Source organism: Streptomyces sp. NPDC107562, from assembly GCF_055657325.1.
In genome coordinates this window covers 55,980-113,479 of the sequence record NZ_JBVKBE010000021.1, presented here as the reverse complement: position 1 = coordinate 113,479, position 57,500 = coordinate 55,980, and the positions used below count along the sequence as shown (strand labels likewise).

Below are 57,500 nucleotides of genomic sequence, written 5' to 3'. Positions count from 1 at the left end.
AGACCCGGACGACGTGGGGATGGTCGATACGGGCGGTGGCCCGCGCCTCGCGCAGCGTGCGTTCGCGGCGGGTTCGGGCGTCCTCGGCGTCCAGGCCGTCGATGCGCATTTCCTTGACCGCGACCGGCCGGTCGAGCATTTCGTCGGCGGCTCGCCACACCCGCCCCATTCCCCCCTGCCCGATGCTTTCGGCCAACCGATAGCGCCCTGCCACCAGTAACCCCGGAACACCGGAACTTCGCGTATTTCCCGGCAATTTGCCGCACCCCCCTCAACCATGCACCAACAGTCACACGTCGGGCCGTACCAGCATAGTGCGGAGAAATCTTGTGGTACCTCTTCAAGTACTGCGAATTCAGGCGCAGGCAAGGGGGACGAACATGCGTTCACGTCTGAGGGTGACCATCACCGGATCACTGGCAGCGGCATCCTTTTCGGCCGTGCTGATCCTTTCCGGCACGGCCGGGGCGGACGACCAGGGGCCGGGAAGCGACAAGGGGGGAAAGGCCGTGGACAAGGCGCCCGCGGGGGTGGAACTGACCACGCTGCTGCCCGAGAAGATCTCGGTCCGCAACGATGCGGAGGACACGGCGATCACCGCCACGGTGAAGAACGGGGGGACGCGGGACAGCGGTCCGATCAGGCTTCTGGTCGTCGGTTTCGACGGGCTGACGGTCACGAACGTCGAGGGCTGCTCGGCGATTTCGCGCGGCGACCTGCCGGAGGGTTCCAACAGCGGTTTCGCCTGCGCGCTGGACGATCTGGCGGCGGGTGCGTCGAAGTCGTACGACGTCGACGCGACCTACGACCTGAACAGCACCGGGAAGATCTGTCTGCCCGTCCAGAGCGGCGACGGCGGCCAGACGTTCTGGCAGCAGGGGCCGGTCCCGTTCGGGACGACGAATCCGTCGCCGAACGCCCCGGCCACCCCCCTGCTGCTCGGCACCGACAACAAGCCGGCGGCACCGGCCGGCGACGAACTGCCCAGGACCGGCCCGGCCCGTGACCTCCTCCCACTCGCCGCGGCCGGCGCCGCACTGATCGCAGCAGGCGTCGCGGGCCTGCGACGCTCCCACCACCGCCCCACCTGACACCCACAAAAAAACCCGGGCCCGGGAACCCCGGGCCCGGGAACACCCGCGCCTGGTAATGCCCGGCGAAGACACACGGCCCCGAAAACGCGCGCGACCGGACCCAGCAGACGCGCGACGCCGAGAACGCGCGGGCTCGCACACACACGGCGCCGGAAACGCGCGCCCGTGAACACCCAAGGCCGGGAACGCGCAGGGCCTCGGATGCGCGACGCTCGGAACACGCGGGCCGCACGCACGCGGCCCCGTAAGCGCGCACGACCGGAAAGCGCGGCTTCGCGAGCCCGGAAACGAAGGGTCCGCGAGCCGGTGACGCCGCGGCGGAAACGTGCGGGGCCGGGAAGGCGATGTCGCCCTCCCGGCCCCGCCCCGCAGGGAGTCAGTGCCTGTCGATGAGCTTCCAGGTGGTCGGCAGCAGGCCCATCGCGAGGGCCGCCTTCAGGGCGTCGCCGATCAGGAACGGCGTGAGACCGGCCGCGATCGCGGCGGAGGCGGACATGCCGGTGGCGAAGGCCAGGTACGGGACGCCGACGGCGTAGATGATCGCCTCGCCCAGCAGCATCGCGCCCGCCGTACGCCACGGCGAGCGGTCGGCACCGCGGCGGGCGAGCGCGCCCACGACGGTGGCGGCCAGCAGCAGGCCGATGACGTAACCGAAGGACGGGGCGGCCGCGCCGGAGCCGCCCTCCGCGAACCACGGCATCCCGGCCACACCGGCGAGCGCGTACAGCGCGAGCGAGAGGAAGCCGCGGCCGGCGCCGAGCGCGGTGCCGACGAGCAGCGCGGCGAAGGTCTGGCCGGTGACCGGCACCGGGCTGCCCGGGATCGGCACGGCGATCTGGGCGGCGAGCCCGGTGAGCACGGCGCCACCGACGACGAGCGCGACGTCGCGGACGCGGGTGGAGACACCGCCCTGCCCGGCCGAGGCCGACAGCTTGTAAAGGGGGATCAGGTCGGCGAGGACCTGGCCCGGGCGGGCGGGGGCGGCAGCGCTGCTCATGGGGACTCCGCGAGTGAGGGCGGTTCGGGACACCGTGACGCTAACCCAGGGCACCGGGTGCCACCACCGTCACCGCCCGACAAAGGGACGCGCGTGCCGGTGGTGGGCTCCTTACAAAGAGTGGTGATTACACGTGCGGCGGCGTGATACCGGTCACTGAGGTGGAGCCCTGTGGCTCACCGATCGGGGCTGGGGACGGCTCTGTAGGGTCTCGCCAAATGGGCAGCCCCAGGGGAATCACTGACCCGGCCTTTACACTCCGTGTGATTGTCCCTCTTATCCCCTCACGTACTGGACGAGCCGCGCCCATGTCCCGCACCACCCCCGTTCAGGCTCCGCCCGAGGCGGACGCGTCCCTGTCCCACGGACTCAAGCAGCGACACCTGTCGATGATCGCCCTGGGCGGCGTGATCGGCGCCGGCCTGTTCGTCGGCTCCGGCGCGGGTATCGCCGCCGCCGGTCCCTCGATCGTCGTCGCCTATGTCATCTCCGGCCTCCTGGTGATGCTGGTGATGCGGATGCTGGGCGAGATGTCGGCGGCCCATCCGTCGTCGGGCTCCTTCTCCGCCCACGCCGAGCGGGCGATCGGACCGTGGGCCGGTTTCACCGTGGGCTGGGCGTTCTGGGTCCTGCTGTGCACGGCCGTCGGACTGGAGGGCATCGGTGCCGCGAAGATCGTCAGCGGCTGGCTGCCGGGCACGCCGGAGTGGGCGTGGGTGGCCCTGTTCATGCTGGTGTTCTGCGGCGCGAACCTCGCGGCCGTGAAGAACTTCGGCGAGTTCGAGTTCTGGTTCGCGGCGCTGAAGGTCGGCGCGATCACGCTGTTCCTGGTGCTCGGGGTACTGGCGATCGCGGGCGTCCTGCCCGGCACCGACTCTCCCGGCACCAGCAACCTGACCGACTTCATGCCCGGCGGCGGTGAGGGGCTGGTGATCGGCCTGCTCGCCTCGGTGTTCGCGTACGGCGGCCTGGAGACGGTCACCATCGCGGCGGCCGAGTCGGAGGACCCGGTCAAGGGCGTGGCGAGCGCGGTCCGCACGGCGATGTGGCGTATCGCGCTGTTCTACGTCGGCTCGATGGCGGTCGTCGTCACCCTCGTGCCGTGGGACTCCCAGGAGGTCGTGGAGAGCGGCCCGTACGTCGCCACCCTGGACCGGCTCGGCATCCCGGGCGCCGGTCAACTGATGAACGTGGTCGTGCTGGTGGCGCTGCTGAGCGCGATGAACGCCAACATCTACGGCGCCTCGCGCATCGGCTACTCGCTGGTGCGACGAGGCCAGGGACCGAAGGCGCTCGGCCGGGTGTCCGGCGGTGTGCCGCGGAACGCGGTGCTGGCGTCCTGCGTCTTCGGCTTCGTGTGCGTGGTGCTCAGCTACTGGCGGCCCGACGACGTCTTCCCCTGGCTGCTGAACATGATCGGCGCGGTGATCCTGGTCGTCTGGATCTTCATCGCCGTCTCGCAGCTGCGGTTGCGCCGCCGGCTGGAGCGGGAGGCGCCGGGGAAGCTCGTCGTGCGGATGTGGGCGTTCCCGGTGCTGACCTGGGTGGCGCTGGCGGGCATGGTGGCGATCTTCGTCCTGATGGCCCGGGAGCCGGACACCCGGGTGCAGCTCTACTCGACGGGCGCCATGACGCTCGTGCTGGCGGCGATCGGCTACGGCTGGCAGCGGGCGCGCGCCCGGAGCTGACGCCACGGCACCCCGAAAGGCCCCCACGTGCACGCGTGGGGGCCTTCTTCTTGCTAGGTTGTAGTTGCAAGCTAGTTGCAATAAGAGGTCGGAGGGGACCCCTGATGCCCGTCTACACGCTGCCTGAACTGCCGTACGACTACTCCGCACTCGCCCCCGTGATCAGCCCGGAGATCATCGAGCTGCACCACGACAAGCACCACGCGGCGTACGTGAAGGGCGCGAACGACACCCTGGAGCAGCTCGCCGAGGCGCGCGACAAGGAGTCGTGGGGCTCGATCAACGGCCTGGAGAAGAGCCTCGCCTTCCACCTCTCCGGACACATCCTGCACTCGATCTACTGGCACAACATGACCGGAGACGGCGGCGGCGAGCCCCTGGAGACGGACGGCGTCGGCGAACTGGCGGCCGCGATCGCCGAGTCCTTCGGCTCCTTCGCGCACTTCAAGGCACAGCTGTCCAAGGCGGCGGCCACGACCCAGGGTTCCGGCTGGGGCGTCCTCGCACACGAGCCGCTGAGCGGCCGGCTGATCGTCGAGCAGGTCTACGACCACCAGGGCAACGTCGGCCAGGGCGCCACGCCGATCCTCGTCTTCGACGCCTGGGAGCACGCCTTCTACCTGCAGTACAAGAACCAGAAGGTCGACTTCGTCGAGGCCATGTGGAAGGTCGTCAACTGGCAGGACGTGGCCAGGCGCTACGAGGCGGCCCGCTCCCGCGCGGACGTCCTGCTGCTGGCCCCCTGAGGCCCCGCTGATCGTCCTGCCTCGTGATCGTCTTCTCACCTTTCACGTCGGCAGGCGGATGGACGGAAGCCCCCGCGAGGACGTGACTCGCGGGGGCTTTCGGTACCCGGCGTTCCGGGTCATCGTGGCGGGATGCCGATGGAGAGGACCCTGCCCTGCTGGACCTGCGGCGCCGACCAGCCGCACCGGCAGGTCAAGGACGACCGTGAACGCGACGTGATCCGAGAACTCGAAGGCCTCCCGCCCCGCGCGTACGTGGACCACTACTGGGTCTGCGTCAGCACCGAGCGGGACTGCCGCAACATCCGCACCGGCCACTCGTGGCGACCACTGCGTCCGCCCCGGAAGATGCCGCCCGAGCCCACCGACCCCGGGAAAGCTAGAGGTTGCTGAAGTCCGGGCCCTTGGTGCGGGTGCGCTTGAGCTCGTAGAAGCCCGGCACCGAGGCCACGGCGAGGGTGCCGTCCCAGAGGCGGGCGGCCTCCTCGCCCTGGGGGGCGGGGGTGACGACCGGACCGAAGAAGGCGACCTGCTCGCCACCGGGGCCGGGGACCGCGATCACGGGCGTGCCGACCTCCTGGCCGACCTTGTCGATGCCCTCCTGGTGCGAGGCGCGCAACTCGGGCTCGTAGGGGGTGGCGTCCCAGTGCTCCATCAGGGAGTCGGGCAGGCCCACCTCCTTGAGGGCGGCGGCGACCGCCTCCTTCTCCGGGCCCTGTCCCTGGTTGTGGATGCGGGTGCCGAGCGCGGTGTAGAGGTCGCCGAGCACCTCGGGGCCGTGCTCCTGCCGCGCCGCGATGACCACGCGCACCGGGCCCCACGCCTTGGTGGTGAGCATCTCGCGGTACTCCTCGGGCACGTCCTTGTCCTCGTTCAGCACGGCGAGGCTCATCAGGTGCCAGCGGACCTCGATGTCGCGGACCTTCTCCACCTCCAGCACCCACCGGGAGGTCATCCAGGCCCAGGGGCACAGGGGATCGAACCAGAAGTCGACGGGCGTTTTGTCGGACATGTCTCTCCTCATGAGGAAGTGAATCTCCCGGGGAACTCCCGCACGAACACCGCCGCGCCCCGGACCATTCCCGGCTGCCCCCGGTCAGCACCGCATGGGAGGATCGGTGCTGTTCAGCGACGTCCGACGAACCCGCGTCCGACGAATCCGAGGGAGAGCCGCCCGTGCCCGGTGAGAATCTGACCCGCGACGAGGCCCGGGAGCGGGCCGCCCTGCTGTCGGTCGACGGGTACGACGTGTCGCTCGACGTGCGCTCCGCGCTCGGCGAGGCGTCCGGCGAGACGTCCGGCGACGGGCCGCGGACCTTCCGCTCCGTCACCACGATCAGGTTCCGCTGCGCCGAGCCGGGCGCGGCGAGCTTCGCGGACCTGATCGCGCCGCACGTCACCGCGGTCTCGCTGAACGGCCGGGACCTCGACCCGAGCGAGGTCTTCGACGGCTCCCGGATCCAGTTGGAGGACCTCGCCGCCGACAACGAGCTGATCGTCGACGCGCTGTGCGCCTACTCCCGTACCGGCGAGGGCCTGCACCGCTTCGTCGACCCGGAGGACGGCGAGGTGTACCTGTACACCCAGTACGAGCCCGCCGACGCCCGTCGGGTCTTCGCCGGCTTCGAGCAGCCCGACCTCAAGGCACCCTTCCGCTTCGAGGTGCGGGCGCCGGAGGGCTGGACGGTGTGGAGCAACGGGGCCGGGCAACTCGCCGACGGCGTCTGGCGGTTCGCCGAGACCAAGCCGATCGCCACGTACATCACGTGCATCACGGCGGGGCCGTACCACTACGTCACGGACTCCTACACCCGCGAGTTCGAGGACGGCACGGCGCTGGAGATCCCGCTCGGCGCGCTGTGCCGCAAGGGCCTGGCGCCCTACTTCGACACCGACGAGATCTTCCGGATCACCAAGCAGGGCCTGGACTTCTTCCACGACCACTTCGACTACCCGTACCCGTTCGGGAAGTACGACCAGGCCTTCGTGCCCGAGTACAACCTCGGCGGAATGGAGAACCCGGGTCTCGTGACCTTCCAGGAGGAGTACCTCTTCCGCGGGAAGGTCACGCAGACCTCGTACGAGCACCGCGCCACGGTGATCCTGCACGAGATGGCGCACATGTGGTTCGGCGACCTGGTCACCATGGAGTGGTGGGACGACCTGTGGCTGAAGGAGTCGTTCGCCGACTTCATGGGCTCCTTCTCGCTGGTCCGCGCCACCCGCTTCACCGACGGCTGGATCGCCTTCGCCAACCGCCGCAAGTCGTGGGCCTACCGCGCCGACCAGCTCCCCTCCACGCACCCCGTGACCGCCGACATCCGCGACCTTCAGGACGCGAAGCTGAACTTCGACGGCATCACGTACGCCAAGGGCGCGAGCGTCCTCAAGCAGCTCATGGCGTACGTCGGCGAGGAGGCGTTCCTGGAGGGCGCGCGGCGCTACTTCAAGCGGCACGCCTACGGCAACACGCGCCTCGGCGATCTGCTGTCCATCCTGGAGGAGACCAGCGGGCGGGACATGGCCGCCTGGTCGCGGGCCTGGCTCCAGACCGCCGGCGTCAACTCCCTCACCCCGCAGGTGCTGCTGGACGCGCGGGGCCGCGTCGCGGAGCTGGCGGTGGTGCAGGAGGCACCCGAGTCGCACCCCCAACTGCGCCCGCACCGGGTACGGATCGGGCTGTACCGGCGTACGGCGGGCGGGACGCTGGAGCGGTACGCCGGCCACGAGGTGGACGTCGACGGACCGCGCACGGTCGTGCCGGGGCCGGTGGGCGCCGAGGCGCCGGAGCTGGTCCTGGTCAACGACGACGACCTCACGTACTGCAAGATCCGCTTCGACGAGACCTCGCTCGCCACGCTCAAGGAGGCGCTGGGCGAGCTGACCGACCCGCTGGCCCGGGCCCTGTGCTGGTCGGCGCTGTGGAACATGACCCGCGACGCGCTGCTGCCCACGCGGGACTTCGCCGACCTGGTGCTGCGGTTCGCCGGACGCGAGTCGGACATCGGCGTGCTGCAGATGCTGCACGCCTGGGCGGAGTCGGCGCTGATCCACTACGCGGCGCCGAAGTGGCGGGCCACCGGCGAGGAGCTGCTCGCGCAGGGCGCGCTGCGGGAGCTGCGGGCGGCCGCACCCGGCAGTGAGCAGCAGCTGGCCTGGGCGCGCTTCTACGCGTCGGTGGCGTCCGGCGGGGAGCACCTCGGCCTGCTCCAGGGGCTGCTGGACGGCACGGAGCTGATCGACGGGCTGGTGGTCGACCAGGAGCTGCGCTGGGCGTTCCTGGAGCCGCTGGCCGCGCACGGGGCCGCCGACGAGGAGGTGCTGGCCGCGGAGCTGGCCCGGGACGACACCGCGTCCGGCAGGCGCCGGCAGGTCCGCTGCCTCGCCGCCCGCCCCTCCGCTGCGGTCAAGGCCCAGGCCTGGGCGCAGGTGGTGGAGTCGGACGCGCTGTCCAACGCGCTCGTCGAGGCGACGATCGCGGGCTTCGCCCAGCCGTCCCGGCGCGACCTGCTGGAGCCCTACGCCGACAAGTACTTCGCGGTGATCGAGCGGGTGTGGCGGGAGCGGTCGATCCAGATCGCGATGCACGTGGTGCGGGGGATGTTCCCCGGGCTGCGTGCGAGCGAGGAGACGTTGGCGGCCGCGGACGCCTGGCTGGCCGCCCACGAGGACGCCGCGCCGGCGCTGCGCCGCCTGGTCCTGGAGGCCCGGGACGACCTGGCACGGGCCCTGCGGGCACAGGCGTGCGACACGGCGGCGGGCGGCTGACCATAGCTTTGGCCTGAGCTTGGGCCGTTGGTCACCGTTACGAAATTCAGGCAAGAACAGCCGTAACCCCTGGTCCGCACCCGAACGGACCAGGGGTTTTCGTCGCCTTCTCGGCATCCGAACATGCGTCCTTTAGTGCGAGCTTGTCGGGATTTGTCGACGGCCGTGTAACAGCGGTTAACGGGCGGATCAGGCACGGGAATCTCCGGGTCATGAACCACAACACCCCGCTCTCCCCCCGCCCCCTGCACCACCTGTCCGACGGCCGCCGCCGTGTCATGACGACCGCTCAGCTGCGGGCGCACGGCGTCTCCACCGCCGAGACCAACGAGCAGTGCAAGTCCGGCGGCCCCTGGCAGGAACTCCTCCCCGGCGTCTACCTGCTGCACCCCGGCCCGCCGACCAGCGAGGAGCGGCTGCACGCGGTGCTGATGTACGCGGCCCGCGAGCGCTCCCCCGGGGTGCCGGTCCAGCCCGGCGCCGACGACGAGCAACGCCCGCCCTACCCGGAGGCGATGATCACCGGTCTCGCCGCGCTCAACCTGCACGGCTTCGCCGCCGTCCCCCCACTGCCCTCCCTTGACCACATCGACGTGCTGGTCCCCCGGCTGCGCCGACTGCGTTCGACGGGCTGCGCCCGCCTGTCGCGCACCTCCGCGCTGCCCACACCGCAGTACCGCACGGGCCTGCCGGTCGCGCCGGTGCCCCGGGCCCTGGCCGACGCGGTGGCCGACCTCACGGACGCGGGCGCGGTACGGCGGCTGCTCACCGAGGCGGTGCGCGGTGGGCACTGCGAACCGGCGGCGGTCGTGCGGGAGCTGAACCAGGCGAGGCTGCTGAGCCGCCCGCATGTCGTGGACGCCGTCGACTCGCTGCTCGCGGAGGGGCGGGCGATGGCGGAGGACCGGCTGTACCGCATGGTGCGGGAGTTCGGCCTGCCCGACCCGGTGTGGAACGTCGACCTGCGCCTGCCCGGTGGGCCGCACCTGGGCGGCCTGGACGCCTACTGGCCGGAGCACGCCGTGGCGGTGGAGCTGGACACCCGGGCACCCCGCCAGGGGGACCGGCAGGAGGACGACGCCCTGTGGTCGGAGTACGCCCGCAAGCGTGAACACCTGGAGCGGCTGGGCATCACGGTCGTGTACATCACGCCCAGGAAGCTGCGGGACGCGAGGGAGCAGCAGGCGACGGTCGTGCGCACGGCGCTGATGGCGTCGGCGGACCGGGACCCGGCGGCGTATGTGGTGGTGCTGCCCCGGTAGTGACGGACCGGGGCAGGCATCAGGAGGGGAGGGGAGGGGCCGTACGGCGGCGACGCCGTACGGCCCCTCCTCATGTCCGGGCGCGGCGGAGCGGGTCAGCGCGTCCCGAGGCGCGTCGCGCCGCGGGCGTCGCCGCAGAACTCCGCCTCGACGACCGCGTCGGTGTCGCCCGCCCAGTCGCCGTTGAAGTTGAGGGCGAGGGAGTGCCGGGCGTCGGGGGTGGTGACCGCCTCGGACGACGAGCCGTGTATGCCGCCGCCGTGGCCCCAGACGTGGACACCGCAGGACAGCTTCCGCTCCATCAGGCCGAGTCCGTAGCCGTCGTTCGGGGCGCCGTCGATCTCCACCGTCGTCTTCATGGCCTTCAGCTGCCCCGGCGGCAGCAGCTCGCCGCCGAGCAGCGCCCGGTAGAAGCGGTTCAGGTCCGAGGAGTCGGAGATCATCTCACCGGCCGCGTACGCCAGGGAGGGGTTCAGCCTCGTGACGTCGTACGTCGGCCCGGTCGTCGTCGGCGCCAGCTTGCCGTAGGCACGGCTGCTGGGCTGCGGAAGCGCGGCCCGCATGCCCGGCACCGACGTGGCGTGCAGGTGCAGCGGCTCGATGATCCGGTCGCGGATCTCCGCGCCGTAGGGACGTCCGGTCGCCTTCTCGATCACCATGCCGGCGAGGACGTAGTTGGTGTTGGAGTAGCCCCAGGACGTGCCCGGCGCGAACTCGGGCCGGTGCCCCATCGCGATCGCCACCAGCTCGGCCGGCCTCTTCGTGTCGTAGCGGTGCGCGAAGAAGCCGGCCTTCAGGAAGTACGTACGGCCGAACTCCTCGTCCGAGGTGTAGTCGTTGATGCCGCTGGTGTGGTTCAGCAGCCGGCGCAGGGTGATCTTCCGCCCGTCGTGGCCGTTGCCTCGCACCGTGCCCGGCAGCCACCGCTCCACCGTGTCGTCCAGCGACAGCCGGCCCTCCGCCTCCAGCTGGAGCAGCACCGTCGCCACGAACGTCTTGGTGATGCTGCCCACCCGGTACCGGTCGGACGCCGAACGCGGCTCGCCGGTGCGCAGGTTGCCCACGCCCTCGGTCGCCCGCCATGTGCGGTGCCCGTCCTTCACCGTCGCCGTGGCACCGGGCACGCCCTCCCGCACGGCGGCCCGCAGCGCCTCGCGGGTGGCGTCGTGGCCGCCGCCGGGGGCCGCCAGGGCCGCGCCGGCCAGGGCCGCCGACAGCGCCACGGCCGTCGCCGCCACCAGGGTCACTCGTACGCTCATGTCTTCCCCCATCCGATCCCCTCGGATCCTTCGTGGATCACAGCACAGTCGGGGGAAGAAACCATGAGCACCCCGTGAAGGTTGCCGAAGTGCGTCCAGGTTGAGTGGGTTTCGGCCTTTCCTCTCCCGAGGGCCACGCCGGCCCTCCAGGACCTGCTCCTATCCCAGGTCGACGCGCCCCGCGGCCGGACGTTCCCGCCACAGCCGCAGACCCAGATCGACCAGGCCGATACGCCGCAGGGCGGGAACGGCGTCGAGCGCGTGCCAGGCGGCCATGTCGGTGGAGCCGCCGATCTCGTGGCGCAGTTCGCCGCCGGCCACCGTCCCCTCGTACACGAGGCGCACGCCGTGGTGGTCGGTCGCCCGGCGGAAGCGGGGGCCCGGGAAGGTGCGGTGCAGGGAGTGGACGCCGAGGATGCCGGTGACCTCGATGCGGTAGCCGGTCTCCTCGCGCACCTCCCGGCGGACGGTGTCGTAGGGGTCCTCGCCGTGCTCCATGCCGCCGCCGGGCAGCACCCACTCCGGTGTCCCGTCGGGTGCCGGGGAGCGGGCGAGCAGCACCTGGCCGTCGCGGACGCATATGGCGTAGGCCGCCACCCTCAACTTCTTGCGCACGAGGGGACGCTATCCCGCCTCACCGGGAATGCCGCCCGCCACCCGAAATGTTCCGCTCGCCCCCTGTACCCCTCGATGCGCATCGCGGGTTTTCCCCATTCATCCATTTCGATGCGGTCAACCCTCGCCAAAGCACCCACCGTTGCGTAAGGCTGAGCGGTCGTCCGGGACGGTGTTCCGGACTGTCTCGTTCCTTAACCAACAAGGGATGCCGATGTCACTCAGCCCCCAGAGCGAACCGATACCGGGCGCGAGACGCGTGGCCCGGATCGCCGTGGCCGCCGGCCTTGTCGCCGCGCTGGCCGCGGCCGGGCCGATACCCGTGGCGCTCGCCGCGGACCAGGCGCCCGCGGCCGCCGACCCCGGAGCGAAGTCCGCGCACGAAAAGCTCGGTTCCGGCGACGCGGAACTGCTCGCCGAGGCCAAGGCCGACGGCGCCAAGACCGTCACCATGATGGTCGCCACCGCGCCCGGCGGCACCGAGCAGGTCGCCGAGCAGCTCGACTCCGTCGACGGCGGCCTCGTGGGCCGTACGTACGACAGGCTGGGCTACGTCCGGGCCACCGTCCCCACCGGCAAAGCGGACGCGGCCATCGCCGCCGCCGCCAAGCTGTCCTCCGTGCACGGCATCGACCTGCGCGAGGAGATACCCCTGGACGACCCGCGGCCGAACGCGGGCACCACGCAGGGCGGCAAGGCCGCCGGCAGCTACCCCGCGCCGGGGAGGAACACCCCGGCCGAGAACCCGTACAACCCGTCCTTCGAGACCGGCGCCGTCGACTTCGTCGCGGACCACCCGAAGGCGGACGGCCGCGGTGTCACCATCGGCATCCTCGACTCGGGCGTGGACCTCGGCCACCCGGCGCTGCAGAAGACCACGACCGGTGAGCGCAAGATCGTCGACTGGGTGACCGCCACGGACCCGGTCGTCGACGGCGACGGCACCTGGCGCCGGATGACCACCTCGGTCAGCGGCCCCACGTTCGCCATCACCACGCCCACGCTCGGCACCGAGACGTTCAAGGCGCCCGAGGGCTCGTACAAGTTCAACTACTTCTCCGAGTCGGCCACCACCGGCGGCGACATGGCCGGTGACCTGAACCGCGACGGCGACACCACGGACGTCTGGGGCGTCCTGTACGACGCCGCCTCCGGCACCGCGCGCGTCGACCTGGACGACGACCTCGACTTCACCGACGACGCCGCGATGAAGCCGTACAAGGACGGCTTCCAGATCGGGTACTTCGGCACGGACGACCCGGCGACCGCGATCGCCGAGCGGATCCCGTTCGTGGTCGAGATCCGCAAGGACGTCGTCTACAACGCGGCCGGCGCCAAGGCCGACTACGTCAGCATCGGCGTCATCGAGGGCTCGCACGGCTCGCACGTGGCCGGCATCACCGCCGCCAACGGCCTGTTCGGCGGCCGGATGAACGGTGCTGCCCCCGGCGCCAAGCTGGTCTCCTCCCGGGCCTGCACCTGGTCGGGCGGCTGCACCAACGTGGCCCTCACCGAAGGCATGATCGACCTGGTCGTCAACCGGGGCGTCGACATCGTCAACATGTCGATCGGCGGCCTCCCGGCGCTCAACGACGGCAACAACGCGCGCGCCGAGCTGTACACGCGCCTGATCGACGAGTACGGCGTCCAGCTGGTGATCTCCGCGGGCAACTCCGGCCCCGGCGCCAACACCATCGGCGACCCGTCGCTGGCCGACAAGGTGATCTCGGTCGGTGCGACCGTCTCCAAGGAGACCTGGGCCGCCAACTACGGCTCGGCCGTGGAGAAGCGGTACGCCATGATGCCGTTCTCCTCGCGCGGCCCGCGTGAGGACGGCGGCTTCACGCCGACGCTCTCCGCGCCCGGCGCCGCGATCAACACCACGCAGACCTGGTCGCCCGGCGGCCCGGTCGCCGAGGCCGGCTACAGCCTGCCGCCCGGCTACTCCATGCTCCAGGGCACCTCGATGGCCTCTCCGCAGGCGACCGGAGCCGCGGCGCTGCTGCTGTCCGCCGCGCAGCAGAAGGGCATCGACCTCACCCCGGCGACCCTGCGCACGGCACTGACCTCGACCGCCGACCACATCAAGGGTGTGCAGGCGTACGAGGAGGGCGCCGGCCTGATCAACATCCCGGACGCCTGGGACTCGATCCGTGACGACGCCACCGCGCACACCTACGAGGTCAAGGCGCCGGTCGACACCGCGATCGACCAGTTCCTCAAGACCCCGGGCTTCGGCACCGGCCTCTACGACCGTGAGGGCGGCCTGAAGGCCGGCCAGAAGAAGACGTACGACGTCACCATCACCCGTACGTCCGGTCCCGCCACGGCGGTCCGGCACGAGCTGCACTTCGAGAACAACACGGGCGGCACCTTCCGCATCGTCGGCGACGACGTGGTGAGGCTCCCGCTGAACCAGCCGGTCACCGTCAAGGTGCAGGCCGCTCCGAAGTCCGCAGGGCTGAAGAGCGCGATCCTGGAGCTCGACGACCCGCGCACCGAGGGCATCGACAAGCTGGTCCTCCACACCGTCGTCGTCGCGCAGCCGCTGAAGTACAGCTACTCCGCGTCCGGTTCGGTGCAGCGCAACAGCACCACCTCGTACTTCGTGACCGTGCCCGAGGGCGCCAAGTCGCTGGAGGTCGCGATCGGCGGGCTGAGGAGCGGGAGCCAGACCCGGTTCATCGCCATCCACCCCTACGGCGTCCCGTCCGACCCGACGTCGACGATCAACTGCTACCCGAACTACTCGAACCCGGCCAACACCTGCCGTCCGGACGTGCGCTCGTACGCCGACCCGCAGCCGGGAGTCTGGGAGATCGAAGTCGAGTCGCGCCGTACGTCGCCGCTGCTCGACAACCCGTACAAGCTGGACGTCACCGTGCTCGGCGCGGCCTTCGACCCGGAGACCGTGACCGTGCCCGAGGCCAAGGTCGGCGTGCCGGCCACCGCCTCCTGGAAGGTGACCAACGGCTACGCCGCCATCGACGGCAAGCTGGTCGGCGGGCCGCTCGGCTCGTCCAAGACCACCCGCCCGACGATCGCGCAGGGCCAGACGCAGACCAGCACGGTCGAGGTGCCCGCGGGCGCCACCTCGCTGGACGTCGCCATCGGCGGTGTCTCGGACGCGGCGGCCGACCTGGACCTGACGGTCTACGACAGCACCGGTGCGGTCGTCGGCCAGGCCGCCGACGGCGACTCGGAGGAGCAGGTGACCATCGCCTCCCCGAAGGCCGGCACCTACACCGTCGAGGTCGTCGGCTACGCCGTGCCGGCCGGCTCCACCGCGTACGACTACCGGGACGTCTTCTTCTCCGCCGCCCTCGGCAGCGTGAGCGTGGACGGCTCGGCTCCGGTCAAGCTCGGCACGGGCGCGTCGGCGACCGTCACCGGCGACGTCGTGGCCACCGCCGCCGCCCCCGAGGGACGCGAGTTCTTCGGTCAGGTGCAGCTGGTCAACGCCCGCGGCACCGCGGCGGGCATCGGCAACGTGAAGATCGAGAAGGTCACGCCGTAGCACGTCGGTAGGCCGAGGGGCGGGCGTCCGTGCGGGCGCCCGCCCTTCTGCTATCCGCAGGGTGTCGTGGCCGCCTGCGGCAGCGTCTCGGTGAGCAGCGGGCGTTGACCGGCGATGGCCGCTTCGCCGACGAGCCAGAAGTCGGGGGACGCGCTGCCTCGGCGGATGACGACGAGTGCCTGGCCGCCCTCGTCGAGGCCGGCGCTGGTGGGGATCGCGAACGTGACCTCGGCGTCGCCGTCCGCCGGTTTCCAGGAGCGGGTCACGTCGAGGGTGACGCGTTCCTCGGCGGTGCCGGGGACGGGCCGGGCCTTCGTCACCTCGCCCTCGACGACCAGGCGGGCGCAGGCCAGATACTCGGCCGAGCCGAGCGGGCCCGCCGTCTTGGCGTCGGACTCGGCGCTGTCGGCGGCCGCCCCGGCCGTCTCGTCCGCGCCACCGCCCGCCTGGACGAGCAGCCACCCGAGGCCCGCCACCATCGCCCCGGCGGCCGCGATTCCGGCCGCGCCGAGGACGAGCGCGAAGGAGCGCCGACGCCGCGGGCGCGTCCGGACGGGCGCCGGGACCGGCGCGGATCGTTCCGGCTCCGCCGCCAGCGCCGCGCCGAGGATTCCCAGCTGTTCGCGCAGCAGCGCCACGTCCGCGGCCGCCGACCGGTGCGCGGCCATGAAGGCGCCGTCGGCGCGGGCCGCCTCGGTCAGCGGCTCGTCGGTGAGGACGGCCATCAGCGGGTCGACGGGGAAGGATCCGCCGTCGCGGCCGCCGTCGCCGCCGTGTTCGACGCTCACCTCACACCACCTCGTCCTCGTGCAGGCGGGCGCGCAGTGCCCGGACCGCCGTGTGCAGCCTGCTCTTGACCGTGCCCTCCGGGACGCCGAGCTCCTCGGCGATGGACCGCACCGGCAGGTCGGCGTAGAACCGCAGGACGAGGACCTGACGCTGCGCGTCGGGCAGTTCGTCCAGGCCCTGGGCGACGGCGAGGGACAGCAGGCTGGTGTCCTCGCCGGAGGGGTGCGCCGGCTGGCGCAGCGAGGCCAGGCGCTCCCCGATCCGCTCCTGCCGGCGCTTGGCGCGGTGCCAGTCCATGGCGAGGTTGGAGGCGACCACCGCCGCCCACGCCGAGACGTCCCGCGGTGCCTCGTGGCCGCTCGCGGCCCGCTCCAGCAGCCGCAGGCGTACCTGCTGCACCCCGTCCGGCAGGTCCGCCTGCGGCACCCCGCCGAGCGCGAGCACCGCCCGCACCCGGCGCTCCTGGGCCGCGTCCAAGGGATCGCCGACGTCACCGTGCCCGTCGCCCCCCTGGCCGCGGCGCGCCCTTCCGCGCAGCACAGCCACCCCTCTCCTTGCCGCGTTTCCCTTAAGACGCCCGGACGGGCCGGAACGTTCGATCCGATTTCGGGGCAGGCATCAGTGGCGTAGGTCATAGAGGCCCCGTCCCACCAGGCGGGCACAAGCCCAAAGGATTGGACACAGGGGCCCGGGTGCCCCGCATGATGGAAAGGCCCCGGTCAGGGCAGGGGCGCCCGCAAACCACGCAAAGGAGTCGTCGTGAGGGTCGGAATCGTCGGAGCCACCGGTCAGGTCGGCACGGTCATGCGCAGGATCCTCACGGAGCGCGACTTCCCGGTGACGGAACTGCGGCTGTTCGCCTCGGCGCGCTCGGCGGGAACGGTCCTGGACGGGGTCACGGTGGAGGACGCGGCCACGGCCGACTACACCGGCCTGGACATCGTCCTGTTCTCCGCGGGCGGCTCGACCTCCAAGGCGCTGGCCGAGAAGGTCGCCGGGCAGGGCGCGGTCGTGATCGACAACTCCTCCGCCTGGCGCCGGGACCCGGAGGTGCCCCTGGTGGTGTCCGAGGTGAACCCGCACGCGATCGCGAGCCGCCCCAAGGGCATCATCGCCAACCCGAACTGCACGACGATGGCCGCGATGCCGGTGCTGAAGCCGCTGCACGAGGAGGCGGGCCTCGAAGCGCTCGTCGTCGCCACCTACCAGGCGGTGTCCGGCTCCGGTCTCGCCGGTGTGGACGAGCTGTTCGAGCAGGTCAAGAAGGTCGGCGAGGACGCGCCGAAGCTGACGCACGACGGCTCCGCGGCGCAGTTCCCGGCGCCGGACAAGTACGTCGCCCCGATCGCGTACAACGTGCTGCCGATGGCCGGCACGGTCGTGGACGACGGCCTGAACGAGACCGACGAGGAGCAGAAGCTCCGCAACGAGTCCCGCAAGATCCTGGAGATCCCCGCCCTGAAGGTCTCCGGCACCTGTGTCCGCGTCCCGGTCTTCACCGGTCACTCGCTCCAGATCAACGCCCGTTTCGCCCGCCCGATCAGCGCCGAGCGCGCCAAGGAGCTGCTCGCCGGCGCCCCCGGCGTGGCCCTCTCCGAGGTCCCGACCCCGCTCCAGGCGGCCGGTCAGGACCCGTCGTACGTCGGCCGCATCCGCGAGGACGAGACGGTCGACCACGGCATCGCCCTGTTCGTCTCCAGCGACAACCTGCGCAAGGGTGCCGCGCTGAACGCGGTGCAGATCGCGGAGCTGGTGGCGGCGGAGCTGTCCGCCAAGGCCGCCGGCTGAGTCCTCCGCGCCGACGGGCCCCAGGGCCCTACGGCCTGCGGACCTCGTAGAGGAAGCAGCCGTGCTCGACGGCCCGGACATGGACGAGTGCCACCTCCGGGTCGTCGAACGCGTGCGTGAGCGCCGCCTCGAAGTCGTCCTCGACCAGCCGGCCGCCCAGGATGCGCCCCGCGGCCGAGTAGCGGCGCAGCGTGCGGTGCGCGTTCGTGAAGGGCAGGTCGCCGTCGCCCCGCGGCCCCCCGCATTCCCCCGCATGGATGAAGACGGGGCCCTGTTCGTCGTAGGCCCCCGGATCGGCGCCCGTCGCCGCCGCCCAGCGGCGCAGCGGCGCGTACGAGACCAGGGCGATCGGCTCGCCGGGCGCGCTGCGGCGCAGGCAGCAGCGCAGCGGCGCCCCGCCTTCCTCGTCCGTCACGAAGGTCGTCCCCCGCCCCGCGTCGTCGGTGGCGCGCAGCTCCTTGAGGACCGGCTCGTCGATGGCGCGTGCTCTGTACGTCGTCATGGCCCCAGGTTCGCGTGTCGCCGCCCCGCCCACCGGCGGGAAACGGACATCGCCATCCGCGCAGGTCGCGTGGAAGGATGGCGCCACCGACACATGACGAGGAGATGACCGCGTGCCTGGCACAAACCTGACTCGCGAAGAGGCGCAGCAGCGGGCGAAGCTGCTGACCGTTGACTCGTACGAGATCGATCTCGACCTGTCCGGGGCGCAGGGTGGGGGCACCTCCCGCTCGAGCGAAGCCGAGAGTGGGGGAGGCACCTTCCGGTCCGTGACCACGGTCCGCTTCGATGTCGCCGAGACCGGCGGCGAGTCCTTCATCGACCTGGTGGCGCCGACCGTCCATGAGGTCACCCTCAACGGCGACCCGCTCGACGCCGACGCGGTCTTCAAGGACTCGCGGATCGCCCTGACCGGCCTGCTGGAGGGCCGGAACGTACTGCGCGTCACGGCCGACTGCGCGTACACCAACACCGGCGAGGGCCTGCACAGGTTCGTCGACCCGGTGGACGACCAGGCCTACCTCTACACCCAGTTCGAGGTGCCGGACGCCCGCCGCGTGTTCGCGTCCTTCGAGCAGCCGGACCTGAAGGCGACCTTCCAGTTCACCGTGCGGGCGCCCGAGGGCTGGACCGTCATCTCCAACTCGCCCACGCCCGAACCCCAGGACAACGTCTGGGTCTTCGCGCCCACGCCGCGCATCTCGACGTACATCACGGCCCTGATCGCCGGCCCCTACCACAGCGTGCACAGCGTGTACGAGAAGGACGGCCGGTCCGTCCCGCTCGGCATCTACTGCCGGCCCTCGCTCGCCGAGCACCTCGACTCGGACGCGATCTTCGAGGTCACGCGGCAGGGCTTCGACTGGTTCCAGGAGAAGTTCGACCACGCCTACCCGTTCGAGAAGTACGACCAGCTGTTCGTGCCGGAGTTCAACGCGGGCGCGATGGAGAACGCGGGCGCGGTGACCATCCGCGACCAGTACGTCTTCCGCTCGAAGGTCACGGACGCGGCGTACGAGGTGCGCGCCGAGACCATCCTGCACGAGCTGGCGCACATGTGGTTCGGCGACCTGGTCACCATGGAGTGGTGGAACGACCTGTGGCTGAACGAGTCGTTCGCCACGTACACGTCCATCGCCTGCCAGGCGGCCGCGCCGGGATCGCGCTGGCCGCACGCGTGGACGACGTTCGCCAACTCCATGAAGACCTGGGCGTACCGCCAGGACCAGCTACCGTCCACGCACCCGATCATGGCCGAGATCAACGACCTCGACGACGTGCTGGTCAACTTCGACGGCATCACGTACGCCAAGGGCGCCTCGGTGCTCAAGCAGCTCGTCGCCTACGTCGGTGAGGACGAGTTCTTCCGCGGCGTGCAGGCCTACTTCCAGCGGCACGCCTACGGCAACACCCGCCTGAGCGACCTGCTGACCGCCCTGGAGGAGACCTCGGGGCGGGACCTGAAGACCTGGTCGCGCAAGTGGCTGGAGACCGCCGGGATCAACGTCCTGCGCCCCGAGATCGAGACGGACGCCGACGGTGTCGTCACGTCCTTCGCGATCCGCCAGGAGGCGCCCGCGCTGCCCGCGGGCGCGAAGGGCGAGCCGACGCTGCGTCCGCACCGGATCGCGGTGGGCCTGTACTCGATGGACCACGACGCGGGGAAGCTGGTCCGTGAGGAGCGCGTCGAGCTGGACGTCGACGGCGACCTGACGGCCGTACCGCAGCTGGTCGGCCGGGCGCTGCCGGACGTCGTGCTGCTGAACGACGACGACCTGTCGTACGCCAAGGTCCGCCTCGACGAGCGGTCGCTGGCGTTCGTCACGGAGCACCTCGGCGACTTCGAGTCGTCGCTGCCACGGGCGCTGTGCTGGGCGTCGGCGTGGGACATGACGCGCGACGCGGAGCTCCCCACCCGCGACTACCTCTCCCTCGTCCTGTCCGGCATCGGCAAGGAGTCGGACATCGGCGTCGTGCAGTCGCTGCAGCGGCAGGTGAAGCTGGCGATCGACCTGTACGCCGACCCGGCCGCCCGCGAGATGCTGCTGACCCGCTGGACGGACGCCACGCTGGCGCACCTGCGCGCCGCCGAGCCGGGCGGCGACCACCAGCTGGCCTGGGCGCGCGCCTTCGCGGCGACCGCCCGCACCCCCGAGCAGCTCGATCTGCTGGAGGCACTGCTCGACGGCGCCCAGACGGTGCAGGGACTGGTCGTGGACACCGAGCTGCGCTGGGCGTTCGTCCAGCGGCTCGCGGCCGTGGGCCGCTTCGACGAGGCGGAGATCGCGGACGAGTATGAGCGCGACAGGACGGCGGCGGGTGAGCGCCACGCCGGCACCGCCCGTGCCGCCCGCCCGACGCCGGAGGCCAAGGCGGAGGCCTGGGCGTCGGTCGTCGAGTCCGACAAGCTGCCGAACGCCGTGCAGGAGGCGGTGATCGGCGGCTTCGTCCAGACCGACCAGCGCGAGGTGCTCGCGCCCTACGCCGACAGGTACTTCGAGGCGCTGAAGGGCGTCTGGGACTCCCGCTCCCACGAGATGGCCCAGCAGATCGCGGTCGGTCTGTACCCGACGGTGCAGGTCTCCGAGGAGACCCTCGCCAAGACCGACGCGTGGCTGTCGGCCGCGGAGCCGGGCGCCGCGCTGCGGCGGCTGGTGTCGGAGTCGCGCGCGGGCGTCGAACGGGCCCTGCGGGCCCAGGCGGCGGACGCCGCGGCGGCCCAGGGCTAGGGTCCACCCCGCCCGCCACGCGGTCCGAGGGGCGCCCTGCGAGCTCGGCTCGGGGGCGCCCCTCGGCGTGCGGCGGGATAGCCTGGAGATCATGGGGGACTGGGAGACGCGCCCGGCGTCGACGGCGGACGTCGAGGCGGTGGCCGAGTTGCGGGCCCTGGTGCTGCGGTCGGATCTGGAGCGGCTCGGTCGGTACGACGAGCGGCGCGTACGGCAGCGGCTGCGGGACGGGTTCATGCCGGAGCACACCTGGGTGATCGAGGTCGGCGGCACGTTCGCGGGCTGCGTGTCCCTGCGCCCGGCCGGTGACGTCCACTGGCTGGAGCACTTCTACCTGGCCCCGCGCCTCCAGGGCGCCGGCATCGGCGGGGCGGTGCTGCGCGCCCTGCTGGAGCGCGCCGACCGCGACGGTCGGCGGATCCGCCTGAACGTCCTCCAGGGCAGCCCGGCGCGACGCCTGTACGAGCGCCACGGGTTCACGCCGGAGACGGAGGACGCGGTGGACGTGTTCATGGTCCGCGAGCCCCGCCCGGACCCGGCGATGCGGGGGCGGCGGAGCGCCGGGCGAGCCGCTCCCGCCCACTTCTTGCAGCCGCGGGACCCCGCGCGGATACTCCCCCCATGACCCCGCTCCCCGACCCCTCCCCCGGAGACGCGGTCGACGCGATCGTCGCCCAGTGGGCCGCCGTACGGCCCGATCTGGACACCAGGGGGATCGAGGTCTTCGGCCGCGTCCACCGGCTGGCGCGCACGATGGACGACCGGATGGAGAAGGCGTACGCACGCTTCGGCGTCTCACGCGGCGAGTTCGACGTGCTGGCCGCCCTGCGGCGCTCGGGCGAGCCCTACACCCTCTCGCCCCGTCGGCTCTCGGCCACGCTGATGCTCACCACCGGCGGTATGACCGGCCGTCTGGACAAGCTGGAGCGAGCCGGACTGCTACGCCGCCTGCCTGACCCGCACGATCGGCGGGCCCTCCAGGTGACCCTCACCGAACAGGGCCTCCACCTCGTCGAGGAGGCGTCGCGGGCGGGACTCGCCGTCCAGGCGGAGGCCCTCGCGGCCCTCACCCCCGGGCAGGTCGGCCAACTCGCCGACCTGCTACGGAAGCTGCTCTCGACGGACGCGTGAGCGGGGCGGGCGGAGTCGGCCCTCAGGCCTGGGCGTCGGCCCGCGTCGTGATGTTGGAGCTGGTCGTGTCCCGCTGCTTGTGGGACTTGTCCAGGACCATGACGAGGCCCGCGATCACTCCGAAGATCGCGAGCGGGGCGAACACGAACCAGCCCAGCGTCTCGATGACGCTCAGGCCCGTGCCGGGGTCGTCGCCGTCGTCACGCGTCAGCGCGAGCGCGGGGGACGACATGAGCAGCATCATCAGCGTCGTACCGGCGGCCAGGGCGCCGGCGCGCAGGGCGTTCTTCTTGTCCACGGTGCCAAAAGTATCGAACCCCGGGGGCGGCCGCGCGTCCGGGGTGCCGTAAGGGGTCCGGCGCCGCGAGGCCGAGGTGCCCGAAGGCGCCCGGCCGGCGACGGACGAGAACATCACGGGGCGGCCCAACCCGGCGGTCCCCCACCGCCCGGGCAACCCGACGGTGGACTCGTACCACCGCCTGATGCCGGGCGTCGAGGCGCCCGCCCCGGTGCCGTTCCGCGCCGCCCCTGACCCCACGGCACGCCGCCGGTAAGCCCTGCCGCGCCCTCACACCCTCGCGGTCTGCGCCCCGCGCACGACCCGCGTGCCCCCACGCCCGCCACGGCCCGTATGCCGGCCCCTCAGCCTCGCCCACACACCCGCCACGGCCGCCCGTGTGCCCGGGCCCCCCACACACCCGCCACGGCCCGTCGGCCTTCCGGCCACGCCCGCACACCCGCCACGACCCGTGGTGTGCCAGCCCCCGGCCTCGCCCGCACACCCGCCACGGCCCGTGTGCCAGCCCCCGGCCTCGGTCTCACGAGCCCCCCTCGTCCCGCCGTGCCGCCTCGTTCGCCTCCTCCCGTAGGACCTCCATCAGGGAGCGCAGCCGGGGCGAGGACGCCAGGACCTCCAGGGTCACCGGGCGGCCGGACGCGTCGGCGATCGGCAGGCGCCAGTTCGGATACTCGTCCCACGTCCCCGGCAGGTTCTGCGGACGCCGGTCCCCCACCCCGTCCGGCAGCCACACGCCGATCATCCGGGCGGGCGTGCGCAGCAGATAGCGGTGCACGGCCTGCACCTCGGCCTCCTCCGCGCCCGCGCCGAGACCGCCACCGGTGCCGCGCAGCAGTCCCAGCCGGGTGAGGAGGGCGAGCCACTCCCCCGTGTCGGCGGCGGCCCGCGCGCGCTCCACGTCCAGGGGGGCGCCGAGGAGGCCGAGCCGGTCACGGAGTTCCACGTGGTCGCCGGTGAGCCGGGCCGCGGTGGGCGGCAGGTCGTGGGTGGTGGCGGTGGCCAGGCAGTCGGCGCGCCAGCTGTCCGGCGGCAACGGCCGGCCGTCGCCTTCCCAGTCCCGCTCGAACCACAGCACCGACGTGCCGAACACCCCCCGCTCGCGCAGCGCTTCCCTGACGCCTTCCTCGACCGTGCCGAGATCCTCACCGATCACCATCGCCCCGGCCCGCGAGGCCTCCAGCACCAGGACGGCGAGCATGGCCTCCGCGTCGTAGCGGACGTACGTCCCCTCCGTCGGCGGCAGTCCCACCGGCACCCACCACAGCCGGAACAGGCCCATCACATGGTCGATGCGCAGGGCGCCCGCGTAGCGGAACAGTCCGCGCAGCAGCCCCCGGAACGGCGCGTATCCGGACTCGGCCAGCCGGTCCGGGCGCCAGGGCGGCAGACCCCAGTCCTGGCCCCGGGAGTTGAAGGCGTCCGGCGGGGCGCCCACGGACATCCCGGCGGCGAAGTACCGCTGCTGCGCCCAGGCGTCGGCGCCCCCGGGATGCACGCCGACCGCGAGGTCGTGCACGATCCCGACCGGCATCCCCGCCTCCCGCGCGGTGCGCTGGGCGGCGACCAGCTGGGCGTCGGTGAGCCAGGCGAGGCGGCAGTGGAAGTCGACGCGGTGCATCAACTCCCGTCGCGCACGCGCGGTTTCGGGCGAGCGGGGGTCCCGCAGCCCGGCGGGCCAGGTGTGCCACTCGGGGCCGTGCACCTCGGCCAGCGCGCACCAGGTGGCGTGGTCCTCCAGGGCCTCGCCCTCCTCGGCGAGGTAGTCGCAGTAGGCGGCGCGCCTGCCGGGGCCGAGGGGCACCTCCCCCACCAGCTCCAGCGCCTCCCGCTTCAGCTCCCACACCGCGTCCCGGTCGATCAGCGCGTCCTTCTCCAGCACCAACTCGCGCAGCCTGTCCGCCCGTTCGGCGAGCGAGCGCACGCGCTCGCGGTCGTCGGCGTGGGCGTACTCGGGAACGGCCTCGACGCGCAGGTGCACCGGGTCGGGGAAGCGCCGGGAGGAGGGGCGGTACGGGGAGGGGTCGGTGGGGACGCCGGGGACGGCCGCGTGCAGGGGGTTGACCTGGATGAATCCGGCGCCCAGCGAGCGGCCGGCCCAGGCGGTGAGTTCGTCGAGGTCGCCGAGGTCGCCCATGCCCCAGGAGCGCCGCGACAGCAGGGAGTACAGCTGGACCAGCAGTCCGTACGACCGGGCCGCCGGTGTGGGCAGCCGGGACGGGGCGGCGATCAGATGGGCGTGGGCGGTCCGCCCGTCGGGCGCGGCCGCGGTGAGGCGGTGGACGCCGGGCGGGAGGTGTGCGGCGGCGTCACGGGTCTCGCCCTGCTCGGTCTCGACCCGCAGCCGGGTGCCCTCGGGCAGCGCGGCGAGGGCGGCCGGCGCGGCGCCGCCCCAGCTCACGACGGTCGGCGGGAGCAGCCGCTCGCGTAGTTCCGCGCGGCGGGCGGCGAGCGCGGCCCGGGTGGCCTCGGGCGTGCTCGCGTCGACCCCGAGCGCGGCGAGGGTCCCGATGAGCGCGGCGGCCGAGGCGGCGACCGTGCGGTGCGGGGCGGGGCTGTAGGAGGGGGCGACACCGTGGGACTCGGCGAGCCGGCACAGGTCCTCGTCGGGGACGTCGGCCGGCCGGGGCGCGCTCACCCGCGGCCTCGCGCGGCCGGCGTCGGGATGGCGGTCATCCATGGCCTCGCGGGATCAGCGTCGTCCGGGATGCGGTCATTCACAACCTCGCGGGATCGGCGTCCGAGGAGCGGTCGTGTGCAGTTGTGTCGGCGTCCGGGCCGTGGCCCGTCACGGCCTCGTGAAGTCGGCGTCGGGGGCGGCGAGCGGAGGCTCGCTGGTGAGGGGTTCGGCGTCGGGCAGCGGAGGTTCGCTGGTCAGCGGGGCCTCGGTGCAGGCACCCTCGGCGCTGAAGGCGCACACATGTGCGAGATCCGGGCCGGCCGGAGAGGCCTTAGCCGGATCACGGTCGGCGGGCGGCGCCGCCTGCCGCGGGAACGGCGTGCGTTTGGAACGGTGCGTGTCCCCGGGCGGAGGGGTGCGTTTGGAGCGTGCACCCGCCTCTGCGCGCGGCTTGTCGTCGCGGCGGGGCCGGTCGTCGGAGAGAGCGGACAGCAGAAGGTGCGCCGATGCGGCCACGAAAGCCTCCTCGTCGATACGAATGGTCATCGCAGCCCTACCCAGTGAGCGCGATGCCAGACGTCCCCCCGCCGAAGAAGGCCCTCCTCCTCACGCTCCGCACGCAAGCACTTCCCCTGGGTCCCGCCGGACCCGTCCACGACGGCCACCTTTCGGGACCGGGGTGGAAAGGTCTGTCCCCGGTCCCGTGCGGGCATCCCGCGCCAGGAGATGCGAAAGCCCGGATCCTCAGGCGGGAATGCCCTCGATCCGGGCCAAGGCGTCGTCCGCGCCGTACGGCTGCAAGTACGGCAACCAGCGCGGATCCCGGTGGCCGGTCCCGATGATGCGCCAGGCCAGGCCGGTAGGTGGGGCGGGTTTGTGGCGCAGCCGCCAGCCGATCTCGCCGAGGTGGCGGTCGGCCTTCACGTGGTTGCAGCGGCGACAGGACGCCACCACGTTGTCCCAGACGTGCTTGCCCCCGCGGCTGCGCGGGATGACGTGGTCGACGCTGGTTGCGACGCCACCGCAGTACATGCACCGGCCCCCGTCGCGGGCGAAGAGCGCCCGGCGGGTGAGAGGAACGGGCCCCCGATAGGGAACCCGGACGAATCGCTTGAGCCGGACCACGCTGGGTGCGGGGACTGTGACGGTCGCGCTGTGCAGATAGGCGCCGGACTCCTCGAGGCATACGGCCTTGTTCTCGAGGACGAGGATGAGCGCGCGGCGGAGCGGTACGACGCCGAGTGGCTCGTACGACGCGTTGAGGACCAGGACATGCGGCACGGATGCCTCCTTGTACGCCGGCGGCGCGTGGCTCGCGCCGGGACGATCTGCAGTCAGTCTCCCCTCATGCCTGGTGAAAGCGCCACCATGTCCCGGTAACGGGCTGGGAGTGTTTTCGACCACATCGGCTTCCTCCCCAGGCTCCCGACCATTTCCTCCCCCCTCCTCGCCGAACTGTTCGCCTCACCTGCTGTTCGTCTGATCTGTACATCCCCCGGGTGACACCGTCTCTCCCTCGAACTGCGCAACGATCCCCACACGATGCCCCGATAGTGTGGTTCCTCCGCCCGTCCGGTGACCTGTTCGTGACCTTGGACCTGACCGCCGTACCGGGGGGCGGGCCGTTGTGCCACCTGGAGGTACCCCCGTGTCGTCCTTGCCCGCCCTACTGGCCGCCGGACCGTCACCGTCACCGTCCCCGTCGGAGACGGCACCCTCCGTGCCCACCTTGCAGGACGCCCAGCAGCGCGCCACGAACGCGGCCGGCTGGGTGGAGCAGAACTGGTCCACGTGGCTCGCGATCGGCCTGCGGGTGCTGCTGATCGTGGTGATCGCGGCGGTGCTGCGGGTGGCGGTGCGGCGGGCGATCACCAAGCTGATAGACCGCATGAACCGCACCGCCCAGTCCGTGGACGGCACGGCGATCGGCGGCCTGCTGGTGAACGTGGAGCGCCGCCGCCAGCGGTCCCAGGCGATCGGCTCGGTGCTGCGCTCGGTGGCGAGCTTCGTCATCCTCGGCACCGCGGCCCTGATGATCCTCTCCACGTTCCAGATCAATCTGGCGCCCCTGCTGGCCTCCGCGGGTGTGGCGGGTGTGGCGATCGGCTTCGGCGCGCGCAACCTGGTGACGGACTTCCTCTCCGGCGTGTTCATGATCCTTGAGGACCAGTACGGCGTCGGCGACTCGATCGACGCCGGTGTCGCCTCGGGCGAGGTCATCGAGGTGGGCCTGCGCGTGACGAAGCTGCGCGGCGACAACGGGGAGATCTGGTACGTCCGCAACGGCGAGGTCAAGCGGGTCGGCAACCTCTCCCAGGGCTGGGCCACGGCCGGCGTGGACGTCACCGTGCGCCCCTCCGAGGACCTCGACCGCGTCAAGGCCGTGCTCGGCGAGGTCGGCGAGGCGATGAGCAAGGAGGACCCCTGGAACGAGATGCTCTGGGGCCCGATCGAGATCCTCGGCCTGGACAGCGTCCTGCTCGACTCGATGGTCGTGCGCGTCTCCGCCAAGACCATGCCCGGCAAGGCCCTCACGATCGAGCGCGAACTGCGCTGGCGCATCAAGCGCCGCTTCGACCAGGAGGGCATCCGCATCGTCGGCGGACTGCCCCTCCAGCACGAGGAGAGCCCCGTGGCGGACCCGACGGCGGGCATGGCGGCCCCGTCGGTGTACGCCAACACCGCCTCTCCGCAGGCGGCCGCCGCGTCCCCGATAGCGCCGCCGACGAGCACCACGAAGTAGCCCGCGCGGCCCGCGGCCGGGAGGACCGGCCACCGTGGCAGAGGAACGCCCCCAGGTAACGACTCCGTTGCCTGGGGGCGTTCCTCTTGACGCCCGGTTTACGGCGGGCCTACGTTCCCTCCCAGCGAATAGGAAACCTTCCTAACAGTGGCGGATGGACGCGACGTCCCGGCCGCTGCCAAGCTGAGCGGCCGAAAGGCAGGTGTCGACGCCATGGCAGGAACCGCGGGAACCCCGGGCACCCCCCGCGTGCTGCGGGCCATGAACGACCGCGCCGCGCTGGACCTGCTCCTGGAGCACGGCCCGCTCTCCCGCACCCGGATCGGCAAGCTCACCGGCCTGTCCAAGCCGACCGCCTCGCAGCTGCTGGCCCGGCTGGAGGCCGCGGGGCTGGTGCTGGTGACCGGCACCAGCGAGGGCCGCCCCGGACCGAACGCCCAGCTCTACGCCGTCAACCCGGCCGCCGCCCACGCCGCCGGCCTCGACGTCACCCCCGAGCGTGTCCTCGCCGCCGTCGCCGACATCACCGGCCGCACGGTCGGCCGTCACGAGGTCGCCACCCCCGGCAGACGGCCGACCCAGCCCGTCGTCCGCCAGGTCGCCGACGCCCTCGACGGCGCCGTGAAGGCCGCGGGTCTGACCAGGGCAGACGTCCACCGGCTCGTCATCGGCACGCCCGGCGCCTTCGACCCGAACACCGGCCGACTGCGCTACGCCTCGCACCTGCCGGGCTGGCACTCCCCGACGCTCCTCGACGAACTCGCCGCGGCGCTGCCGATGCCGGTGGAGTACGAGAACGACGTCAACCTCGTCGCCGTCGCCGAGCAGCGGCTCGGCGCCGCCCAGGGGCACGCCGACTTCGTGCTGCTGTGGAACGAGGGCGGCCTCGGCGCCGCCCTGGTCCTCGGCGGCAGGCTGCACCGCGGCTGGACGGGCGGTGCCGGCGAGGTCGGCTTCCTGCCCGTCCCGGGCGCGCCCCTGGTCCGCCAGGTCACCAAGGCCAACAGCGGCGGCTACCAGGAGCTGGCCGGCTCCCAGGCCCTCCCCGCGCTCGCCCGTGACCTCGGCGTCCCCGACGTCCCGTCCGGCCCGTACACCGAGGCCGCCGCCGCGCTGCTGGCGCGCGCGGCCGAGCGGTACGGCGACCCGGGCCAGGGCGCCGCCCCGTCCGACCCCCACGCGGGGCGCCGTACCCGGCGCGCCGAGACCGGAGCCGGCCGCCCCACGGCCCCGGCGGGCGACGGCCCCGAGGGCGGCGAGGGCACCGGACCCGGGACCGAAGACCCCCACCGCCGTCTCCTGCACACCTACGCCACACATCTCGCCACAGGTCTCGCCTCTCTCGTCTCCGTCCTCGACCCCGAGCTCGTCGTCCTCAGCGGCACCTCCCTCACGTCCGGCGGCGAGACCCTGCGCGCCCTGGTGCAGGCCGAGCTGGCGGAGCTGGCGGCGGCCCGGCCCCGGCTCGTCCTCGGGGACGTACGCGACCATCCCGTCCTGCGCGGCGCCCTGGAGAGCGCCCTCGCCACCACCCGCGACGAGGTCTTCGACACCTCGCGCTGAGCAGCACACCCGACCCGGCCCCATCCCCGTCCCCTGCCCTGGGAGGCCTCGCCATGCCCGGAAAGTCCCGAAAAGCGGCCACGCACGTCACCGTCTCCATAGCCCTCACCGCCGCCACCGCCCTCCTCGCGACCGCGTGCACCGGCCAGGCGTCCTCCGGCGCGGACGACGATCCCTCCCAGGCCACCACCCTCACCTTCTGGCACGCCTGGAGCGCCCCCTCCGAGGTCGCGGCCGTGAAGGCGCTGATCGCCGGTTTCGAGAAGGCACACCCCCAAATCGACGTGAAGATCGTCGGCAACATGACCGACGACAAGATCAACCAGGCCCTGCGGGCGGGCGGCAGCAACGCCCCGGACGTGATCTCCTCCTTCACCACCAACAACGTCGGCAGGTTCTGCACCTCGGGCGCGCTGGTCGACCTCAACCCGTTCTTCGAGAAGTCGGACGTCGACCCGGAGAAGACGTTCCCGAAGGCGATGAACGAGTACACCCAGTTCGAGGGCAACCGCTGTGCGGTCCCGCTGCTCGGCGACGCCTACGGGCTCTACTACAACAAGACGGCCTTCGAGAAGGCCGGCGTCAAGACCCCGCCGAAGACCTGGTCCGAGTTCGAGACCGTGGCGAAGAAGCTGACCGTCCCGCAGGGCGACTCCTACAAGCAGCTCGGCTTCATGCCGAACTACCACGGCTGGGAGACCACCACCGAGCACTACCTCGGCCAGTTCTCGCCCACGTACTTCGACAGCGACGGCAAGTCCAACGTCGCCAAGGACCCGGCGTTCGCGGCCGCGTTCACCCTCCAGAAGCGACTCGTGGACGCCCTCGGCGGCTACCGCAAGCTGGAGAAGTACCGCGCCGGCCTCGGCGACGAGTGGGGCCCGAAGCACCCCTTCCACACCGGCCAGGTCGCCATGCAGCTCGACGGCGAGTGGCGCCTGGGCATGGCCCTGGACGCCGAGCCCGGCTTCGAGATCGGCGTCGCCCCGCTGCCCGTGCCCGACGACCAGGCCGACCAGTACGGCAAGGGCTACCTCAGCGGCACCATCGCCGGCATCGCCGCCACCAGCGAGAAGCGGAACGCGGCCTGGGAACTGGTGCGTTACATGACCACCGACACGGACGCGGTCGTGAACTTCTCCAACGACATCCACAACGTCCCCTCCACCATCGACGCCCTGAAGTCGCCCAAGCTGAAGTACGACCCGCGCTTCAAGACGTTCCTGGAGATCGCCGCGAACCCGAACTCGACGACCACGCCCGCCTCCGTCAACGGCGGTGTGTACCTGACGACGATCCAGGAGTTCGGCTACGACTACGAGAGCGGCAAGGCGACCGATCTGAAGGCGGGCCTCGCGAAGACCGCCCAGCAGATCGACACGGACATCGCCCAGGCGAAGTAGGGCGCACCCATGAGCACCCTGGCGGCCAAGCACCGCAGATCCACGCTGCGCACGCTGGCCTTCCTGTCCCCCTGGCTGATCGGCTTCTCGGTCTTCTTCGCCTATCCGCTGCTCTCGACGCTCTACTTCTCGTTCATGCGCTACGACGGCTTCCGGCCGCCGACCTGGAGCGGCACGCAGAACTGGACGTACGTCTTCGAGCACTACCCGCTGTTCTGGCCGGCCCTGCGCAACACCCTGTGGCTGGTGCTGGTCATGGTCGCCCTGCGGGTCGTCTTCGGGCTCGGCGTCGGTCTGCTCATCACGAAGATCAAGACCGGCACGGGTGTCTTCCGCACCCTGTTCTACCTGCCCTACCTCGCCCCGCCCGTGGCCGCCACCATGGCCTTCGCCTTCCTCCTCAACCCCGGCACCGGGCCGGTCAACTCGATCCTGGAGGGAGCCGGCATCCCGGCCCCCGGCTGGTTCGCCGACCCCGACTGGTCCAAGCCCGCGCTCACCCTGCTCGCCCTTTGGGGCGTCGGCGACCTCATGGTCATCTTCATGGCCGCCCTGCTCGACGTCCCGAGGGAGCAGTACGAGGCGGCGGAGCTGGACGGCGCGTCGGCGTGGCAGCGGTTCCGGTTCGTGACGCTGCCGAACATCTCGCCGATCGTGATGTTCGCGGTGGTCACGGGCGTCATCCAGACCATGCAGTACTACACGCAGCCGCTGGTCGCCGGAAAGGTCGCGTCGGGCGTGATCCAGGGCGCGGGCACCCAGTTCGAGCCCGGCTACCCGGAGAAGTCGACGCTCACCCTCCCCCAGCTCGTCTACAACCTCGGCTTCCAGCGCTTCGACTACGGAGCGGCGTGCGTGGTGGCTCTGGTCCTGTTCGCCCTGTCGATGGCGTTCACCGCACTGCTGATGCGGCGCCGGGGCGGTCTCATCCAGGCAGGTGACTGATGACCCACGTACTCGACAAGCCGGTGGTCGCGAGCGCGCCCGTGGCACGGCGGCGGGCCCTGCTCGAATGGATCGCCGTCCACGCGCTCGGCCTCGCCGCCGCCCTGTTCTTCACGCTCCCCTTCGTGTTCGTGCTGCTGACCTCGCTGATGAGCGACAGTCAGGCGCTGAGCCGCGATCTGATCCCGGACACCTGGGAATGGGGCAACTACCAGCGGGTGTTCGACACCCCGGGCTTCCTGACCTGGTGGCGCAACACCCTGCTCTACGCCGGTCTGGGCACCGTCCTGACCGTGGTGTCGTCGATCCCGGTGGCGTACGCGCTGGCCAAGTTCCGCTTCCGGGGCCGCCGGCTGTCGCTGATGCTGGTCATCTCGATGATGATGCTGCCGCCCCAGGTCGTCGTCATCCCGATGTACCTGTTCTGGGCGAAGCAGCTGGACCTCTCCGGCACCCTGTGGCCGCTGCTGATCCCGATGGCGTTCGGCGACGCGTTCTCCATCTTCCTGCTGCGCCAGTTCCTCATGACGATCCCGGACGAGTACCTGGACGCGGCGCGGGTCGACGGCTGCGGGGAACTCAGGACGCTGCTGAGGGTCGTCCTGCCGATGGCGAGACCGGGCGTGGCCGCCGTGGCCCTTTTCCAGTTCTTCTACGCGTGGAACGACTACTTCGGCCCCCAGATCTACGCGTCCGAGAACCCGGGCGCCTGGACGCTGTCCTACGGGCTGGAGTCGTTCAAGGGCGCGCACCACACCGACTGGAACCTCACCATGGCCGCGACCGTGCTGGTCATGGCCCCCGTGATCCTCGTGTTCTTCTTCGCCCAGAAGGCGTTCGTCGAGGGCGTCACGCTCACCGGAGTGAAGGGTTGACTGGACGTATGAAACTCACCGTGGTCGGCGGCGGCTCGACCTACACCCCCGAACTCGTGGACGGCTTCGCCCGTCTGAGGGACACCCTGCCCGTCGAGGAGCTGGTGCTCGTCGACCCGGCGGCCGACCGGCTGGAGCTGGTGGGCGGCCTGGCCCGGCGGATCCTCGCCCGGCAGGGGCACGGCGGCCGGGTGGTGACGACCTCGGACCTGGACGCCGGTGTCGAGGGCGCCGACGCGGTGCTGCTCCAGCTGCGCGTCGGCGGGCAGGCGGCCCGACGGCAGGACGAGACCTGGCCGCTGGAGTGCGGCTGCATCGGCCAGGAGACCACCGGCGCGGGCGGCCTGGCGAAGGCCCTGCGCACGGTGCCGGTGGTGCTCGACATCGCCGAACGGGTACGGCGGACCAACCCGGACGCCTGGATCATCGACTTCACCAACCCGGTCGGCATCGTGACCCGCGCCCTGCTCCAGGCCGGGCACAAGGCGGTCGGGCTGTGCAACGTGGCGATCGGCCTGCAGCGCAAGTTCGCGGCGCTGCTCGGGCTCACCCCGGCCGACGTCCACCTCGACCACGTGGGCCTGAACCACCTCACCTGGGAGACCGGCGTCCGCGTGGGCGGCGCCGGGGGCGAGGACGTGCTGCCCAAGCTGCTGACGGAGCACGGCGACACGATCGCCGCCGACCTGCGCCTGCCACGTGACCTGCTGGACCGTCTCGGCGTGGTCCCGTCGTACTACCTGCGCTACTACTACGCGCACGACGAGGTCGTACGGGAACTGCGCACCAAGCCGTCGCGGGCCGAGGAAGTGGCGGCCATGGAGCGCGAGTTGCTGCGGATGTACGCCGATCCGGCACTCGACGAGAAGCCGGAGCTGCTGGCCGCGCGGGGCGGCGCCTTCTACTCGGAGGCAGCCGTGGACCTGGCGGCGGCGCTGCTGGGCGGCGCCGGCAGCCCGCACCAGGTGGTGAACACCTACAACCGGGGCACGCTGCCCTTCCTGCCCGACGACGCGGTGATCGAGGTGCAGGCGGCGGTCGGCTCGCTCGGCGGCCCGCAGCCCCTGCCGGTCGCCACCGTGGACCCGCTGTACGCGGGCCTGATGGCGAGTGTGACGGCGTACGAGGACCTCGCCCTGGACGCGGCCCTGCGCGGCGGCCGGGAGCGGGTGTTCAGGGCGCTCCTCGCCCATCCCCTCATCGGCCAGTACGAGTTCGCCGGCGCCCTCACCGACCAGCTGATCGCACTCAACCGGGAGCATCTCGCGTGGGCCTGACCGCACGTGTCCTCGCCGTCGACGCCGGCAACAGCAAGACGGACGTCGCCGTGGTGGCGGAGGACGGGAGGGTGCTCGCGACCGCGCGGGGCGGTGGCTTCCGGCCGCCGGTGGTCGGGGTCGAGGCGGCCACCGACGTCCTCGCGGAGGTGGTGGAGCGGGTCTTCGCCGAGGCCGGCGTCACCTCCGTCACGCATGTCTCCGCCTGTCTCGCCAACGCCGACTTCCCCGTGGAGGAGGAGCGGTTGACCGAGGCGCTGCACGCGCGCGCGTGGGGCGCCACCGTGGACGTCCGCAACGACACCTTCGCGATCCTGCGGGCCGGGGTGACCGAGCCGCGCGGCGTCGCCGTGGTCTGCGGGGCGGGCATCAACTGCGTCGGCATGCGGCCCGACGGGCGCAGCGCGCGGTTCCCGGCGATCGGGCGGGTCTCCGGGGACTGGGGCGGGGGCTGGGGCATGGCCGAGGAGGCCCTCTACCACGCCGCCCGCGCGGAGGACGGACGCGGGGGGCCGACCGAGCTGGCACGCACCCTGCCGGCGCACTTCGGGCTCGACTCCATGTACGCGCTGATCGAGGCGCTGCACCTGGAGCGGGTGCCGCCCGGCCGCCGGCACGAGCTCGCGCCGGTGCTCTTCGCCACGGCCGCCGACGGCGACCCGGTCGCCCGCGCCCTCGTCGACCGGCTCGCCGAGGAGGTCGTGAGCATGGCGACGGTCGCCCTGTCCCGGCTGGACCTGCTGCACGAGGAGACGCCGGTGCTGCTGGGGGGCAGCGTGCTGGCGGCCCGGCATCCCCAACTCGACGACGGGGTCCGCGATCTGCTCGCGGCGCGGGCTCCGAAGGCGGTGCCCCGGGTGGTGACGGCGAGTCCGGTCCTCGGCGCGGCACTGCTGGGACTGGACCGGCTGGGGGTGGTGACGGCCGAGGCACGGGAGCGGGTGCGGGCCCACTTCGAGGACTGAGGGGCGCGCGCGGGGGCGCGCGGTGTCACCGCCTGCACGGGAACCGAACCGATTCCACCGGCGTATTCATGGGCAGGGGGTGCTGCGGGCATCGGGATCCAGCAAGATCCACGCAAGGCCGGTGCGGATGCCGGTCCCGGCAGCGATACTTGCGGCGACGGATGACCACGGGGGAGGTCAGGAGTGACACAACCGCCCAGGAGCAGCGCGGCGCCACCTGCGCCGGGCGTGCCCACCCTGCCCACGGTGCCGCCGCAACAGCCCACTCCCACGCGCCCCGCGCCCGCAGGGGTGCCCGACGCCGTCGCCCCGCCCCGGCGCACGGCCTTCGCGGAGGGCGTGGACCGGCTGCGCGCCACCGCGGCCACCGAGCCGGGGCGGCTGCGCATCATCGGTGCGGTCCTCGCCCTGCTGGTCGTCGCCTTCGGCGCGGTCTCCGCCTGGCAGGCCACCGACCGCGCGGCCGCCGCCGACGGCGTGCTCCACAAGAGCCAGCCCCTCAGCTCCGCCGCGGCCGACATCTACCGCTCCCTGGCCGACGCCAACACGGCCGCCTCCAGCGGCTTCTTGGCCGGCGGCCAGGAGACCAAGGAATCCCGCGAGCGCTACGAGAAGGACATCCGCACGGCGGCGGAGAAGCTCGTCCTGGCCGCCGGCAGCTCCGATCCGCACTCCCGTTCGGCGCAGACGATCGCGAAGCTCAACCGGCTCCTGCCGGAGTACAAGGGCCTGATCGAGCGCGCCCGCGCCAACAACCGCCAGGGCTACCCGCTCGGCGGGGCCTACCTGCGCTACGCCAACGACACGATGCAGACCGAGATGCTTCCGGCGGCCGAGGACCTCTACACGTCGGAGAACGAGCGGCTGCGCGGCGACTACGCGCACGCCACGCCCTACCCCTGGGCGGCGATCGCGCTCGGCCTGATCGCCCTGGCCGCCCTCGCCTGGGCGCAGCACCGCTCGTATGCGCGGACCAACCGGGTCCTGAACCACGGCCTGGTCGCCGCGACGGCCGCCACGACGGTGGTGCTGCTGTGGCTGGTCGTCGGCCACAGCGTGGCCCGCGCCGGCCTCGACGACTCCTACGACCACGGCGTGCGCTCCCTGAACGTCCTGCACGACGCCCGCATCGCCTCCCTGAAGGCCCGCGGCAACGAGAACCTCACCCTGGTCAGCCGGGGCGCGGAGACGGTCGAGGTGGGCGGCGAGTTCAAGGACAGGTTCGACGTGGCCTTCCAGGCCTCGATGAAGGACCTCGCCGCCGGTCTCACCGCCGCCGCGGACCTCGCCGACGACGAGGCGGGCGAGCGGCCCGTGCGGACCGCCGCGGGGAGCATGGACGTGTGGAAGCAGCGGCACCAGCAGGCCCGCGACGCCGACGACGCGGGGGACTACCAGGCGGCGCTCAGCAAGATCATCGGTGACCGGGGCGACGAACCGACCGGCGAGTGCTTCGACAGCGTCGACCGCAGCCTGGAGACTGCCCTGAAGCACGAGAAGCTGGAGTTCGAACGGGCCGCGGGCGACGGCCGGGACGCGATGACCGGTCTGCCGGCCGGTGCGGCCCTGCTCGCCGTGCTGGGCGCGGCGGGCGCGCTGCTGGGCATCGGCCGCAGGCTTTCGGAGTACCGGTGAAAGGGGGCGTGACGATGCATGCACGACGTTTGCGGGCCAGCCTGAAAGGCTGGGGCGGCGTGGGCGCCATGGCGGTCGTCTGCGCCCTCGCGGTGGTCTTCGCGCTGCTGCTGCCGCACACGCAGCAGGCGGGCGACGCCGGCGCGGGCCTCGGTGGCCCGGGCGTGGCCGACGGCCGGCAGGCGAAGGCCGAGACGTGCGTGAACCCCCAGGACCGCAGCCTGTCCCCGTCGAGCGCCGAGGGCGAGACGATCGCGGCCGTCAAGCAGCGCGGCTACGTCTCGGTCGGCGTGGACCAGAACAGCTTCCGCTGGGGCTACCGCGACCCCAACTCCGCCGCCCGTGACGTCGAGTTGGAGGGCTTCGACATCGATCTGGCCCGCCGGATAGCGCAGGAGCTGCTCGGCGACCCGGACCGCATCCGGTTCAAGGCCATCCCCACCAACCAGCGCGTCCCCGCGATCCAGAGCGGCCAGGTCGACATGGTGGTGCGCACCATGACCATCACGTGCTCCCGGCTGGAGGACGTCGCCTTCTCGGCGCCGTACTTCCTCACCGGCCAGCAGGTCCTCGCCCCCAACTCCTCGACGATCAAGGGCTACGACGACACCCTCGCCGGCAAGCGGATCTGCTCGGCGACGGGTTCGACGGCGTACGACAACCTGGCGGCGGACCGGAAGTCCGGCAAGCTGCCCGCCTCCGCCGACATCTCCACCACCGTGCCCAACCAGCTCGACTGCCTGGTCCGGCTCCAACTCGGCGAGGTGGACGCGGTGGTGACGGACAGCGCGCTCGCCGCCAGCCAGGCGGCGCAGGACCCGACGGTGGAGCTGAAGGGCGAGCGGTTCACCACGGAGTACTACGGCGTGGCGATGAAGAAGGACGCCGACGATCTGGTACGCCGGGTCAACCGCATACTGGCCGACTACCGCACGGACGGCGGTTGGAAGGCCTCGTACGACAAGTGGCTGTCCCCGACGCTGGGTAGGGACTCCGAGTCGGCGACCCCGCCGACGCCGCGCTACAGGTGACCGGCACGCAGTGACCGACAGCACAGACCAGCAGACGAGAGGTGATCGATGGGCGTCACGGGAGCCTCCGGTCCGGTGATGGACCGGGACGAGGTGGACCGTGCGCTGGCGCGGCTCGGCGCGGAGCACGAGGCGATCGAGACCTCGCTGTTCGCCCTCCAGGACCACGCGGGCCGTCGGCTCCTCGAAGGCGCCGAGCTCACCGGCACGACCGAGGCGCGCTGGGCGGCCACGGAGGCGTCGGTCTCGCTGCTGTGGGCGTACTTCGACGCCTACAGCGACGCGCTGCGCTCCGCCCGCGAGATCCGCGCCCGGCGCCGCTGGTCCAGCCGCGAGGACCTGGTGGACCTGACCGAACTGCTGCGCGGCGAGTCGGTCACGGTCGCGGGCGGCGCCGCCGCGGTGGCGAACGCGCCGACGCTGCACGGCGCGGGCCGACTGAGCGAGAGCTTCACCCTGGTCACGCTGGTGGAACGGATGAACGACCTGTACGCCAGGTCGCTGGACATGGTCGTGGCCTGCGACGCCGTCTGGTCGGCGCTGCCCGCCCGGATCGATTTACTCGCCGCCGAACTCCAGCGCACCCGCAAGCTGGCGCACTCCGTCGGCGTACGCCCCGGCGAGCACCCCGCCGGGGACGACCTGGAGCGCATCACCCGCACCCTGACGCGGCTGCGCGAGCAGGTGGTGTCCGACCCGTTGTCGTACTGGCAGCGCGCGGAGGGCAGTTCGGCACCCGGGGGCGGCCGGCCGGACACCACGGTGTACGACCGGGAGGCGCGCGCCCTGGAGGAGGTGCGCCGGGAGATCGACGCCGTGCTGGCCGTCCGCAAGGACGCCGAGCAGCGGCTCGTGAAGCTGCGGGACGTGCTCTCGCGCGCGGACCGCACCCTCGCCGAGGCGCGCACCGCCCGCGGCGAGGTGCTGGCGAAGATCGCCGCCACCGAGGTGCCGGTGGTCAGCGGCCCGCCGACCGTGCTGCAGGAGCAGCTCGCGACGGCCGCCGAGTACCGCAGGCACGCCCAGTGGCACCGGCTGTCCCCGCTCCTGGAGTCCCTGGAGCAGAAGGCGGAGGACGAACTGCTGCGGGCGCGCGAGTCGCTGACCGCGGTCACCGCGCCGCTCGCGGTCCGCGCCGAGCTGCGGGGCCGCCTGGACGCGTACAAGGCGAAGATCGCCCGGCACGGCCTGGCGGAGGATCCGCTGCTGATGGAGCGGTACGACGCGGCCCGCCGCATGCTGTGGAGCGCGCCCTGCGATCTGCGGGTCGCCGAGCAGGCCGTGCTGCGCTTCCAGCACGCGGCGGCCGAGGTGCTCGGCACCGCGCCACGGGTGCCTCAGCAGGGCGGCCCGCAGGAGTTCCGGGACCGCAGGGGGGAGCCGTCCTCATGAGTCAGGCACAGCGGAACTGCCAGCGTCCGGGCTGCGAGGGCGGCTACGAGGACGTCGGCGGCGGCGAGCTCTACTGCGACACCTGCGGCCTGGCGCCGGTGGTGTCCGCGAACGGCATGGTCGGTTCCGCGCCGACCGGCGTCACCGGCGGCGGCAAGGGCGCGGCGGGAAGCGGCGGTTCCCGCTCCACCTCCCGCGGCAGCTCCCGTACGTCGTCCCAGTCGTCGCAGTCGTCGAAGTCCCGCCGTTCGGTCTCGGGGCGGCTCTCCCGCTCGCTGTCGGGCAGCTCCTCCCACCGCTCGGTGTCGGTGCGCAGCTCCGGCTCCACGTCCGGTTCCTCGACCCGGGGGCGGCTGGGAGCGGGCCTGGTGCAGGTGCCGCAGGTGCCGCGGCCCGACCCGCGCTCGATGGTGCTGGAGAACCCCGAGGTGCCGGAGCGCAAGCGGTTCTGCTCCCGCTCGGACTGCGGGGCGCCAGTGGGCCGCGCCCGCGGCGAGCGCCCCGGGCGCACGGAGGGCTTCTGCACCAAGTGCGGCCACCCGTACTCGTTCGTGCCGAAGCTGGCCTCCGGTGACATCGTGCACGGTCAGTACGAGGTGGCGGGCTGCCTCGCGCACGGCGGGCTGGGCTGGGTCTACCTCGCCGTCGACCGCGCGGTCTCGGACCGCTGGGTGGTGCTCAAGGGCCTGCTGGACACCGGCGACCAGGACGCGATGGCCGCCGCGATCTCCGAGCGGCGCTTCCTCGCGGAGATCGAGCACGCCAACATCGTGCGGATCTACAACTTCGTCGAGCACCTCGACCAGCGCACCGGCTCCCTCGACGGGTACATCGTCATGGAATACGTCGGCGGCAAGTCCCTCAAGGAGATCGCCAACGCCCGCCGTACGCCCGGGGGGCGGCGCGACCCGCTGCCGGTGGAGCAGGCGTGCGCCTACGGCATCGAGGCGCTGGAGGCGCTCGGCCATCTGCACAGCCGCAACCTGCTCTACTGCGACTTCAAGGTCGACAACGCGATCCAGACCGAGGACCAGCTCAAGCTGATCGACATGGGCGCGGTGCGCCGCATGGACGACGACGAGTCGGCGATCTACGGCACGGTCGGCTACCAGGCGCCGGAGGTCGCGGAGGCCGGCCCCTCGGTGGCGTCCGACCTGTACACGGTGGGCCGCACGCTCGCCGTCCTGACCTTCGACTTCCAGGGCTACACGAACGTCTTCGCCGACTCGCTGCCCGACCCCGACAACATCGAGGTCTTCCGGCAGTACGAGTCGTTCTACCGGCTCCTGGTCCGCGCCACCGACCCCGACCCGGCCCGGCGGTTCGCCTCCGCGCAGGAGATGACGGAGCAGCTGACCGGCGTGCTGCGGGAGGTCGTGTCGCTGCAGACGGGCCGGGCGCGGCCCGCCCTGTCGACGTTGTTCGGACCCGAACTGCGGGTGACGGACACGGAGTTGTTCCCCCGGTCGGCCGGCGAGGTGTCGCGGCTGGGGGCGCGCGTGGCGCCCGTCCGCCGGGCCGGGACCGGCGCCGACGCGCCACTCCCGTCCGGTGCCGCCCCACCCGCCCTCACCGGCGCCACCGGCCTCGTCAAGCCCGTCGGCACGGGTGCCGCCGCCCTCGCCCTGGCCGTGCCCCGGGTCGACCCCGCCGACCCGAACGCCGGATTCCTCGCCGGTCTGCTGGCGACCGCGCCGGCCGAGCTGCTCAGCGCGCTCGCCGCCGCTCCCGCGCCCTCCGTGGAGACCCGGCTGCGGCAGATCCGGGCCTGGCTGGAGAACGAGGACCCGGCGGCCGCGCTGGACGCCCTGCGCGCGCTGGAGGAGGAGCGGCCCGACGACTGGCGGGTCGTCTGGTACCGCGGGGTGGCCGCACTGGCCACCGGTGACCACGAGGGCGCCGCCCTCGCCTTCGACGCGATCTACGACGCCTTCCCCGGCGAGACCGCCCCCAAGCTCGCCCTCGGCCTGTGCGCGGAGGTGCTCGGGCAGCTGGACAACGCCGCGGAGTACTACCGGCTGGTGTGGACGACCGACCCGAGCTTCGTGAGCGCCGCCTTCGGCCTGGCCCGGGTGCAGCTCGCCACCGGTGACCGCGGCGGCGCCGTGCGTACCCTGGAGTCGGTGCCGGAGTCGTCCATCCACTACACGGCGGCACGGGTGGCCGCCGTGCGGGCCCGGCTCCGGCAGCGGACGGCCGCCGCCGGCGACGTACCCTTCCTGGAGGATCTGACCGCCGCCGCCGGGCAGGTCGAGGCGCTGGACGCGTACGGTCTGGACCCGACCCGGCGGGAGCAGTTGGCCACGGAAGTGCTCGGCAGTGCCCTGGACTGGATACTCTCCGGGGGCCAGGGTTCCGCACCCCCCACCGCCGGGGGACGGACGCTGCTCGGCAGCGGCCTGGACGAACGCGGGCTGCGCTTCGGCCTGGAGCGTTCGTACCGCACGCTGGCCCGCCTGGCGCGGGGCGGCGAGGAGAGGATCGACCTGGTGGAACGTGCCAACCGTTACCGCCCCCGGACATGGGTGTAGTTGATGTCGCAGATGCCCCAGCTGTCCGCCTGCCCGAGCTGCGAGGAACCGCTCGAGTCGGGTGACCGTTTCTGCGGTGCGTGCGGATACGACCTGTCCGCCGTGCCGCCACGGCCGGACGACAGCCCCACCCTCACCTTGAACGGCTCGGGGGCCGCACAGGCCGCCCCGGACGCCGGCCGGCCCGGCGTGGCCGACCCGGGAGGTCACGGCGCGCCGCCCGCCGCCCCCGCGGCGCCTCCGCCGGCGGACCCGGCCGGCGCCCCCCTGCCGCCGGCCGCCCCCGGCCACTCGGCGACGGGCGTGCGCTTCGACCGGCCCGCGGAGCCCGAGGAGTACCCCCTCCAGGCCCCGGACCCGCGCGTCACCGCCGACCACCCCGCGCCCGCCGATCCCCCGACGGTGTGCGTGGCCTGCCGCACGGGCCACGTCGACCACGACGGCTACTGCGAGAACTGCGGTCACGCCCAGCCACGCGAACGCGACCACATGGAGCAGGAGTCCGGCCCGATGGCCGCGGTCAGCGACCGGGGCCTGCGTCACCACCGCAACGAGGACGCCTTCGGCATCGGCCGCACCGCCCTGCCCGACGGCTCCGAGGCGCTGGTCGCCATCGTGTGCGACGGCGTGTCCTCGGCGACCCGCCCGGACGACGCCTCCCTGGCCGCCTCCCGCGCGGCGAGCGCGTCGCTGCTGGCGGCCCTGCCCCTCGGCACGCACCCGCAGCAGGCCATGCACGACGCGATCGTCGCCGCCTCGCACGCGGTGGACGCGCTGGCCCGCGAACCCGCCACCGCCCGCGAGCACCAGCCGCACCAGAACGCGCCCGCCTGCACCCTGGTCGGCGCCGTGGTCACCGCCGGTCTGCTGGTGGTCGGCTGGGTCGGCGACAGCCGCGTCTACTGGGTGCCCGTGGACCGCGGCGCCCCGGCCGCCCGGCTCACCGAGGACGACTCCTGGGCCGCGCAGATGGTCGCCGCCGGCCTGATGAGCGAGGCCGAGGCGTACGCCGACGAGCGCGCCCACGCCATCACCGGCTGGCTCGGCGCGGACGCCTACGAACTGGAGCCGCACACGGCTTCCTTCAAGCCGGACCGCCCCGGAGTGGTCGTCGTGTGCACGGACGGCCTGTGGAACTACGCGGAGGCGGCCGAGGAGATGGCCGGCGTCCTCCCGCCGGACGCCGCGGTGCGCCCGCTGCACGGCGCGCGGGTGCTCGTCGGGCACGCCCTGGACGGCGGGGGCCACGACAACGTAACAGTGGCCGTCGTGCCGTTCCCGGCCCCGTCGCAGGGGGCAGGATCGGCCTGAGGCCGCGCGCGGAGGCCTGGGAAGGCTCAGCGGACCGGAGGGGACCGGTCCGCGATTCCGTCGTCGCCCCACCTCCCGTGGGGCGTGCAAGGGGGATGCGAACAATGGCCAACTTCTCGAAGTCGACCGTGCCGCAGTTCGCGGTGGACGTGTACCAGAACGAGTACCTCCCGGAGGGCGGCCGGGAGGTCAACGCGATCGTCACGGTGACCGCGACCGGCGGCGGCACCGTCGGAAGCGCCGTCGCGGCACCCCACCTCTACTCGCCGGGGCAGGGACCCTCCGCGGCCGTGGCGATCATGGTCGACTGCTCCGGCTCGATGGACTACCCGCCGACCAAGATGCGCAACGCGCGGGACGCCACGGCCGCCGCGATCGACACCCTGCGCGACGGCGTGCACTTCGCGGTGATCGGCGGCACGCACGTCGCCAAGGAGGTCTATCCGGGGGGCGGCCGGCTCGCCGTCGCCGACGCCACCACCCGCGAACAGGCCAAGCAGGCACTGCGCAAGCTCGCCGCCGGCGGGGGCACGGCGATCGGGACCTGGCTGCGGCTCGCCGACCGTCTGCTGTCGTCGGCGGACGTCGCGATCCGGCACGGCGTCGTGCTCACCGACGGCCGCAACGAGCACGAGTCGCCGCAGGATCTCAGGGCCTCGCTGGAGGCCAGTGCCGGGCGCTTCACCTGCGACGCACGGGGCGTGGGCACCGACTGGGAAGTGAAAGAAGTCACAGGCATCGCCTCCGCGCTGCTCGGCACCGCCGACATCGTCGCCGATCCGGCGGGCCTCGCCGCCGACTTCACGCGGATGATGGAGACGGCGATGGGCAAGGAGGTCGCGGACGTCGCCCTGCGGCTGTGGACCCCGGTCGGCACGACGATCAAGTTCCTCAAGCAAGTCGCCCCCACCGTCGAGGACTTGACCGGACGCCGCACCGAGGCGGGCCCGCGCGCCGGGGACTACCCCACCGGTTCCTGGGGAGACGAGTCCCGTGACTACCACGTCTGCGTCGAGGTCCCGGCCGCGCACCTCGGTCAGGAGATGCTGGCCGCCCGGGTCTCGCTGGTGATCCCGCATCCCGACGGCACCGCCCAGAACCTCGGCGCCCAGGGACTGGTACGGGCCGTGTGGACCGACGACATGGTCGCCTCGACGTCGATCAACCCTCAGGTCGCCCACTACACGGGCCAGGCCGAACTGGCACAGGTCATCCAACAAGGGTTGGACCTGCGCAAATCGGGAGACTTCGATGGCGCAACGGCCAAACTGGGCCGCGCCGTTCAGCTCGCCGGAGCCTCCGGCAACGCCGATACTGCGAAACTCCTTGCGAAGGTGGTGGACGTGGTCGACGCGGCGACAGGTACTGTGCGACTGAAGGCAAGGGTCGCGGAGGCCGACGAGATGACGCTCGAAACTCGGTCGACAAAGACCGTTCGCGTAAAGAAGTGACCTGAAACAAAGCGAGCCCGACCCCCCGGGGTTGGAGAAATCCGGTCCGAACGGCCGGAACAGGAGAGGGGGAAGCGCCGACATGCCGACCTGCCCGAACGGACACCAGTCGGGTTCCGACGACTGGTGCGAGGTCTGCGGTCACCGCATGGCGGGTGCCGTGCCTCCGCCCCCTCCACCGCCCCCAGGCGGCGGCTACGGCTTCCCGCCGCCCGGCGGACCCGGCCCGTCCGGTGGACCGAACGCCGGCGGGCCCGGCGCGCCCTCCGAGCTGTGCCCGCAGTGCCGCACGCCCCGCGAGGGCGGTGCGCCGTTCTGCGAGGAGTGCCGGTGGAACTTCCTCACCAACACCGCGACCTCGTACACCCCGGCGGCGCCGCGCACCTCGGCTCCGCAGTTCCAGCGGCCGTCCGGTCCGCCGCCGTCCTTCGGGGGCGGTGACGCGTACGAGTACCAGAGCTCGCGCCCGTCGCAGATGAACCGCCCGGCCGAGCCGATCCCGCCGTTCGGCGCCGACCCGGGGGGCCCCTCGGGAGCCGGCGGTCCCGGCGGTCCCGGCGGTCCTGGTGGTCCCGGCGGTCCTGGCGGCTTCGGCGGCGAGCGCCCCGGCGGCCCGGGCCCCTCCGGGCCCCCGGCATTCGGCGAGCAGCCGGGCGGGCGTGGGCCCTCCGGCCCGCCGGCGTTCGGCGAGCAGCCCGGCGGGCGTGGGCCGTCAGGTCCCCCGGCGTTCGGCGAGCAGCCCGGCGGGCGTGGGCCGTCAGGTCCCCCGGCGTTCGGCGAGCAGCCCGGCGGCCGTGGGCCGTCAGGTCCCCCGGCGTTCGGCGAGCAACCCGGCGGCCGTGGGCCCTCCGGCCCGCCGGCGTTCGGCGAGCGTCCCGGCGGACCCGGGCCCTCCGCATTCGGCGAGCGCCCCGGCGGACCCGGCCCTTCCGGCCCGCCCCCCTTCGGCGAGGCACCCGGCGGACCCGGCCCCGCGGGTCCCGGCGGCCCCTCCGGCCCTTCTGCTTTCGGCGAGCGCCCTGGCGGACCCGGCCCCTCCGGGCCCTCGGCATTCGGCGAGCAGCCCGGCGGCCGTGGGCCGTCAGGCCCCCCGGCCTTCGGCGAGCGCCCCGGCGGACCTGGCCCTTCCGGCCCGCCCCCCTTCGGCGAGGCGCCCGGCACCCCCGGCCCCTCAGGTCCTTCCGGCCCCTCGGCATTCGGCGAGCGGCCCGGTGGGCCCGGACCCTCCGGCTTCGGAGGCGACCCGTCGCGGCCGGTCCCGCCGCCGCCCGGTCCGACGCCGAACGGTCCCGGCGGTCCGGGTGGTCCCGGCGGTCCCGGTGCGTACCCGGGCGCCCCGCAGGCCTTCCACCAGTCCGGCCCGCCCGCCCCGCCCGCGTTCCCGCAGGAGACGGGCCGGCCGCAGCAGGGTGGCCCGTCCTTCGGCGGCGGTGACGACGACTGGGTGCTCTCCCCGCCCTCCACCGGCCCCGGCGCTCCGGGACAGCCCGGTGGCCCCGGAGGCCCCGGCGGGCAGGGCGGCTACGGCTACCCGCACCCCGGCGCCCACTCCGCGCCCCCGCCCGGTCCCGCCGCTCCGCAACGGCCCATGACGTGGACGGCGACCATCGGTCCCGACCGTGACTACTTCATGGCGATGATGCACCGCTCCGGCCCCGAGGCCGCGGGTCTGAACCTGCCCGCGTACTCCCCGGAGCAGCAGCGCGCCCTCACCGGCAACCAGGTCACCATCGGGCGCCGTCGGCACTCCACCGGCGACACCCCCGACATCGACCTGGCGGTGCCGCCGGAGGACCCGGGCGTCTCGCACCAGCACGCGGTGCTGGTCCAGCAGCCGGACGGCAGCTGGGCGGTCGTCGACCAGAACTCGACGAACGGCACCACGGTCAACGGCGCGGAGGAACCGATCCAGCCGTTCGTGCCGGTGCAGCTCCAGGACGGCGACCGCGTCCACGTCGGCGCCTGGACGACGATCACGATCCGCCGCGGCTGAGCGAGGCCGGGCCGGGTGACGGTTCAGACGGGGAGGGGCCAGGAGTACGGCCCCTCCGGGTCGTCCAGCCACGCCCACTGACGTCCGCCGCCGACGGTGATGCCGTACCGCTCCCGGGCGGGGCGCCCCTCGCGCTCCCACAGGGCGTACGCCTCCCCCGGATCGAGGCTGCCGCGCGTGAGGGCGAGCAGGAACCGGAACAGCTCGCTCTCCCGCCCCCGGCGCGGTACCGCGCCGAGCGGGGGCTGCTGCTCCCGCCCGGGCCGTCCGGTGCCGCGCAGCGGGACGAAGTACGCGGGCGTCTCCAGGAAGTGCCCCTCGGCGTACCCGGCGTCCCGCACGGTCAGCAGGATCAGCCCGGTCGCGAGCGGCGCCAGGATCCGGCCGCCGGGACGGCACTGCGCGAGCCAGGCGGGCGGGATCGACGCGAGGGTGCAGGTCGCGATGATCCGGTCGAAGGGGGCGCGTTCGGGCACCCCGCGCGCCCCGTCGCCGGTGACGACCACCGGACGGTACCCGGCGGCGTCCAGGTGCCGCCGTGCCGACTCCGTGATCTCCGGCTCCAGGTCGACGCTGGTGACCAGGCCGCCGTCGCCGAGCCGGTGCGCGAGCAGCGCCGCGTTGTAGCCGGTGCCCGCGCCGATCTCCAGCACCCGGTCGTCGTCCGCCACCCGCAGCTCGGTCAGCATCAGCGCCATCAGCGAGGGCTGGCTGCTGGAGGAGACCAGTTCCCCGTCCCGCATCCGGGTCGCCAGCGGGGTGTCCTCGTAGGCGCCGCGCACCCAGCGCTCCCGGGCGTCCGGGTCCGGGCTCTCGCCCCAGCGCCGCTCGTGACCTCCCCGGGCGCCGACGTAGTAGTACGGCACGAAGAGGTGCCGGGGAACCGCCGCGAAGGACTCCCGCCAGACGGGGTCCGCGGCCCAGGCCCCGCTCGCGTCGATCTCCCGCACCAACGCGGCCCGCGCCGCGGCGGCGACGGCCTCCAGGTCCTTGTCGAGTGCGTGCGTGCCCATGTGTCCACTGTGCTGCGCATCACAGCGCGAGGCGAGCATCCGGGCCGGGGAGGCGGGTGTCCTGGCCGAACCCGGCCGGTGCCCGTACCAGGCCGGTGCCCGTGCCCGGCCGTTGTCCGTGCCCGGCCGGTGCCTGGTCCTAAGCCTCAGGTCCTCGTCCTTCGCGTCTGAGACGATGGACGGGTGAATGAGATTCGGCGCGGCACGCTTCAGGAGCAGACCTTCTACGAGCAGGTCGGCGGGGAGGAGACCTTCCGCCGCCTGGTCCACCGTTTCTACCAGGGAGTCGCCGAGGACCCGATCCTGCGGCCGATGTACCCCGAGGAGGACCTGGGCCCCGCCGAGGAGCGCTTCACGCTGTTCCTGATCCAGTACTGGGGCGGCCCGACGACGTACAGCGAGAACCGGGGCCACCCCCGCCTGCGCATGCGGCACGCCCCCTTCGCCGTCGACCGGGCCGCGCACGACGCCTGGCTGAAGCACATGCGGGTCGCCGTCGAGGAGCTGGGCCTGTCCGAGGAGCACGAGCACACGCTGTGGAAGTACCTGACGTACGCGGCGGCCTCGATGATCAACACGGCGGGCTGAGCGGGCCCGCCCTCGCGCCTGCGGGCGTCAGCGCACGCTGACGCCCAGCATCCCGAGTCCGGCCTGCCGCACGGCGATCGAGCCGTAGGGCGTGCGCAGTCGCAGCCAGGCGCCCGAGGAGAAGAGCACCGGCTCCTCCGCCCCGGCGGCCGGGCGCAGGAATCCCAGGGACTGGGCGGCGTGCACGGCCCGCACGGGCAGGGGGGTGCCGTCCACGGTCCGGGACCAGATCTCGCGCCCTATCCGGTCGAGTTCGGCCCGCGTACGGCCCTCCGGCGGCAGTTCCTCCGTACGGGAACGGAACTCGCTCACCACGCCGGCGACCACCGCCCGCAGGTTCTTCGCCGCCGGCAGCCCCCGCTCCGGCCGCCAGCCGCCGCGCGGCGGCAGCACCCCGGCCCACGGGGGCCCGGTGACCGCCCGCGGTACGGCCGCCGTGGCGGCCGTCTCGTCCACGGACTCCAGCAGCTCACCGGCGGACACGGTCACGTCGAGGGTGACGTCCAGCCCGTCCTCGTACGGCTTGGCCAGCCGTACCGCCCGGATCGCCAGCACCTCGAAGGACGGCGGCCGGCCGAAGACGGCGAGTGCGGTGCCCGCGGCCTGCAGGCGCACCGCGGCTCCACGGTCGTAGTGGAGCAGCCGGGAGAGGAAAGCGGCGAGATCCGCCGTCTCCCCCTCGTCGGCCAGGTGGAGCACCGTCATGCGGCGACGGCCTCCTCCGCTTCGTCCCGGTAGCTGTCCAGGAACTCGCGTTCCTCCGCGGTGATCCGGCGCGGCCGCTGGGCCTCGAAGTCGAAGGGCACGATCACCGTCGAGGCCCGGACGTAGAGCTGCTCGCCGTCCTTCACCTCGTAGGTGAGGGTGAAGGAGGCGGCCCTGATCTCCGTGACCCACAGCTCGATGTCCACCGGCGCGTGCCGGTGGACGAGCTGCCGCTTGTAGTCGATCTCATGGCGCGCCACCACGGACCCCTGCTGGAACTCCTTGTCCGGGCGGAACAGGAAGTCGATACGGGCTTCCTCCAGGTAGCGGAGGAACACCACGTTGTTGACGTGGCCGTACGCGTCCATGTCCGCCCAGCGCAGTGGGCAGCGGTAGATGTGCCGCAAGAGATCAGCCCCGGGTCAGCTTCTTGTAGGTGGCGCGGTGCGGACGCGCGGCGTCCGGACCCAGGCGCTCGATCTTGTTCTTCTCGTACGACTCGAAGTTGCCCTCGAACCAGAACCACTTGGACTCACCCTCATAGGCGAGGATGTGCGTGGCCACGCGGTCGAGGAACCACCGGTCGTGGGAGACGACCACGGCGCAGCCGGGGAACTCCAGCAGCGCGTTCTCCAGGCTGGAGAGGGTCTCGACGTCGAGGTCGTTGGTCGGCTCGTCGAGGAGCAGCAGGTTGCCGCCCTGCTTCAGGGTGAGCGCGAGGTTGAGGCGGTTGCGCTCACCGCCGGAGAGCACACCGGCCGGCTTCTGCTGGTCCGGGCCCTTGAAGCCGAAGGCGGAGACGTACGCCCGGCTCGGCATCTCGACCTGACCCACATTGATGTAGTCGAGCTCGTCGGAGACGACGGCCCACAGCGTCTTCTTCGGGTCGATGTTCTCGCGGCTCTGGTCGACGTACGAGATCTTGACGGTGTCGCCGACCTTGATCGTGCCGGAGTCGGGGGCCTCCAGGCCCTGGATCATCTTGAAGAGGGTGGTCTTGCCGGCGCCGTTGGGGCCGATGACGCCGACGATGCCGTTACGCGGCAGCGTGAAGCTGAGGTCGTCGATGAGGACCTTGTCGCCGAAGGCCTTGTTGAGGTTGTTGACCTCGACGACGATGCTGCCGAGCCGCGGGCCCGGCGGGATCTGGATCTCCTCGAAGTCCAGCTTCCGCATCTTCTCGGCCTCGGCCGCCATCTCCTCGTAGCGGGCCAGACGCGCCTTGGACTTGGCCTGCCGCCCCTTGGCGTTGGAGCGCACCCACTCCAGCTCTTCCTTGAGGCGCTTGGCGCGCTTGGCGTCCTTCTGCCCCTCGACCTTCAGACGGGTCTGCTTGGTCTCCAGGTAGGTGGAGTAGTTGCCCTCGTAGGGGTAGGCGCGGCCGCGGTCGAGTTCGAGGATCCACTCGGCGACGTTGTCCAGGAAGTACCGGTCGTGGGTGATGGCCACGACGGTGCCCGCGTACTTGGCGAGGTGCTGCTCCAGCCAGTTCACGGACTCGGCGTCGAGGTGGTTGGTGGGCTCGTCGAGGAGCAGCAGGTCGGGCGCCTCCAGCAGCAGCTTGCAGAGCGCGACGCGGCGCTTCTCGCCACCGGAGAGGTTGCTCACGGGCCAGTCGCCGGGCGGGCAGCCCAGGGCGTCCATGGCCTGCTCCAGCTGGGCGTCGAGGTCCCACGCGTTGGCGTGGTCCAGCTCCTCCTGGAGCTTGCCCATCTCGTCGAGCAGCGCGTCCGAGTAGTCGGTCGCCATCTGCTCGGCGATCTCGTTGAACCGGTCGAGCTTGCCCTTGATCTCGGCGACGCCCTCCTGGACGTTCTCCAGGACCGTCTTGTCCTCGGTGAGCGTGGGCTCCTGCATGAGGATGCCGACGCTGTAGCCGGGAGAGATGAAGGCGTCACCGTTGGAGGGCTGCTCCAGCCCGGCCATGATCTTCAGCACGGTCGACTTACCGGCACCGTTCGGACCGACGACGCCGATCTTCGCCCCCGGCAGGAAGTTCAGGGTGACATCGTCGAGGATCACCTTGTCGCCGTGCGCTTTGCGCGCCTTGCGCATGGTGTAAATGAACTCAGCCAAGAGAAACCGTCCGGCAGCTTGAATCTGGCAGTGGGCAGATACACCCCATCTTGCCGCACCGCCACCCCTAGGAGGAAACCCGTTTCCCTTGCCCCCGCTGACCAGCACTTATGCAACCACGAGATCCGCTCATTCACGGAGGAGTCTTGGGAGCCAAGACGGGACTGCTGGTGTACGCCGACGACGACGTACCCATGCTGCTGCGACACGTCGGCACGGCAGAGCTCGAACGGACGGTCGCCTTGATGCGGCGGCTCTACCCCGGCTGGGAGATCGAGGAGTGCGAGGGCTCCACGCTCTGGGACGGCGTGTACCCCCCGAGGGGAACGGCGTACGCGGCCAGCTGGCCTGGCGTGGATGTCATAGGTGATCAGCGGATGATGATCGACGCCCCTTCCCAGTTCCCCGAACACCTCGTGGCGGCAAGCGCCGGCCGACGACTCGTCCTGCACGCCATGCACAGCGTCGTCGACCGACTGACGTTCGCCGTGTGGGAGGACGGTCGCCTGCTCCGCTCCCTGAGCCTGTCGCCGGACAGCGGCATCGTCGAGAACATCGGCGAACCGCTCCCTTTCGAGTTGCCGTACTGGGCCGGAGACCGCCCGGCCGACGTCATCCCCTGGCCGGACGACGACGAAGCACCGTACCCGCTGCCGTTCCACCCTCTGGAGCTGGGCGAAGACGCCCTGCGCGCGCTCTGCGGCTTCATCCAGGAGGGCCGCCCCTACGCGGACGACGTCGACGCGGACAGCATCCGACTGCACGGCTTCCAGGTACGGGACCCGCACGGCCCTGATCCCGCAGAGCTGGAAGCGCGGCTGCGAAGAACCGTACGAGCCATGGGATCGCCACGCGGACACACCTTCGAGCCCGACGGCACACTGGTCGAACGCGACGGCTTCTAGTTCACGACCTCTCTGTCCGACGATCCGCGGCGGTGCGTCGCTTCGGACCGGTGCAGCGCCGCGAGTTCACCGAGGTCGTTACCGACCATGACCTGGGCGAGTCGTCCGGCGACGGCCACGACTTCAGGCCATGAGGCTGTCCGGAGGTACTCCGCATCGGTTTCGTCACGCGCCTCGTCTGCGGCCGCCTCGAGCGCTGCGCCAAGCTCCCGCATGAGCGCGACCTCCTCCTCGGTCCGCAGACTCGTGCCGAGGAAACGCTCGGGTTCCTCGGCGTCGCAGAAGTCGTCGAAGAGCGTGTGGAAGACGTGGTCCAGATTCTCGAACGCCGCCGGGTCAAGCCACACGTCCCGCTGCCAGGGCGGATTGGCCAGAGCCAAGACCGCCGGCACGAGGTTGACGCGGAAGTTGGGCAAGACGCCGGAGTCGGCAACTCTGGCTTCAGTCATGCGGCATCGCGCCTTCCTGGCTGTCCGTCGCCTGCTCGGCAGTCACGAGGTACCCGGCGAAGCTGACGCCTGGGCGACCGTCAACCCAACCGTCCGCCTCCTTGACCGGGACCAACACGGTCGTCCCTGGCACCGGGCGCCGCACGTCGGACGTGCTGCCTGGAGGGACCGCATATCGGCAGTGCACCTCGTTGATGGCCAGCACCCGCAACGAAGTCGACGCGTTGCCCTTCTCCTGGCCGTGATGCTCCTCGCGAAAGTTGATCTCCGCCGCCCGTTCGCGCCCGACGACATCGGCGTAGTCCTCTGGATCGGTCTCCAGCAACTGCCAGGAGACGACGTCGCCTGCCGTGAAGTCCTCTCCACAGCACTGGATCTGCCAGTCATCGACCCAAATCGTCCACGTCATGCCGTCATTGTCCGCCGAGTGATCCGCCCTCACCAGGGCTTATTCCGTGCCCGTACAGACCGACCCGTCGCTCACCCAGGCGACGGCTCGGCTCAGGTCGTGGCCGGTCAGCCCCCGTGGCGCTCGTGGAGCCGCTTCACCTGCTCGACCCAGAAACAGAACCTCTCGTCGGCCGAGGCGCTCGCCGGGAGGAGTTGAAGCTCCTTCGCCAGCTGGTAGAAGCCCGGGCCGGCGTCGTTGGCGTCCAGGTAGGTCACCAGGGCCGAAAGCATCAGCGGCGGGTCCGTGGCGACCGTCTCCTGATCGCGCTGCACGATCAGACCGAGCAGATGCCCCATCGCGGCCCGCTCGTCCGGACGCCCGAAGTCGAAGGCACGACAGCCCGTTCGCCCGGCGAGAGTCACGTTGAGCTCGGTGTACGAGGTGACCTTGCCCAGCTTCGCCCGCTCGACGAGAAAGCGGCGCCCGGCATCCACCAGCTCGTCCCACTCACTGTCCGCACGACCGTATCCAGCCATCCCGCCCCCCGAAGTACGTCGATCGGTGAGATGGAAATTACTGCGGCCCGGTCGACGCCCACAATCGCTCGATGGGTGGATCCTCCAGCTCCGCAGGCCCGACGAGTCGCCTAGGAGACTGGCGCTGCTGATCGGAACAGATGCCGTGGGCTCTGCGGTGCCGTGTCGCCGCGTGGGTCAGGGCTGGTTCTTCCTGCGGACCAGGACCAGTGCCGCGCCGCCGATCACCACCAGGCCGATGGCCACGCCCGCGATCACCGGGGTCGCGCCGGAGCTGCCGGTGGCGGCGAGGTTCACGTCGGCGGAGGTGCTGCCGATCGTCGCCGGGCTCGGCTGGGTGAGGATCTGCGTCGACTCGCCCGCCTCGGAGACCTCGCCCGCCTGGGTGCGGCAGTCGAGGACGCCGGTGAAGCGCTTCTCGTAACCGCCGGGGCCCGTGATCGTGAAGTCGTAGGCCTGGTCCTCCTGGAGGGGCACGCTCACCGTGCGCGTCTCACCGGGCGCGATGGTGTACTGGGCGCCCATCAGCTCAAAGGTGAACGCCTCGTCGCCCTCGTTGATCGCGGCGATGTCCACGGCGCCCTCGGCGCAGTTCTCCGTCGCGGACAGCGCGGGTACGGCGCCCTTCTCCGCCCAGTTCGCACCCGCCGTCGCCGTCACCGTCGACTCGCTCGAACCGGCCAGGATCTGCGTCTGGCTCCTGGTCTCGGAGGCGAAGGCGCGACCGACCGGCACGGTGGTCGACGCCTGCACGGTCAGCTCGGCCGACCCGTCCGCCGTGTCCTCCGGCACCAGGAAGAACAGCTCACTGCCGTCCCGCGCGGTGGTGGCGTCCTTGCCATCCTTGCCGACGACGCGCACTCCCCTCACCGCGGCGTCGGCCGGTGGGGTCACCGTCACGCTCTCCGCGTTGGTGTGCACGGTCACCGGACCGAGCAGTCCACCGGGATGGCCGGAGAGGGCGGGCGGGTCGAGCGTCAGCGACGCCGGGGGTTCCGCCACGTCCAGGGCGCTGCGCTGCAGAAAGTCGGCGAGCTTCTCGGCCTCCGGGTCGACGGCCTCGACGTCCACCCCGTCCGAGTACCGCCAGATGGCCACCTGCGTACCGGCCGCCGCGTCCTGCTCGCTGAGGGCGCCCCGTACGCCCGCCTTCTTCGCCAGCGACGCCAGGTCGTTCACCTGCGGATAGGAGTTCTGCAGGATCCAGCGGATCCGGCCGGCGTCGTCGTTGGCGGCCAGCGAGGTGCCGCTCCAGGGCGTCTCGTGGTACTCGGCGTCCTTCTGCGTGGGGTTGTGGATGTCGACGCAGTACGTCTGCAGCATGCCGCCGCCCTCGACGGACATCTCGAACAGGCCCACCGAGATCTCCAGATCCCCCTCGTCGGAGTGCACTCTCGCCACGCCGTACGTCTTCAAGCCGCCCATGGTCGCGGCCGCTCCGCCCTGGGGCTGCGCGGGCGCGGTGTCGGCGACGGCGGGTCCGGCCGTCACCAGGGCGCCGCCGACAGCGAGTCCGGACGCCAGCGCCACGGCGGCGACACGGGCTGCGCCCCGCCCGCACGCGGACAGTGCGGAGAACGAAGAAAACACAGAATTCCCCTTCGAGCAGGACCCGTTGACGTGGGGGGGTACGGTCCCACCAGCAGAAGCTCAAGCCACAAGAGCCATGTTCGGCATCCTAGGGATGCGGGCGCACCAGGCTTCCCGGTGATCCCGCAGGACCGCGGATCCGAATCGCAATCGTTATCGCCCAGACCTTTTACGAACAGGGCTTATCGACAAATCCACCGAGGTCGAACTCGGTATGTATCCGGCGATAAGCCGCAGTTCGTCACACGACGGCGTCGCACCAGCGGCAGGTCATGTCACCGCCGCGACCTCCTGCCGCCGCGAGGACTCCGCTTCCGCCGTGCCGTCCTCGCTCTCCCCGCCCGGCGGCGTCTCCCACACCGGCTCCGGTGACTGCGGTGAACCGGCCCCCGCGGCATCGCTCTTGACACTGCTCCGCCGGAACGCCGAGGTCCCCCGCGCCAGATCGTGCCCGATCGCCACGGCGTCGATGTCGGCCGAGGTCCAGCTCTGCCCCTCGCGTACGTCCGTGCGTACCTTCAGCCGGCCCTGCACCACGACCGGATCACCCACCCCCAGGGAGGCCGCCGCGTTGGTGGCCAGCTGCCGGTTGGCCCACACCGTGAAGAAGTTGGTGTGGCCGTCCGTCCACATGTTCTTCTCGCGGTCCCAGTACCGGGCCGTCACCGCCAGCCGGAACCGTGCGGACGGGCCGGTGGCCAACTCCCGGTAGACCGGCTGCGTCGCCACGTTCCCCACCGCGCACACCATCGTCTCGTTCATGCTCGTCGCATCCCTCCCCCGCCCGGCCGCTCGCACCGGGCGGACACACCCACGGGCCCGTCCCGTACGGCTGCGTCTGCCGACGGCGGCCGCGCTCTCCGCGTACCGCCACCTTGGCGATGGCCGCACCGATTCGCGTACCGCCACCGTGGCGACGGCCACACCGATTCGCGTACCGCCACCTTGGCGACAGCCGCACTGGTTCGCGTACCGCCGCCGTCGCGGCGACCGCGTCCGTCGTGATCGCCGCGAAGCCAGACTGCCTCCGCCGGAGCGAGCCCGCCGAGCGCTGTTGACGATCCCCGAGCCTGTGGAAAAGTCCGCCACCCGTTCGAGGGACAACCCGCGAGGGCGCACCCGGAAACGCTCTTCCAGGGCACTCGGAAACGCTCTTCCCGGGCACTCGGAAACGCTCTTCCCGGGCGCGCTCCCAGACAGCGCGCCGCGCTACCGCAGCCCTACTTCACCCCCGCCGTGGTCCCCATGACCCGCGCGTACTGCTCCCGCACCTCCCGGTACCGCAGCAACTCCGCGGCCACCGGATCCAGCACCCGAGCCCGCCCACACCCGGCCGCGGCCTCCCGCAGTCGCCGCTCCGCCTCCAGCCCGTACCGCCGGGACGGCCCCCGCGCGGCCAGTTTGCAGCCCCACTCCACGAGCGGGCCGCCGATGATCCCGGACAGCATCAGCAGCACCGGCACCCCGAGATTCGGCGCCATGACCCCGACGATCTGCCCCACCAGCCACAGCCCGCCCACGATCTGCAGCAGCGTCATGGACGCCTGCACCAGCACGGCCGCCGGCCACCACCCCGGCCGGGGCGGCCTCCCCGGCGGCAACCCGGCGCGCGCCGCGAGTTCGTCGAGCGCCTCGGGCAACCCCTGGGACCCGCGCGCGGCGGCCTCCCGCACGGCCTGGGCCCACGGCGCGGGCAGCCCGGCCGACGCCTGGTCGGCCACCGTACGCACCGCCTGCTCCACCCGCTGCCGCGCCGTGGCCTGCTCGTCGGCCTGCGAGCGCAACGGGAGTCGTCCCGTCGGGAGTTCGCTCCGGTCCTGGACCCACCGCCACAGGCGCAGCCAAGGCGTCCCGCACGCGCGGTTGGCATTGCGCAACCAGGCCCGTTCGGCCGCCTCACCGGCGGCGGTCGCGCCCACGGCGTCCGCGAGCCGCGCCGAGAACTCGTCGCGCGCCTGCTCGCTGAGCCCCGTGCGCCGCCGGGTGGCGTAGACCGGCCACAGCCGTGCGGCGGCGGCATCGAGATCGGCGGAGATACGCCGTGCCGCGGCGCCCCGTTCCGTCACGAACTGCCCGAGCACCTCCCGGAGTTCCCCCAAGCCCTCGCCGGTGAGCGCCGACAGCGCGAGCACCGCAGCACCGGGTTCGCCGAACTCCCCCAGCGCGATGCCGTCCTCGTCCAGCAGCCGCCGCAGATCGTCGAGCACCTGGTCGGCCGCCTCCCCAGGGAGCCGGTCGACCTGGTTGAGGACCACGAACATGACCTCCGCGTGCCCGGCCATGGGCCGCAGATAGCGCTCGTGGAGTACGGCGTCGGCGTACTTCTCCGGATCCACCACCCAGATGACCGCGTCCACGAGGTCCAGCAGCCGCTCGGCCTGCTCGCGGTGCTGTACGGCCGCGGAGTCGAGGTCGGGCAGGTCCACCAGGACCAGCCCGCGCAACTGTTCCTCCGCCTCCGGGCTCTGCAACGGGCGCCGGCGCAGCCGCCCCGGGATGCCGAGCCGGTCGATGAGGGTGGCCGCGCCGTCGCTCCAGCTGCACGCGATGGGTGCGCCCGTCGTGGGCCGACGTACGCCGGTCTCCGAGATCGCCACCCCGGCGAGCGCGTTGAACAACTGCGACTTCCCGCTGCCGCTCGCGCCCGCGATCGCGACGACGGTGTGCTGCCCGGAGAGCTTGCGCCGCGCGGCCGCCTCGTCCAGCACCCGGCCCGCCTCGGCCAGCGTCCTGCTGTCGAGCCGGGTGCGGGACAGCCCCACCAGCTCCCGCATCGCGTCCAGCCGCGAGCGCAACGGACCGTCGTACGCCAGCGGCGCCACGCTCTGCGGCCCGGTCGTCCGGGTCGGCACGACGGCGGCCTGCTCGCCACCGGTTCCCTCGGTCACGCGGCGCGCGATGAGCCCGTCGTCCCAGGCGCCCTCGGAGTCCTTGCGACGGGAGGGGACGTCGCGGCGGGTGGTGTCGCTGCGGCTCGGAGGGCCGACGTGGAGAGGCGGACCGGAGCGTCCCGTGGTGCTGTCGGGACGGGCGCCGCCCCGGCTGCCGGCGTCGTCGCGCCGCAGGATGCCGGAACGGCCCTTCGTGTCGTCGCGCCGAAGAATCCCGCCACGCGCCTTGGCCTCGCTTCGTCCTTTGGCGTCGCTACGCCCCCTGGCGCCGCTACGCCCCTTGGTGTCACTCCGTTCCTTGGCGTCGCTACGTCCTTTGGCGTCGCTACGCCCTTTCGTGTGGCCGCGCCCCTTCGCGTCACCCTGCCCCTCCGCGTCGACCCGCCCCTCCGTGCCACCCCGCCCCTTCGTGTCGCCACGTCCGAGCGTGCCGGTACGGCCC

General features: G+C 72.3%; 50 protein-coding genes (2 of these 50 cut by a window edge). 28 read left to right on the top strand and 22 right to left on the bottom strand.

Annotation, left to right across the window (positions count from 1 at the left end; genetic code table 11):
• Positions 1-160 carry the 5' portion of a protein kinase domain-containing protein gene (locus ACZ7LV_RS36555; protein ID WP_471945676.1) on the bottom strand. It extends 1,448 nt beyond the left edge of the window, so the window shows 160 of its 1,608 coding nt (coding positions 1-160); the start codon lies at positions 158-160; its stop codon lies off the left edge, out of view.
• A 220-nt stretch (positions 161-380) separates the two neighbouring features.
• Here ACZ7LV_RS36555 and ACZ7LV_RS36550 point away from each other — a divergent pair, with 220 nt between their 5' ends.
• Positions 381-1,091, top strand: coding sequence for a hypothetical protein (locus ACZ7LV_RS36550; protein WP_471945668.1), 711 nt, complete (start codon positions 381-383; stop codon positions 1,089-1,091).
• 379 nt (positions 1,092-1,470) lie between these two features.
• On the opposite strand, the gene ACZ7LV_RS36545 is transcribed toward ACZ7LV_RS36550, so the two are convergent.
• Positions 1,471-2,091: a biotin transporter BioY gene (locus tag ACZ7LV_RS36545; protein ID WP_471945667.1), complete on the bottom strand. Its 621-nt coding sequence runs from the start codon at positions 2,089-2,091 to the stop codon at positions 1,471-1,473.
• A 308-nt stretch (positions 2,092-2,399) separates the two neighbouring features.
• On the opposite strand from ACZ7LV_RS36545, the gene ACZ7LV_RS36540 reads away from it, so the two are divergent.
• From ACZ7LV_RS36540 to ACZ7LV_RS36530, 3 genes are all read left to right on the top strand, one after another.
• Positions 2,400-3,779, top strand: coding sequence for an amino acid permease (locus ACZ7LV_RS36540; protein ID WP_471945666.1), 1,380 nt, complete (start codon positions 2,400-2,402; stop codon positions 3,777-3,779).
• Between the two features lie 104 nt (positions 3,780-3,883).
• Positions 3,884-4,525 (top strand): superoxide dismutase, encoded by a 642-nt coding sequence (locus ACZ7LV_RS36535; protein ID WP_471945665.1) that lies wholly within the window; start codon positions 3,884-3,886, stop codon positions 4,523-4,525.
• Between the two features lie 132 nt (positions 4,526-4,657).
• A complete protein-coding gene (locus ACZ7LV_RS36530; RefSeq protein ID WP_471945664.1) occupies positions 4,658-4,918 on the top strand; it encodes a hypothetical protein in 261 nt (86 codons plus the stop codon).
• On the opposite strand, the gene ACZ7LV_RS36525 is transcribed toward ACZ7LV_RS36530, so the two are convergent.
• Positions 4,905-5,537, bottom strand: a complete 633-nt coding sequence (locus tag ACZ7LV_RS36525) for a mycothiol-dependent nitroreductase Rv2466c family protein (RefSeq protein ID WP_471945663.1) — start codon at positions 5,535-5,537, stop codon at positions 4,905-4,907. The two genes, ACZ7LV_RS36530 and ACZ7LV_RS36525, sit on opposite strands and share 14 nt — an antisense overlap.
• A gap of 164 nt (positions 5,538-5,701) precedes the next feature.
• On the opposite strand from ACZ7LV_RS36525, the gene pepN (ACZ7LV_RS36520) reads away from it, so the two are divergent.
• Positions 5,702-8,293 carry an aminopeptidase N gene (gene pepN / locus ACZ7LV_RS36520; protein ID WP_471945662.1) on the top strand — a complete coding sequence of 864 codons (2,592 nt, stop codon included), beginning with the start codon at positions 5,702-5,704 and terminating at the stop codon, positions 8,291-8,293.
• A gap of 212 nt (positions 8,294-8,505) precedes the next feature.
• Positions 8,506-9,555 (top strand): hypothetical protein, encoded by a 1,050-nt coding sequence (locus ACZ7LV_RS36515; protein ID WP_471945661.1) that lies wholly within the window; start codon positions 8,506-8,508, stop codon positions 9,553-9,555.
• Positions 9,556-9,650: 95 nt separating this feature from the next.
• Here the strand turns inward: ACZ7LV_RS36515 and ACZ7LV_RS36510 are convergent, their stop codons facing one another.
• Both ACZ7LV_RS36510 and ACZ7LV_RS36505 read right to left on the bottom strand, forming a co-directional pair.
• Positions 9,651-10,814, bottom strand: coding sequence for a serine hydrolase domain-containing protein (locus ACZ7LV_RS36510; protein ID WP_471945660.1), 1,164 nt, complete (start codon positions 10,812-10,814; stop codon positions 9,651-9,653).
• Positions 10,815-10,973: 159 nt separating this feature from the next.
• On the bottom strand, positions 10,974-11,429 hold the full coding sequence (locus ACZ7LV_RS36505; RefSeq protein ID WP_471945659.1) for an NUDIX hydrolase: 456 nt from the start codon (positions 11,427-11,429) through the stop codon (positions 10,974-10,976).
• 214 nt (positions 11,430-11,643) lie between these two features.
• Between ACZ7LV_RS36505 and ACZ7LV_RS36500 the strand changes: the two genes are divergently transcribed.
• Positions 11,644-14,946 carry a S8 family serine peptidase gene (locus ACZ7LV_RS36500; RefSeq protein ID WP_471945658.1) on the top strand — a complete coding sequence of 1,101 codons (3,303 nt, stop codon included), beginning with the start codon at positions 11,644-11,646 and terminating at the stop codon, positions 14,944-14,946.
• Positions 14,947-14,996: 50 nt separating this feature from the next.
• On the opposite strand, the gene ACZ7LV_RS36495 is transcribed toward ACZ7LV_RS36500, so the two are convergent.
• Both ACZ7LV_RS36495 and ACZ7LV_RS36490 read right to left on the bottom strand, forming a co-directional pair.
• Positions 14,997-15,734, bottom strand: coding sequence for a hypothetical protein (locus tag ACZ7LV_RS36495; protein ID WP_471945657.1), 738 nt, complete (start codon positions 15,732-15,734; stop codon positions 14,997-14,999).
• Position 15,735: 1 nt separating this feature from the next.
• Positions 15,736-16,281, bottom strand: a complete 546-nt coding sequence (locus tag ACZ7LV_RS36490; protein ID WP_401680318.1) for an RNA polymerase sigma factor — start codon at positions 16,279-16,281, stop codon at positions 15,736-15,738.
• 213 nt (positions 16,282-16,494) lie between these two features.
• On the opposite strand from ACZ7LV_RS36490, the gene ACZ7LV_RS36485 reads away from it, so the two are divergent.
• Complete coding sequence (locus ACZ7LV_RS36485; protein ID WP_471945656.1) at positions 16,495-17,523, top strand: aspartate-semialdehyde dehydrogenase; 1,029 nt, start codon at positions 16,495-16,497, stop codon at positions 17,521-17,523.
• 28 nt (positions 17,524-17,551) lie between these two features.
• Here the strand turns inward: ACZ7LV_RS36485 and ACZ7LV_RS36480 are convergent, their stop codons facing one another.
• Entirely contained in the window at positions 17,552-18,025 is a 474-nt protein-coding gene (locus tag ACZ7LV_RS36480; protein ID WP_471945655.1) for a DUF1203 domain-containing protein, read from the bottom strand.
• Positions 18,026-18,137: 112 nt separating this feature from the next.
• Between ACZ7LV_RS36480 and pepN (ACZ7LV_RS36475) the strand changes: the two genes are divergently transcribed.
• From pepN (ACZ7LV_RS36475) to ACZ7LV_RS36465, 3 genes are all read left to right on the top strand, one after another.
• A complete protein-coding gene (gene pepN, locus ACZ7LV_RS36475; RefSeq protein WP_471945654.1) occupies positions 18,138-20,753 on the top strand; it encodes an aminopeptidase N in 2,616 nt (871 codons plus the stop codon).
• Between the two features lie 91 nt (positions 20,754-20,844).
• Positions 20,845-21,378: a GNAT family N-acetyltransferase gene (locus ACZ7LV_RS36470; protein WP_471945653.1), complete on the top strand. Its 534-nt coding sequence runs from the start codon at positions 20,845-20,847 to the stop codon at positions 21,376-21,378.
• Positions 21,375-21,884, top strand: a complete 510-nt coding sequence (locus ACZ7LV_RS36465) for a MarR family winged helix-turn-helix transcriptional regulator (RefSeq protein WP_471945652.1) — start codon at positions 21,375-21,377, stop codon at positions 21,882-21,884. Before ACZ7LV_RS36470 ends, ACZ7LV_RS36465 begins: the two co-directional genes overlap by 4 nt.
• 22 nt (positions 21,885-21,906) lie before the next feature.
• Here ACZ7LV_RS36465 and ACZ7LV_RS36460 read toward each other — a convergent pair whose 3' ends face one another.
• A complete protein-coding gene (locus ACZ7LV_RS36460) occupies positions 21,907-22,182 on the bottom strand; it encodes a hypothetical protein (protein ID WP_471945651.1) in 276 nt (91 codons plus the stop codon).
• Between the two features lie 76 nt (positions 22,183-22,258).
• Here ACZ7LV_RS36460 and ACZ7LV_RS36455 point away from each other — a divergent pair, with 76 nt between their 5' ends.
• Positions 22,259-22,438 (top strand): hypothetical protein, encoded by a 180-nt coding sequence (locus tag ACZ7LV_RS36455; protein ID WP_471945650.1) that lies wholly within the window; start codon positions 22,259-22,261, stop codon positions 22,436-22,438.
• A 264-nt stretch (positions 22,439-22,702) separates the two neighbouring features.
• Here ACZ7LV_RS36455 and malQ read toward each other — a convergent pair whose 3' ends face one another.
• The 3 genes from malQ to ACZ7LV_RS36440 form a co-directional block, all read right to left on the bottom strand.
• Entirely contained in the window at positions 22,703-24,817 is a 2,115-nt protein-coding gene (gene malQ, locus ACZ7LV_RS36450) for a 4-alpha-glucanotransferase (protein ID WP_471945675.1), read from the bottom strand.
• Positions 24,818-24,967: 150 nt separating this feature from the next.
• Complete coding sequence (locus ACZ7LV_RS36445) at positions 24,968-25,345, bottom strand: hypothetical protein (RefSeq protein ID WP_471945677.1); 378 nt, start codon at positions 25,343-25,345, stop codon at positions 24,968-24,970.
• 198 nt (positions 25,346-25,543) lie between these two features.
• A complete protein-coding gene (locus tag ACZ7LV_RS36440) occupies positions 25,544-26,080 on the bottom strand; it encodes an HNH endonuclease (protein WP_401680343.1) in 537 nt (178 codons plus the stop codon).
• Between the two features lie 367 nt (positions 26,081-26,447).
• Here ACZ7LV_RS36440 and ACZ7LV_RS36435 point away from each other — a divergent pair, with 367 nt between their 5' ends.
• The 14 genes from ACZ7LV_RS36435 to ACZ7LV_RS36370 all read left to right on the top strand — a co-directional run bounded on the left by ACZ7LV_RS36435 (position 26,448) and on the right by ACZ7LV_RS36370 (position 45,914).
• Positions 26,448-27,542, top strand: coding sequence for a mechanosensitive ion channel family protein (locus ACZ7LV_RS36435; protein ID WP_471945649.1), 1,095 nt, complete (start codon positions 26,448-26,450; stop codon positions 27,540-27,542).
• A 213-nt stretch (positions 27,543-27,755) separates the two neighbouring features.
• On the top strand, positions 27,756-29,105 hold the full coding sequence (locus tag ACZ7LV_RS36430) for an ROK family transcriptional regulator (RefSeq protein WP_471945648.1): 1,350 nt from the start codon (positions 27,756-27,758) through the stop codon (positions 29,103-29,105).
• Positions 29,106-29,158: 53 nt separating this feature from the next.
• On the top strand, positions 29,159-30,508 hold the full coding sequence (locus ACZ7LV_RS36425; protein WP_471945647.1) for an ABC transporter substrate-binding protein: 1,350 nt from the start codon (positions 29,159-29,161) through the stop codon (positions 30,506-30,508).
• A 9-nt stretch (positions 30,509-30,517) separates the two neighbouring features.
• Positions 30,518-31,453, top strand: coding sequence for a carbohydrate ABC transporter permease (locus tag ACZ7LV_RS36420; RefSeq protein ID WP_471945646.1), 936 nt, complete (start codon positions 30,518-30,520; stop codon positions 31,451-31,453).
• Positions 31,453-32,328, top strand: coding sequence for a carbohydrate ABC transporter permease (locus ACZ7LV_RS36415; RefSeq protein ID WP_471945645.1), 876 nt, complete (start codon positions 31,453-31,455; stop codon positions 32,326-32,328). The genes ACZ7LV_RS36420 and ACZ7LV_RS36415 overlap by 1 nt, the downstream gene beginning before the upstream one ends.
• An 8-nt stretch (positions 32,329-32,336) precedes the next feature.
• On the top strand, positions 32,337-33,605 hold the full coding sequence (locus tag ACZ7LV_RS36410; RefSeq protein ID WP_471945644.1) for a 6-phospho-beta-glucosidase: 1,269 nt from the start codon (positions 32,337-32,339) through the stop codon (positions 33,603-33,605).
• Entirely contained in the window at positions 33,596-34,570 is a 975-nt protein-coding gene (locus tag ACZ7LV_RS36405; RefSeq protein ID WP_471945643.1) for an N-acetylglucosamine kinase, read from the top strand. The genes ACZ7LV_RS36410 and ACZ7LV_RS36405 overlap by 10 nt, the downstream gene beginning before the upstream one ends.
• 183 nt (positions 34,571-34,753) lie before the next feature.
• Positions 34,754-36,205 carry a hypothetical protein gene (locus ACZ7LV_RS36400; protein WP_471945642.1) on the top strand — a complete coding sequence of 484 codons (1,452 nt, stop codon included), beginning with the start codon at positions 34,754-34,756 and terminating at the stop codon, positions 36,203-36,205.
• A gap of 14 nt (positions 36,206-36,219) precedes the next feature.
• Positions 36,220-37,236, top strand: coding sequence for a glutamate ABC transporter substrate-binding protein (locus ACZ7LV_RS36395; RefSeq protein ID WP_471945641.1), 1,017 nt, complete (start codon positions 36,220-36,222; stop codon positions 37,234-37,236).
• A 48-nt stretch (positions 37,237-37,284) separates the two neighbouring features.
• Complete coding sequence (locus ACZ7LV_RS36390) at positions 37,285-38,628, top strand: hypothetical protein (RefSeq protein ID WP_471945640.1); 1,344 nt, start codon at positions 37,285-37,287, stop codon at positions 38,626-38,628.
• A complete protein-coding gene (locus ACZ7LV_RS36385) occupies positions 38,625-41,159 on the top strand; it encodes a serine/threonine-protein kinase (protein WP_471945639.1) in 2,535 nt (844 codons plus the stop codon). Before ACZ7LV_RS36390 ends, ACZ7LV_RS36385 begins: the two co-directional genes overlap by 4 nt.
• The gene (locus tag ACZ7LV_RS36380; protein WP_471945638.1) at positions 41,160-42,470 is read left to right on the top strand and encodes a PP2C family serine/threonine-protein phosphatase; all 1,311 of its coding nucleotides are present in this window, start codon (positions 41,160-41,162) and stop codon (positions 42,468-42,470) included.
• Between the two features lie 104 nt (positions 42,471-42,574).
• Positions 42,575-43,921: a vWA domain-containing protein gene (locus ACZ7LV_RS36375; RefSeq protein ID WP_471945637.1), complete on the top strand. Its 1,347-nt coding sequence runs from the start codon at positions 42,575-42,577 to the stop codon at positions 43,919-43,921.
• Between the two features lie 82 nt (positions 43,922-44,003).
• Positions 44,004-45,914: an FHA domain-containing protein gene (locus ACZ7LV_RS36370; protein WP_471945636.1), complete on the top strand. Its 1,911-nt coding sequence runs from the start codon at positions 44,004-44,006 to the stop codon at positions 45,912-45,914.
• A gap of 23 nt (positions 45,915-45,937) precedes the next feature.
• On the opposite strand, the gene ACZ7LV_RS36365 is transcribed toward ACZ7LV_RS36370, so the two are convergent.
• Entirely contained in the window at positions 45,938-46,927 is a 990-nt protein-coding gene (locus tag ACZ7LV_RS36365) for a methyltransferase domain-containing protein (protein WP_471945635.1), read from the bottom strand.
• Positions 46,928-47,110: 183 nt separating this feature from the next.
• Between ACZ7LV_RS36365 and ACZ7LV_RS36360 the strand changes: the two genes are divergently transcribed.
• The gene (locus tag ACZ7LV_RS36360) at positions 47,111-47,515 is read left to right on the top strand and encodes a globin (protein WP_471945634.1); all 405 of its coding nucleotides are present in this window, start codon (positions 47,111-47,113) and stop codon (positions 47,513-47,515) included.
• A gap of 27 nt (positions 47,516-47,542) precedes the next feature.
• On the opposite strand, the gene ACZ7LV_RS36355 is transcribed toward ACZ7LV_RS36360, so the two are convergent.
• Genes ACZ7LV_RS36355 through ettA form a run of 3 tightly spaced genes read right to left on the bottom strand, consistent with a single transcriptional unit; the run spans position 47,543 to position 50,296 of the window.
• Positions 47,543-48,220: a DUF8185 domain-containing protein gene (locus ACZ7LV_RS36355; protein ID WP_471945633.1), complete on the bottom strand. Its 678-nt coding sequence runs from the start codon at positions 48,218-48,220 to the stop codon at positions 47,543-47,545.
• Entirely contained in the window at positions 48,217-48,627 is a 411-nt protein-coding gene (locus ACZ7LV_RS36350) for an acyl-CoA thioesterase (protein ID WP_471945632.1), read from the bottom strand. Before ACZ7LV_RS36350 ends, ACZ7LV_RS36355 begins: the two co-directional genes overlap by 4 nt.
• Positions 48,628-48,631: 4 nt before the next feature.
• Positions 48,632-50,296: an energy-dependent translational throttle protein EttA gene (gene ettA / locus ACZ7LV_RS36345; protein ID WP_401680401.1), complete on the bottom strand. Its 1,665-nt coding sequence runs from the start codon at positions 50,294-50,296 to the stop codon at positions 48,632-48,634.
• A gap of 146 nt (positions 50,297-50,442) precedes the next feature.
• Between ettA and ACZ7LV_RS36340 the strand changes: the two genes are divergently transcribed.
• On the top strand, positions 50,443-51,201 hold the full coding sequence (locus tag ACZ7LV_RS36340) for a DUF6928 family protein (RefSeq protein ID WP_471945631.1): 759 nt from the start codon (positions 50,443-50,445) through the stop codon (positions 51,199-51,201).
• Here ACZ7LV_RS36340 and ACZ7LV_RS36335 read toward each other — a convergent pair.
• From ACZ7LV_RS36335 to ACZ7LV_RS36310, 6 genes are all read right to left on the bottom strand, one after another.
• Positions 51,198-51,650: an SCO4402 family protein gene (locus tag ACZ7LV_RS36335; protein WP_471945630.1), complete on the bottom strand. Its 453-nt coding sequence runs from the start codon at positions 51,648-51,650 to the stop codon at positions 51,198-51,200. The genes ACZ7LV_RS36340 and ACZ7LV_RS36335 overlap by 4 nt on opposite strands.
• Positions 51,643-52,059, bottom strand: a complete 417-nt coding sequence (locus ACZ7LV_RS36330) for a DUF6578 domain-containing protein (RefSeq protein ID WP_471945629.1) — start codon at positions 52,057-52,059, stop codon at positions 51,643-51,645. The genes ACZ7LV_RS36335 and ACZ7LV_RS36330 overlap by 8 nt, the downstream gene beginning before the upstream one ends.
• A gap of 107 nt (positions 52,060-52,166) precedes the next feature.
• Positions 52,167-52,577: a hypothetical protein gene (locus tag ACZ7LV_RS36325; RefSeq protein ID WP_471945628.1), complete on the bottom strand. Its 411-nt coding sequence runs from the start codon at positions 52,575-52,577 to the stop codon at positions 52,167-52,169.
• A gap of 177 nt (positions 52,578-52,754) precedes the next feature.
• Positions 52,755-54,167, bottom strand: a complete 1,413-nt coding sequence (locus ACZ7LV_RS36320; RefSeq protein ID WP_471945627.1) for a Cys-Gln thioester bond-forming surface protein — start codon at positions 54,165-54,167, stop codon at positions 52,755-52,757.
• A 270-nt stretch (positions 54,168-54,437) separates the two neighbouring features.
• Positions 54,438-54,929 carry a single-stranded DNA-binding protein gene (locus tag ACZ7LV_RS36315; RefSeq protein WP_471945626.1) on the bottom strand — a complete coding sequence of 164 codons (492 nt, stop codon included), beginning with the start codon at positions 54,927-54,929 and terminating at the stop codon, positions 54,438-54,440.
• A 458-nt stretch (positions 54,930-55,387) separates the two neighbouring features.
• Positions 55,388-57,500, bottom strand: the 3' portion of a protein-coding gene (locus ACZ7LV_RS36310) for a YfjP family GTPase (RefSeq protein ID WP_471945625.1). It continues 305 nt past the right edge of the window; the window shows 2,113 of its 2,418 coding nt (coding positions 306-2,418); the start codon falls outside the window, past its right edge; its stop codon occupies positions 55,388-55,390.

Bases quoted from the DNA above. Each gene is read 5' to 3' on its own strand.
- ACZ7LV_RS36550 (WP_471945668.1), top strand. From the start codon at position 381: ATGCGTTCACGTCTGAGGGTGACCATCACCGGATCACTGGCAGCGGCA.
- ACZ7LV_RS36545 (WP_471945667.1), bottom strand. From the start codon at position 2,091: ATGAGCAGCGCTGCCGCCCCCGCCCGCCCGGGCCAGGTCCTCGCCGAC.
- ACZ7LV_RS36540 (WP_471945666.1), top strand. From the start codon at position 2,400: ATGTCCCGCACCACCCCCGTTCAGGCTCCGCCCGAGGCGGACGCGTCC.
- ACZ7LV_RS36535 (WP_471945665.1), top strand. From the start codon at position 3,884: ATGCCCGTCTACACGCTGCCTGAACTGCCGTACGACTACTCCGCACTC.
- ACZ7LV_RS36530 (WP_471945664.1), top strand. From the start codon at position 4,658: ATGCCGATGGAGAGGACCCTGCCCTGCTGGACCTGCGGCGCCGACCAG.
- ACZ7LV_RS36525 (WP_471945663.1), bottom strand. From the start codon at position 5,537: ATGTCCGACAAAACGCCCGTCGACTTCTGGTTCGATCCCCTGTGCCCC.
- ACZ7LV_RS36515 (WP_471945661.1), top strand. From the start codon at position 8,506: ATGAACCACAACACCCCGCTCTCCCCCCGCCCCCTGCACCACCTGTCC.
- ACZ7LV_RS36510 (WP_471945660.1), bottom strand. From the start codon at position 10,814: ATGAGCGTACGAGTGACCCTGGTGGCGGCGACGGCCGTGGCGCTGTCG.
- ACZ7LV_RS36500 (WP_471945658.1), top strand. From the start codon at position 11,644: ATGTCACTCAGCCCCCAGAGCGAACCGATACCGGGCGCGAGACGCGTG.
- ACZ7LV_RS36480 (WP_471945655.1), bottom strand. From the start codon at position 18,025: ATGACGACGTACAGAGCACGCGCCATCGACGAGCCGGTCCTCAAGGAG.
- ACZ7LV_RS36470 (WP_471945653.1), top strand. From the start codon at position 20,845: ATGGGGGACTGGGAGACGCGCCCGGCGTCGACGGCGGACGTCGAGGCG.
- ACZ7LV_RS36465 (WP_471945652.1), top strand. From the start codon at position 21,375: ATGACCCCGCTCCCCGACCCCTCCCCCGGAGACGCGGTCGACGCGATC.
- ACZ7LV_RS36445 (WP_471945677.1), bottom strand. From the start codon at position 25,345: ATGACCATTCGTATCGACGAGGAGGCTTTCGTGGCCGCATCGGCGCAC.
- ACZ7LV_RS36430 (WP_471945648.1), top strand. From the start codon at position 27,756: ATGGCAGGAACCGCGGGAACCCCGGGCACCCCCCGCGTGCTGCGGGCC.
- ACZ7LV_RS36425 (WP_471945647.1), top strand. From the start codon at position 29,159: ATGCCCGGAAAGTCCCGAAAAGCGGCCACGCACGTCACCGTCTCCATA.
- ACZ7LV_RS36420 (WP_471945646.1), top strand. From the start codon at position 30,518: ATGAGCACCCTGGCGGCCAAGCACCGCAGATCCACGCTGCGCACGCTG.
- ACZ7LV_RS36415 (WP_471945645.1), top strand. From the start codon at position 31,453: ATGACCCACGTACTCGACAAGCCGGTGGTCGCGAGCGCGCCCGTGGCA.
- ACZ7LV_RS36410 (WP_471945644.1), top strand. From the start codon at position 32,337: ATGAAACTCACCGTGGTCGGCGGCGGCTCGACCTACACCCCCGAACTC.
- ACZ7LV_RS36395 (WP_471945641.1), top strand. From the start codon at position 36,220: ATGCATGCACGACGTTTGCGGGCCAGCCTGAAAGGCTGGGGCGGCGTG.
- ACZ7LV_RS36390 (WP_471945640.1), top strand. From the start codon at position 37,285: ATGGGCGTCACGGGAGCCTCCGGTCCGGTGATGGACCGGGACGAGGTG.
- ACZ7LV_RS36385 (WP_471945639.1), top strand. From the start codon at position 38,625: ATGAGTCAGGCACAGCGGAACTGCCAGCGTCCGGGCTGCGAGGGCGGC.
- ACZ7LV_RS36375 (WP_471945637.1), top strand. From the start codon at position 42,575: ATGGCCAACTTCTCGAAGTCGACCGTGCCGCAGTTCGCGGTGGACGTG.
- ACZ7LV_RS36370 (WP_471945636.1), top strand. From the start codon at position 44,004: ATGCCGACCTGCCCGAACGGACACCAGTCGGGTTCCGACGACTGGTGC.
- ACZ7LV_RS36365 (WP_471945635.1), bottom strand. From the start codon at position 46,927: ATGGGCACGCACGCACTCGACAAGGACCTGGAGGCCGTCGCCGCCGCG.
- ACZ7LV_RS36355 (WP_471945633.1), bottom strand. From the start codon at position 48,220: ATGACGGTGCTCCACCTGGCCGACGAGGGGGAGACGGCGGATCTCGCC.
- ACZ7LV_RS36335 (WP_471945630.1), bottom strand. From the start codon at position 51,650: ATGACTGAAGCCAGAGTTGCCGACTCCGGCGTCTTGCCCAACTTCCGC.
- ACZ7LV_RS36330 (WP_471945629.1), bottom strand. From the start codon at position 52,059: ATGACGTGGACGATTTGGGTCGATGACTGGCAGATCCAGTGCTGTGGA.
- ACZ7LV_RS36325 (WP_471945628.1), bottom strand. From the start codon at position 52,577: ATGGCTGGATACGGTCGTGCGGACAGTGAGTGGGACGAGCTGGTGGAT.
- ACZ7LV_RS36315 (WP_471945626.1), bottom strand. From the start codon at position 54,929: ATGAACGAGACGATGGTGTGCGCGGTGGGGAACGTGGCGACGCAGCCG.